The organism is Aeromonas sp. ASNIH2, from assembly GCF_002934795.1.
GTDB classification, from domain to species: domain Bacteria; phylum Pseudomonadota; class Gammaproteobacteria; order Enterobacterales; family Aeromonadaceae; genus Aeromonas; species Aeromonas caviae.
Map to the genome: position 1 here is coordinate 3,974,308 of NZ_CP026406.1, position 57,671 is coordinate 4,031,978.

50 protein-coding genes and 2 pseudogenes (1 of these 52 running past the window's edge) are annotated in these 57,671 nt (G+C 61.0%); 17 read left to right on the forward strand and 35 right to left on the reverse strand.

The features are described 5' to 3' along the window. Both C3F36_RS19135 and pbpC read left to right on the forward strand, forming a co-directional pair. Positions 1–4,349: the 3' portion of an alpha-2-macroglobulin family protein gene (locus C3F36_RS19135; protein WP_104455699.1), read on the forward strand. 541 nt of this gene lie to the left of the window's left edge; the window shows 4,349 of its 4,890 coding nt (coding positions 542–4,890); its start codon lies off the left edge, out of view; its stop codon occupies positions 4,347–4,349. After that, positions 4,315–6,723: a penicillin-binding protein 1C gene (gene pbpC / locus C3F36_RS19140; RefSeq protein WP_199769620.1), complete on the forward strand. Its 2,409-nt coding sequence runs from the start codon at positions 4,315–4,317 to the stop codon at positions 6,721–6,723. The genes C3F36_RS19135 and pbpC overlap by 35 nt, the downstream gene beginning before the upstream one ends. 88 nt (positions 6,724–6,811) lie before the next feature. On the opposite strand, the gene C3F36_RS19145 is transcribed toward pbpC, so the two are convergent. Continuing rightward, positions 6,812–7,771 carry a hypothetical protein gene (locus C3F36_RS19145; protein WP_104455700.1) on the reverse strand — a complete coding sequence of 320 codons (960 nt, stop codon included), beginning with the start codon at positions 7,769–7,771 and terminating at the stop codon, positions 6,812–6,814. A 164-nt stretch (positions 7,772–7,935) separates the two neighbouring features. Between C3F36_RS19145 and thiI the strand changes: the two genes are divergently transcribed. Then, entirely contained in the window at positions 7,936–9,384 is a 1,449-nt protein-coding gene (thiI, locus tag C3F36_RS19150; protein WP_039038656.1) for a tRNA uracil 4-sulfurtransferase ThiI, read from the forward strand. Positions 9,385–9,459: 75 nt separating this feature from the next. Here thiI and C3F36_RS19155 read toward each other — a convergent pair whose 3' ends face one another. Further along, positions 9,460–9,852: a hypothetical protein gene (locus C3F36_RS19155; protein ID WP_041212809.1), complete on the reverse strand. Its 393-nt coding sequence runs from the start codon at positions 9,850–9,852 to the stop codon at positions 9,460–9,462. Between the two features lie 101 nt (positions 9,853–9,953). Further along, a complete protein-coding gene (locus C3F36_RS19160) occupies positions 9,954–10,586 on the reverse strand; it encodes a trimeric intracellular cation channel family protein (RefSeq protein WP_043156357.1) in 633 nt (210 codons plus the stop codon). Positions 10,587–10,968: 382 nt separating this feature from the next. Here C3F36_RS19160 and C3F36_RS19165 point away from each other — a divergent pair, with 382 nt between their 5' ends. The 8 genes from C3F36_RS19165 (at position 10,969) to C3F36_RS19200 (ending at position 19,682) form a co-directional block, all read left to right on the forward strand. Next, positions 10,969–11,874 (forward strand): flagellin N-terminal helical domain-containing protein, encoded by a 906-nt coding sequence (locus C3F36_RS19165; RefSeq protein ID WP_042015961.1) that lies wholly within the window; start codon positions 10,969–10,971, stop codon positions 11,872–11,874. A 607-nt stretch (positions 11,875–12,481) separates the two neighbouring features. Next, positions 12,482–13,381: a flagellin N-terminal helical domain-containing protein gene (locus C3F36_RS19170; protein ID WP_042015962.1), complete on the forward strand. Its 900-nt coding sequence runs from the start codon at positions 12,482–12,484 to the stop codon at positions 13,379–13,381. Positions 13,382–13,982: 601 nt separating this feature from the next. Further along, a complete protein-coding gene (locus C3F36_RS19175; protein WP_104455701.1) occupies positions 13,983–14,882 on the forward strand; it encodes a flagellin N-terminal helical domain-containing protein in 900 nt (299 codons plus the stop codon). 41 nt (positions 14,883–14,923) lie between these two features. Beyond that, entirely contained in the window at positions 14,924–15,382 is a 459-nt protein-coding gene (locus C3F36_RS23885) for a flagellar protein FlaG (protein ID WP_233759670.1), read from the forward strand. A gap of 31 nt (positions 15,383–15,413) precedes the next feature. After that, a complete protein-coding gene (fliD, locus tag C3F36_RS19185) occupies positions 15,414–16,811 on the forward strand; it encodes a flagellar filament capping protein FliD (RefSeq protein WP_162183356.1) in 1,398 nt (465 codons plus the stop codon). A gap of 20 nt (positions 16,812–16,831) precedes the next feature. Next, a complete protein-coding gene (gene fliS / locus C3F36_RS19190) occupies positions 16,832–17,254 on the forward strand; it encodes a flagellar export chaperone FliS (protein ID WP_042015966.1) in 423 nt (140 codons plus the stop codon). A gap of 14 nt (positions 17,255–17,268) precedes the next feature. Further along, positions 17,269–17,577, forward strand: coding sequence for a hypothetical protein (locus C3F36_RS19195; RefSeq protein ID WP_233759671.1), 309 nt, complete (start codon positions 17,269–17,271; stop codon positions 17,575–17,577). Beyond that, positions 17,577–19,682 carry a motility associated factor glycosyltransferase family protein gene (locus tag C3F36_RS19200; RefSeq protein ID WP_104455702.1) on the forward strand — a complete coding sequence of 702 codons (2,106 nt, stop codon included), beginning with the start codon at positions 17,577–17,579 and terminating at the stop codon, positions 19,680–19,682. Before C3F36_RS19195 ends, C3F36_RS19200 begins: the two co-directional genes overlap by 1 nt. Before the next feature lie 73 nt (positions 19,683–19,755). Here C3F36_RS19200 and C3F36_RS19205 read toward each other — a convergent pair whose 3' ends face one another. The 14 genes and pseudogenes from C3F36_RS19205 to C3F36_RS19270 all read right to left on the reverse strand — a co-directional run bounded on the left by C3F36_RS19205 (position 19,756) and on the right by C3F36_RS19270 (position 32,806). Continuing rightward, a complete protein-coding gene (locus tag C3F36_RS19205; RefSeq protein ID WP_104455703.1) occupies positions 19,756–20,421 on the reverse strand; it encodes a class I SAM-dependent methyltransferase in 666 nt (221 codons plus the stop codon). Between the two features lie 11 nt (positions 20,422–20,432). Beyond that, on the reverse strand, positions 20,433–21,470 hold the full coding sequence (gene pseI / locus C3F36_RS19210; RefSeq protein ID WP_199769727.1) for a pseudaminic acid synthase: 1,038 nt from the start codon (positions 21,468–21,470) through the stop codon (positions 20,433–20,435). 4 nt (positions 21,471–21,474) lie between these two features. Further along, complete coding sequence (locus C3F36_RS19215; RefSeq protein WP_104455705.1) at positions 21,475–22,122, reverse strand: formyltransferase family protein; 648 nt, start codon at positions 22,120–22,122, stop codon at positions 21,475–21,477. A gap of 1 nt (position 22,123) precedes the next feature. Beyond that, entirely contained in the window at positions 22,124–23,272 is a 1,149-nt protein-coding gene (gene pseG / locus C3F36_RS19220; protein WP_199769621.1) for a UDP-2,4-diacetamido-2,4,6-trideoxy-beta-L-altropyranose hydrolase, read from the reverse strand. Beyond that, complete coding sequence (locus C3F36_RS19225) at positions 23,273–24,562, reverse strand: aminotransferase class III-fold pyridoxal phosphate-dependent enzyme (RefSeq protein ID WP_104455706.1); 1,290 nt, start codon at positions 24,560–24,562, stop codon at positions 23,273–23,275. After that, positions 24,559–25,314, reverse strand: a complete 756-nt coding sequence (locus C3F36_RS19230) for a cytidylyltransferase domain-containing protein (protein ID WP_104455707.1) — start codon at positions 25,312–25,314, stop codon at positions 24,559–24,561. Before C3F36_RS19230 ends, C3F36_RS19225 begins: the two co-directional genes overlap by 4 nt. Then, a complete protein-coding gene (locus C3F36_RS19235; RefSeq protein ID WP_104455708.1) occupies positions 25,311–26,156 on the reverse strand; it encodes an aldo/keto reductase in 846 nt (281 codons plus the stop codon). Before C3F36_RS19235 ends, C3F36_RS19230 begins: the two co-directional genes overlap by 4 nt. Then, positions 26,147–27,289: a UDP-4-amino-4,6-dideoxy-N-acetyl-beta-L-altrosamine transaminase gene (gene pseC, locus C3F36_RS19240; protein WP_104455709.1), complete on the reverse strand. Its 1,143-nt coding sequence runs from the start codon at positions 27,287–27,289 to the stop codon at positions 26,147–26,149. Before pseC ends, C3F36_RS19235 begins: the two co-directional genes overlap by 10 nt. Next, complete coding sequence (gene pseB, locus C3F36_RS19245) at positions 27,286–28,290, reverse strand: UDP-N-acetylglucosamine 4,6-dehydratase (inverting) (protein WP_041215437.1); 1,005 nt, start codon at positions 28,288–28,290, stop codon at positions 27,286–27,288. Before pseB ends, pseC begins: the two co-directional genes overlap by 4 nt. A gap of 101 nt (positions 28,291–28,391) precedes the next feature. After that, positions 28,392–29,231 (reverse strand): cobalamin-binding protein, encoded by an 840-nt coding sequence (locus C3F36_RS19250; protein WP_104455710.1) that lies wholly within the window; start codon positions 29,229–29,231, stop codon positions 28,392–28,394. Then, positions 29,224–30,156 (reverse strand): cobalamin biosynthesis protein CobD/CbiB, encoded by a 933-nt coding sequence (locus C3F36_RS19255; protein WP_104456095.1) that lies wholly within the window; start codon positions 30,154–30,156, stop codon positions 29,224–29,226. The genes C3F36_RS19250 and C3F36_RS19255 overlap by 8 nt, the downstream gene beginning before the upstream one ends. Before the next feature lie 26 nt (positions 30,157–30,182). Continuing rightward, positions 30,183–30,875: a 5'-methylthioadenosine/S-adenosylhomocysteine nucleosidase gene (gene mtnN / locus C3F36_RS19260; RefSeq protein ID WP_010674306.1), complete on the reverse strand. Its 693-nt coding sequence runs from the start codon at positions 30,873–30,875 to the stop codon at positions 30,183–30,185. A gap of 100 nt (positions 30,876–30,975) precedes the next feature. After that, positions 30,976–31,734: pseudogene (locus C3F36_RS19265) on the reverse strand (substrate-binding periplasmic protein). Positions 31,735–31,876: 142 nt separating this feature from the next. Further along, positions 31,877–32,806, reverse strand: coding sequence for a ZIP family metal transporter (locus C3F36_RS19270; RefSeq protein ID WP_104455711.1), 930 nt, complete (start codon positions 32,804–32,806; stop codon positions 31,877–31,879). Between the two features lie 295 nt (positions 32,807–33,101). Here C3F36_RS19270 and C3F36_RS19275 point away from each other — a divergent pair, with 295 nt between their 5' ends. Continuing rightward, entirely contained in the window at positions 33,102–34,733 is a 1,632-nt protein-coding gene (locus C3F36_RS19275; protein ID WP_104455712.1) for a methyl-accepting chemotaxis protein, read from the forward strand. 69 nt (positions 34,734–34,802) lie between these two features. Here the strand turns inward: C3F36_RS19275 and gloA are convergent, their stop codons facing one another. From gloA to rsxA, 8 genes are all read right to left on the reverse strand, one after another. Continuing rightward, positions 34,803–35,210, reverse strand: a complete 408-nt coding sequence (gloA, locus tag C3F36_RS19280; protein ID WP_039038673.1) for a lactoylglutathione lyase — start codon at positions 35,208–35,210, stop codon at positions 34,803–34,805. 77 nt (positions 35,211–35,287) lie between these two features. After that, positions 35,288–35,929 (reverse strand): endonuclease III, encoded by a 642-nt coding sequence (nth, locus tag C3F36_RS19285; RefSeq protein ID WP_005302279.1) that lies wholly within the window; start codon positions 35,927–35,929, stop codon positions 35,288–35,290. 14 nt (positions 35,930–35,943) lie between these two features. Next, the gene (locus C3F36_RS19290) at positions 35,944–36,702 is read right to left on the reverse strand and encodes an electron transport complex subunit E (RefSeq protein ID WP_010674312.1); all 759 of its coding nucleotides are present in this window, start codon (positions 36,700–36,702) and stop codon (positions 35,944–35,946) included. Positions 36,703–36,718: 16 nt separating this feature from the next. Continuing rightward, the gene (gene rsxG, locus C3F36_RS19295; RefSeq protein ID WP_104455713.1) at positions 36,719–37,351 is read right to left on the reverse strand and encodes an electron transport complex subunit RsxG; all 633 of its coding nucleotides are present in this window, start codon (positions 37,349–37,351) and stop codon (positions 36,719–36,721) included. A 43-nt stretch (positions 37,352–37,394) separates the two neighbouring features. Further along, positions 37,395–38,447, reverse strand: a complete 1,053-nt coding sequence (gene rsxD, locus C3F36_RS19300) for an electron transport complex subunit RsxD (protein ID WP_010674314.1) — start codon at positions 38,445–38,447, stop codon at positions 37,395–37,397. 3 nt (positions 38,448–38,450) lie between these two features. After that, positions 38,451–40,916 carry an electron transport complex subunit RsxC gene (rsxC, locus tag C3F36_RS19305; RefSeq protein ID WP_104455714.1) on the reverse strand — a complete coding sequence of 822 codons (2,466 nt, stop codon included), beginning with the start codon at positions 40,914–40,916 and terminating at the stop codon, positions 38,451–38,453. Between the two features lie 14 nt (positions 40,917–40,930). Further along, positions 40,931–41,497, reverse strand: a complete 567-nt coding sequence (gene rsxB, locus C3F36_RS19310; RefSeq protein WP_042017194.1) for an electron transport complex subunit RsxB — start codon at positions 41,495–41,497, stop codon at positions 40,931–40,933. A 4-nt stretch (positions 41,498–41,501) separates the two neighbouring features. Next, positions 41,502–42,083, reverse strand: coding sequence for an electron transport complex subunit RsxA (gene rsxA, locus C3F36_RS19315; RefSeq protein ID WP_039038677.1), 582 nt, complete (start codon positions 42,081–42,083; stop codon positions 41,502–41,504). Between the two features lie 111 nt (positions 42,084–42,194). On the opposite strand from rsxA, the gene C3F36_RS19320 reads away from it, so the two are divergent. Then, positions 42,195–43,091: a DMT family transporter gene (locus C3F36_RS19320; protein ID WP_041212829.1), complete on the forward strand. Its 897-nt coding sequence runs from the start codon at positions 42,195–42,197 to the stop codon at positions 43,089–43,091. A gap of 61 nt (positions 43,092–43,152) precedes the next feature. Further along, positions 43,153–43,350 carry a hypothetical protein gene (locus C3F36_RS19325; RefSeq protein WP_104455715.1) on the forward strand — a complete coding sequence of 66 codons (198 nt, stop codon included), beginning with the start codon at positions 43,153–43,155 and terminating at the stop codon, positions 43,348–43,350. A 72-nt stretch (positions 43,351–43,422) separates the two neighbouring features. Here the strand turns inward: C3F36_RS19325 and C3F36_RS23890 are convergent, their stop codons facing one another. From C3F36_RS23890 to C3F36_RS19335, 3 genes and pseudogenes are all read right to left on the reverse strand, one after another. Next, positions 43,423–43,956: a methyl-accepting chemotaxis protein gene (locus tag C3F36_RS23890; RefSeq protein ID WP_257978395.1), complete on the reverse strand. Its 534-nt coding sequence runs from the start codon at positions 43,954–43,956 to the stop codon at positions 43,423–43,425. 6 nt (positions 43,957–43,962) lie between these two features. After that, positions 43,963–44,721, reverse strand: a pseudogene (locus C3F36_RS23895) (PAS domain-containing protein); the annotation flags it as partial. A gap of 470 nt (positions 44,722–45,191) precedes the next feature. Further along, a complete protein-coding gene (locus C3F36_RS19335) occupies positions 45,192–45,617 on the reverse strand; it encodes a DUF4124 domain-containing protein (protein WP_104455716.1) in 426 nt (141 codons plus the stop codon). A gap of 270 nt (positions 45,618–45,887) precedes the next feature. Between C3F36_RS19335 and fabV the strand changes: the two genes are divergently transcribed. Together fabV and C3F36_RS19345 are read left to right on the forward strand one after the other, a co-directional pair. Then, positions 45,888–47,081, forward strand: coding sequence for an enoyl-ACP reductase FabV (fabV, locus tag C3F36_RS19340; protein ID WP_041212832.1), 1,194 nt, complete (start codon positions 45,888–45,890; stop codon positions 47,079–47,081). Between the two features lie 162 nt (positions 47,082–47,243). Continuing rightward, the gene (locus C3F36_RS19345; RefSeq protein WP_045525451.1) at positions 47,244–48,719 is read left to right on the forward strand and encodes a YfcC family protein; all 1,476 of its coding nucleotides are present in this window, start codon (positions 47,244–47,246) and stop codon (positions 48,717–48,719) included. 65 nt (positions 48,720–48,784) lie between these two features. Here C3F36_RS19345 and C3F36_RS19350 read toward each other — a convergent pair whose 3' ends face one another. After that, positions 48,785–49,999 (reverse strand): pyridoxal phosphate-dependent aminotransferase, encoded by a 1,215-nt coding sequence (locus C3F36_RS19350; RefSeq protein WP_005302243.1) that lies wholly within the window; start codon positions 49,997–49,999, stop codon positions 48,785–48,787. Between the two features lie 356 nt (positions 50,000–50,355). On the opposite strand from C3F36_RS19350, the gene C3F36_RS19355 reads away from it, so the two are divergent. Further along, a complete protein-coding gene (locus tag C3F36_RS19355) occupies positions 50,356–50,565 on the forward strand; it encodes a DUF1653 domain-containing protein (protein ID WP_010674028.1) in 210 nt (69 codons plus the stop codon). Between the two features lie 59 nt (positions 50,566–50,624). Here C3F36_RS19355 and C3F36_RS19360 read toward each other — a convergent pair whose 3' ends face one another. The 6 genes from C3F36_RS19360 to C3F36_RS19385 form a co-directional block, all read right to left on the reverse strand. Further along, complete coding sequence (locus tag C3F36_RS19360; protein ID WP_010674029.1) at positions 50,625–50,882, reverse strand: GrxA family glutaredoxin; 258 nt, start codon at positions 50,880–50,882, stop codon at positions 50,625–50,627. 202 nt (positions 50,883–51,084) lie between these two features. After that, positions 51,085–52,518, reverse strand: a complete 1,434-nt coding sequence (gene dacB / locus C3F36_RS19365; RefSeq protein WP_041215429.1) for a D-alanyl-D-alanine carboxypeptidase/D-alanyl-D-alanine endopeptidase — start codon at positions 52,516–52,518, stop codon at positions 51,085–51,087. A gap of 87 nt (positions 52,519–52,605) precedes the next feature. Then, positions 52,606–54,366, reverse strand: a complete 1,761-nt coding sequence (locus C3F36_RS19370; RefSeq protein WP_104455717.1) for a DEAD/DEAH box helicase — start codon at positions 54,364–54,366, stop codon at positions 52,606–52,608. Positions 54,367–54,478: 112 nt separating this feature from the next. Next, positions 54,479–55,516: an HlyD family secretion protein gene (locus tag C3F36_RS19375; protein WP_104455718.1), complete on the reverse strand. Its 1,038-nt coding sequence runs from the start codon at positions 55,514–55,516 to the stop codon at positions 54,479–54,481. A gap of 3 nt (positions 55,517–55,519) precedes the next feature. Further along, positions 55,520–55,858 (reverse strand): DUF3302 domain-containing protein, encoded by a 339-nt coding sequence (locus tag C3F36_RS19380; protein WP_104455719.1) that lies wholly within the window; start codon positions 55,856–55,858, stop codon positions 55,520–55,522. Between the two features lie 289 nt (positions 55,859–56,147). After that, positions 56,148–57,569, reverse strand: coding sequence for a carbon starvation CstA family protein (locus tag C3F36_RS19385; RefSeq protein ID WP_104455720.1), 1,422 nt, complete (start codon positions 57,567–57,569; stop codon positions 56,148–56,150). Between the last annotated feature and the right edge of the window lie 102 nt (positions 57,570–57,671).

The following is a 57,671-nucleotide window of genomic DNA, read 5'->3' on the forward strand; positions in this document are numbered from 1 at the left end:
ATGTGGATGAGGTCAATATCGACTTCTTCCGGGTCGATGCGGAGTATCTGCCCCGTTTCCTGGCCGAGTATCGCCCCGGTGCCGGCATGGGCAACTGGGAACTTGAACAGATCACCAAGCGGGCCAAGCGGGTGTTCAGCGGCCGCTATGCGCTGGAGCTCGATGCCAACCGGCGCGAGACCCGCCTCATCAATGTGAAGGAGCCGCAGCTGGCGGAGGCTGGCGTCTACTTTGCGGTAATGTCCCCCCTTGGCAACTACGACTGGCGCAAGGAGACCACCTACTTTGCGGTGAGCGACATGGGGCTCAGTGCCCGCCGTTACCGCGATGAGCTGGAGGTGTTCGTCAGCTCCCTGGCCAGCGCCGACCCCCTCAAGGATGTGCAGCTCTCCCTGCTCGACCAGAAGGGCAACCGGCTGCAGGTGCAAACCACCGACCCCCAAGGTCATCGCCGCTTCGATCAGGTGCAGGGGGCTCGCCTGCTGCTGGCCGAGCAGGGCAACCATCTGGCGGTGCTGCGCCTCGATGGGGCGGCCCTCGATCTCTCCACCTTCGATCTCGGCACCCAGCCCTGGCAGGCCCAACAGCTCTATCTGTTCAGCGGGCGCGATCTCTATCGCCCCGGCGAGCGGCTCGACAGCGAGATCCTGCTCAAGGGGCAGGATGGCCAGCTGCTGCCGGGCATGGCGGTGGAGCTGGAGGTGAAACAGCCGGACGGCCAGCTGCTCGAACAAAAGCGCCTGCTGCCGGACAATTTGGGCGCGGCCCACTACGGCCTGCATCTGCTGGAGGATGCGCCGCTCGGGCGCTGGACCATCAACCTCAAGACTGCCGCCGGTAGCCGCTTCGAGTGGCCTTTTCTGGTGGAGGAGTTTCTGCCGGAGCGGCTGAAACTGCAGCTTGGCAAGGGGCCGGATGGGGAAGTGACGAGTCTGGACGCCGCCCTCACTTTGCCGCTGCAAGGGGACTATCTCTACGGCGCACCAGCGAGCGCCACCAAGGCCAAGGCGGAGGTGAAGTTAAGCCGCGCCACCATGCCCTTTACCCAGTGGCAGGAGTTCACGCTGGGTGACGTGCTGCTCGCCGAGCAGGCCAAGGATCTCGAGCCTCTCAATCTCACCCTTGATGCGCAGGGGCAGGGGACTTTTTCGCTTGCTGATGAGCTCGATGGGGTGCGTGCCCTCGGGCCGCTGGAGGTGGCTTATAGGGTGTCGCTTTCCGAACCCGGCGGCCGCGCCGTCAATCGCAGCCGCACCCAGTATGGCTGGCCCGCCGGCAGCCAGTGGCCGGCACTCAAGGCCGATTTCGTGGCGGATCGGGTAGAAGGGGGCAAGCCGCTCCCCTTCCAGATCCTCAACCTCGATGAGCAAGGCCAGCCGGTGGCGGGGGCGGTGAAGGTGCGCCTTATCAACGAGTACCGCGACTACTACTGGCACTACGCCGATGGGGAGGGGTGGAAGTACGAGTTCAACAGCCAGCCCTATCTGGAGCAGGAGCAGACCCTGCAGCTGGATGGCAAGGGGCCGACCCTGCTCACGCTGCCACTGGCGGCGGGCTGGTATCGGTTGGAGGTGGAGAACAGTCAGGGCCATCAATCGAGCCTGCGGGTGGAGATCGGCAGCTACGCCTGGGGCGGCGGTGGCGAGCAGGCACGGCCCGACAAGATCGCCATCACTCTCGACAAGCGCGCCTATCAGGCCGGGGACAAGGCCAAAGTGACGCTGGTGGCCCCGCGCCCCGGCAAGGGGTTGCTGCTGGTGGAAGATGGTGACGGCCTGCGCTGGTGGCAGCGCATCGAGCTCAAGGGCGCCGATGGCGATGCCAAGGATGCCCGCGGCGAGTTCGAGATCCCGGTCAGCCCCGAGTGGCTGCGCCATGATCTGCATATCTCGGCCCAGATCGCCGCGCCAGACAGTGACTCAAAGCCGGTGAGCCAAAAGAGTGTGCAGAGCCTGCGATCGGTCGGTCTGGTGCCGCTCACCCTGGATCGGGAAGCGCGTCGTCTGCCGCTCACCCTGAGCGCGCCGGACAAAGCGGTGCCGCTCACCCGGCTGGAAGTGACCGCCACCTCCACCCCCAACAGTCAGGGCCGCGTGGTGCTGGCGGCGGTGGATCGGGGCGTGCTCAATATCAGCGACTACCGGCCACTCGACCCGTTCGAGATCTTCTTTGGTCGCAAGCGCTTCGCCCAAGACTTGTTCGACAACTACGGCCAGGTGATCCCGCCGCAAGATGGCAAGCTGGCTCGCCTCAACTACGGGGGTGACCGGGCGCCGCTGAAAAAGGGCGGCGCGCTGGAGAGCCGGGTCGAGATCGCCGCGCTCTGGAGCGGCGAGGTGAGTTTTGATGAGAGCGGCAAGGCGGTGATCCCGCTCGATCTGCCCAACTTCAACGGCGAGCTGGCGCTGATGGCGCTGGCCTGGAACGAACAGCAGGTGGGCGAGGCCGAGCGCGCCGTCAAGGTGGTGGCGCCGCTGGTGGCAGAGATCGGCTGGCCGCGCTTTGGCGCCAGAGGGGATGAGACCCGGGCCCTGGTGCAGCTGCGCAATATGAGCGGTGAGGATCAGACCCTCTCCCTTGCCTGGACCCTCAACGGCGGGCTGAAAGCAAACGGCGAGCTGCCCGGCACCCTGGCCCTTAAAAACGGCGAAGAGCAGTGGCTGACCCTGCCGCTCACCGTGACCGGGGCGAGCGGCAGGGTCAGCCTGCAGTTGGCTGCCAGCGGCAAGGATTTTGCCATCAGCCGCGACTGGACTTTGCCGCTGCGTTCCCCCTGGCCTGCCGAGACTCGCCAGCGCTACCAGATGCTGGCTCCCGGCCAAGAGATGAGCTTTGCGCCAGCTGAGCTGGCCGGGCTGGATCGTGCCAATCTGCAGGGGCTGCTCAGCCTCTCCGGCACTCCCCCCTGGGATCCGGCAGCCCAGTGGCAGGCGCTGGCCGACTACCCCCATGCCTGTCTGGAGCAGACCTTGTCCCGTGCCTGGCCTTACTTGCTGACCACAGCCGATGAGCGGGCCGTCTGGCGCAAACCCGCAGAGGGCAAGAAAGCGGCGAGTGAGGCGGATGTGCAACGCGCCCTGCTGCAACGGCTGCAGCGGTTGCAACTGCCAAGCGGCGGTTTTGGCCTGTGGGATGGTCGCTCCGACGAGGAGCAGTGGCTCACCGCCTATGCCGCCGACTATCTGCTGGCGCGCAAGGAGGCGGGCGACGCCGTGCCGGAGGCGATGCTCAATCAGGCGCTGAACCGGTTGCAGAGCTATCTTACCGACAGTCAGTATGGTGAGCGCTGGAGCAGTGCCCCCGAGCACAGCCGGCTGGCCTATCAGGCCTACAGTGCCTATGTGCTGGCCCGGGTGGGCAAGGCGCCGCTCGCTACCCTGCGCCTTGTCTGGGAGCAGCAGGCCGATCACGCCCGCTCGGGTTTGCCGCTCTTGCACCTCTCGCTGGCCCTCTCGGCCATGGGGGATGAGCAGAACGCCGCCAAGGCCCTCAGCCGGGCATTGGCGACCGAGCGCGGGGACGATTATCTGGGGGATTACGGCTCGCCGCTGCGCGACCAAGCCCTTGAGCTCTCCCTGCTGCGCCAGCACAAGCTGGCTGCGGAGCGTTGGCCGGCCCTCAGTGGCAAAGTGGCCGACACCCTGGCTCACCGTCAGTGGCTCAGCACCCAGGAGCGGCTCGCCCTGCTGCGACTCGCCCGCTTCGATCCGGCCGTCGACTGGCAGGCCAGGGTAACCTCCTCTCTTGGCAGTGGATCCCTGAGCGGTTCGGTTCCGCTGCAGCAGGGTGCCCCCGAGGCACTGGCGGCGAGCTCTGTCACCAACGAGGGCAAGGGCTCGCTCTATGTGCAGCGCACCCTGGTCGGTTACCCCGAGCAGGCGCCGGCACGGATCAGCAAGGGAATGAGCGTGACCCGCAGCTGGTTCAACAGCGACGGTCAGCGTTTTGACCCGACCAAGGTGAAGGTCGGCGATCTGGTGGTGGTGCGGCTCAATGTCAGCAGTGAATCGGCGGTGCCCGATGCCCTGCTGGTGGAGATGGTGCCCGCCGGCTTCGAGCTGGAGAACCCGGCCCTTGGCAACAGCATCAAGCTCGAAGAGCTCTCCATCGAGGGGAAACCGGCGTGGCAGAGCGAGTGGAACGACTACCTCAAGCATCAGGAGTTTCGCGATGACCGCTACACGGCGGCGCTGGATCTGAGCGAGGGGAGCAACCAGCAACTGGTCTACCTGATGCGGGCGGTGACGCCGGGTCGCTATCAGGTGCCGCCGACCCAGGTGGAGGATATGTACCGACCCGAGATCCGGGCTGTGGGTGAGGATATCCACGAGGTGCGTATCTCTGAGTAACAAACCCTCCCTTGAGCGGGTTCGCCCGCTCACTTTCTGGCAGCGTGGCTGGCTGAGCCTGGGTCGCACTGGCCGCGCTTGCTTGCATTGGCTTGGTGGCCTGCCACGTTGGCTGCGCTTTTCGGTGCTGGGCGTTGTAGTACTGCTCCTGTCATTGCTGGCGCTGGATCGACTATGTCCGCCGCCGCCACTCGATCCTGCCTACGCGCGGGTGGTGCTCGACATGAAGGGGCGACCGCTGCGCGCCTTTGCCGATACCAGCGGCGTGTGGCGCTACCCCGTGACCCTGGAGCAGGTCTCCCCCCGCTATATCGAGGCGCTGCTGGGCTACGAGGATCGCTACTTCTGGCGTCATCCCGGGGTCAATCCGGTGGCCATGGTGCGCGGGATCTGGCAGTGGCTGCATTACGGACGCGCTGTGTCGGGGGGCTCGACCCTCACCATGCAGGTGGCGCGCCTTATCGAGCCCTACCACAGGAGCGTGCCCGGCAAGCTGCGCCAGATGGCCCGTGCGCTGCAGCTGGAGTGGCACTATGACAAGCGCACCTTGCTTACCGTCTACCTCAACCGGGCACCGTTTGGCGGCAATCTGGAGGGGGTGCAGGCGGCAAGTTTTGCCTATCTCGGCAAGAGTGCAGCCAAGCTGACCTATGCCGAGGCGGCGCTCTTGGCGGTGCTGCCGCAGGCTCCCAGCCGCAACCGGCCGGACCGGCATCCCGAGCGGGCCCGCACCGCCCGCGACAAGGTGATGCAGCGGCTGGTTGCACAGGGCGTTTGGCCCGAACAGGTATGGTTGGAGGGACGCATCGAGCCGGTGCTGGCCCGCGGTCACTTCACGCCGATGGAGGCGCCGCTGTTTGCCCGCCTCGCCGCCGACCATCAGGCCGGGGCCCTGGTGCACACCACCATAGACGGGGATCTGCAGCGCTGGCTGGAGGGGCGGGTGGCGAGCTATATCCGTCGCTTCCCCGAACAGACCTCAGCGGCGTTGCTCCTGGTCGACAACAAAACCATGGCGGTGCGCGCCTATGTGGGCAGCGCCGAGTATGGCAATTTGCGTCGCCACGGTTACCTCGACATGGTGCAGGCGATCCGCTCTCCCGGCTCTACGCTGAAGCCCTTCATCTACGGTCTGGCGATGGACGAGGGGCTGGTGCACTCGGCCTCTCTGCTCTCCGATGCGCCAAGGCTGGGCTCGGACTATCGCCCCGCCAACTTCTCCGGTGCCTTTCAGGGACCGGTGACCCTGGCCCAAGCGCTGCAGCAATCCCTCAACGTGCCGGCGGTGCAGGTGCTGGAGGCGCTGGGGCCGGACAAACTGGTCAGCCGTCTCGACAACGCCGGGGTGAGGCTGGCCCTTTCCGACAAGCCTAATCCGGCCATCGCGCTGGGGGCAGCGGGCATTCGACTCGAGCAGCTGGTGGCGCTCTACAGCGCACTGACCCGGCAGGGGCAGGTGGCGATGCCGGTCTGGCTGGCGGGGCAGCAGGCGGTGTCACGCCCCTTGCTGAGCCCGGGGGCCGCCTGGATCATCTGGCAGATATTGAGCGCCCAGGGGCGCGCGGATCAGCCCTTTGCCAGTGAGGCGACCGGCCGGGTCAACCGGCTGGCCTGGAAGACCGGCACCAGCTATGGCTATCGCGACAGCTGGGCCATGGGGGTCTCCGGTCGCTGGACCATCGGCGTCTGGCTTGGTCGCCCCGATGGCACCCCCATGCCCGGCTTTTATGGACAGAGCGCGGCAGTGCCACTGCTGCTTTCTGTCTATTCGCGGCTCTCGGACAACAGCCCCCTGCCGGCACAACCCAACACGGTGAGCGAAGCGGAGATCTGCTGGCCCTTGGGGCGCAAGGGGAGCGCGACCCTGCCTGAGGCCTGTTTGCAGCATCAGAGCGCCTGGTTGCTGGAAGGGCGCGACCCTCCCACCTTGCCGGATCCCATGGATTGGCCCTCGCCGCTGCGCCAGGTCGCACTGACCGCCGCGGGCAAGCCGACTCTGACCCGTTGCCCCGATGCAGCGCAATCTGGTTTTCGGGCCCTCTGGCCCTTGTCGCTGGAGCCTTGGCGAACACCCGGCGAGCGGCGTCAGGCGCTGCTTGCCAGGGGCTGCGCGGGGGAGGGGCAGAGCGCCGAGCAGCAGGCCCCCATCCGCATCCTGGCACTGGGGGAGGGCAACCTTATCCGCAGTCAGCGCTATCGGTTGCAGCCCAGGGTGCTGGGCGGTGTCGGCAAGCCGGCATGGTTTCTCAACGGCCAGCGGCTGCGCTGGGACGGGGATCAAGTAGTGAGCAAGGTGGGCCGCTATCAGCTGGTGGTGGTGGATGAGGCGGGAAACAGCGATCGCATCGAGTTTCGGCTGGAAAACCCCTCCTGAGGGCGTGGTGAGCGCCAGAATATTGACGGCATCGGTGATGGTCCCGATGCCGTCAGTTGATTGTCGATTCCCCGGCAGAGGCGGGGAGTCAGGGCTTGACCTGCCCCAGCCGGGTGAAGAAATGCCGGCTCTTGCGCTGGTGGAAGTGGCTCTTCTTGATGGGATGAAACACCAGGTCGCTCTGTGGGTGACTCCCCTTGAGGTGGTGGATCATCGCCATGGCCGGTAAGCCAGTACTGACGAGCGTGGTGAGCGGCAGGGTGACGGTCTCGGGTCCCAGCAAGGGTGTGAACCCCTGCTGGGCCTGCTCGAAGCGGGTCAACACGGCGGGTTCGGCGTAGCCGCTGCCCAGCATGGCGAGCAGGGCATCGAGCGCCTGATTAAACTCGGCCAGCTGCTGGCGAAAGCCGCTGCGGCTGCGCAGGGCGATCAGCTCTGCAAACGGGATGTCGCTCAAGTGAGTGGGCACTTGCAGCGGGATCTCCAGATGGAAGCAATCCTGACCACCGCGGTTGTGATAGCGGGATTCAAGCAGGTGGAGCAGCCGGTCCAGATAGTCGTGATCGGTAATCAGCGCCCCGTCATTGGCGAGAGCCCACTCACGGGCGAGGCGCATGGAGAGCAGGTTGGCAAAGCGGCGCGCCATTCTGATCCCCCCTTCATCCTGCGTCGCAAAGCCGTGGGTCAGACAAAACCCGTGCAGCCGTTCCAGTCCCGCCTGAGCCGGGCAGAAGCAGTCGTGGTTGGGGGCTGAACGCCAGCGGGCGATGAGCTCCCTGTTGCCAAACACCTTGTGGCGGACAAAATCGGGGGCGACCAGGCCAGCAATCTGGCTCTCCACCTGGGGCGTGATATGGGCGAAGAAGGCGGGTTGTGGCGGCTCGGCCAGCAGGTCGGTTTGCTGGCGCAGGGTCTCCAGCAGGGCGGTGAGACCGCTCTTATCACTGACGGTGAAGACGAAGGCGAGCCGCTCCAGATAGAGCAGGGCAAACTTGAGCCAGAGCTCGTCGCGTACCTCCATGCCGGGGTAGTAGATATGGGTATTCATGGATGCTGTGTTGCCAGGATGCAGGGGTGGGAATATACGCATGATTGCCCGGATGCGGCAAACTTTGCGTGGGGGAATGTGAGCGGCCGCTCATGCAGTAGGCGCTGGTCACAAAGTTCTGATATAATTCGCGCCCTTAAATCAAGGCCACCCGAGTCATTACCATGAAGTTCATTATCAAGCTGTTCCCTGAAATCACCATCAAGAGCAAGTCGGTTCGCCAGCGCTTCATCAAGATCCTGCAGGGCAATATCCGCAATGTCCTGCGCCGCTTCGACGACGATGCCCGGGTGCGGATGGATTGGGACAAGCTGATCGTGAGCTCCCGCAATGACCAGTTCCGCGAGCAGGCCATCGAAGCCCTGGCCTGCATCCCCGGCATTCAGGCCTTCCTCGAGGTGCAGGCCAGCAAGTTTACCGACCTGCACGACATCTTCGAGCAGGTGAAAGCCGTCTGGGGTGATCAGCTCGAGGGCAAGACCTTCTGCGTGCGTGCCAAGCGCCACGGCAAGCACGAATTCTCCTCGCTGGAGATTGAACGCTACGTGGGCGGCGGTCTCAACCAGCACTGCGTGAGCAACGGTGTGCGCCTCAAGAACCCGGATGTGAAGATCAACCTCGAGATCGATGGCGAGGAGCTCTTCATCGTCAGCGCCATCCACCAGGGGCTGAGCGGCATGCCCATCGCCACCCAGGAAGATGTGCTGAGCTTGCTCTCCGGCGGGTTTGACTCGGGTGTCGCCTCCTTCCAGTTCATCAAGCGCGGCTGCCGGGTGCACTACTGCTTCTTCAATCTGGGTGGGGCGGCTCACGAGATTGGCGTCAAGCAGGTGGCCTATCACCTGTGGAACCGTTTCGGCTCCTCCCACCGGGTGCGCTTCACCGCGGTGGATTTCGAGCCCGTGGTGGCCGAGATCCTCGAGAAGATCGACAACGGCCAGATGGGGGTGGTGCTCAAGCGGATGATGATGCGTGCCGCTGCCAAGGTGGCCGACGAGTTCCAGATCCCGGCCCTGGTGACCGGCGAGTGCGTTGGTCAGGTTTCCAGCCAGACCCTCACCAACCTGAACGTCATCGACCGGGTGACCGACAAGGTGATCCTGCGCCCGCTCATCACCTGGGACAAGCCGGACATCATCAGCGAAGCCCGCCGCATCGGCACCCTGGAGTTCGCGGAGACCATGCCGGAGTATTGCGGCGTGATTTCCAAGAAGCCGACCGTGAAGGCCGAGCTCTCCCGCATCGAGGCGGAAGAGGAGAACTTCGACTTTGCCATTCTGGACAAGGTGGTGGCCGAGGCCCGTTACCTCGACATTCGTCGCATCGGTGAAGAGACCGCTGCCGAGGTGCAGGAGGTGGAGACCACCGCCGAGAGCGGTGACGACGAGGTGATCCTGGACATTCGCTCCATGGAGGAGCATGACGACAAGCCGCTGGTGGTGGAAGGGCGCGAGATCATGCATATCCCCTTCTTCAAGCTGGCCACCGCCTTTGGTGACTTGCCGAAAGAGAAGACCTACCTGCTCTATTGCGATCGTGGCGTGATGAGCAAACTGCAGGCGCTTTACCTGAAAGAGAAGGGCTTTGCCAACGTCAAGGTCTACCGTCCGTGATGTGACGGCAAGACGCGTATAAAAAATCCGGCCAAGGCGCCGGATTTTTTATTTCACTCGGATGAAGGTAGACGCTCAGGGGCAGGGGACCGGGGTGAAGGTTTCCTGACCCTGACAGCGCCAGCCCATCTCGGCCTGACGCATCTGCCACAGGTTGTTGCTGCGAAACAGGGTCAGGATGTAGAGCATGTCGCTACGCTGGCCATCAAGGGCCACCGAGAGCACCAGATCGTTGTCCAGCTGTTGAGCATGGATACGGGTGGGTACATCTTCATGGCCCACGAAGCGGCGAGCCACTTCGCGATAGTCGTTGACCCAGCCTTGCTGACTGCTGCTCGCCTGACGGATCTGCTGGTTGAACTGCTGCACCGGGGTGGATGCCAGACGCCCGAACAGGGCCTGTGCCCCCGCATGAGCCGCTGCCACCATCATCAGAACAAGTGTGGTAATGAGCCCAAGTTTTTGCATGAGGTTTTCCGGCTTGAAACGACCCCTGTATGACAACAGAAAAGCCGGCTTGGTTCAATCTTGTCCCTGCCGGGATGGGATCTCGCCCACTCTGAGGCTTCTCAGTTGCGCTGCAGCGAGAAGGTGGGCAGGGAGAGGTGCCAGTAGATGGCCGCCACCCGCAGACCAAACACCCCGAGCATGCTGATGAGCATGGCGCTGACCCTCTCTACCCCGACCTCCAGCGACAGGGTATAGAGGATGCCGCCCAGAATGCAGGCGGTGGCGTAGATCTCCTTTTGCAGCACCATGGGCACCTCCCGGGCCAGCACGTCACGGATCATGCCGCCCGCAACCCCCGTCATGGTGCCCATGATCACCGCAATGAGCCCGGGTGTGCCGAAATTGAGGGCCTTCTGGGCACCGATCACGGTAAAGAGCGCCAACCCAAAGGCGTCTGCCACCGGCAGCACATACCAGGGCATGCGACGGGGCAGTTTGACCATCCACATGCCGATGAGCGCCGTGGCAATGACCACCCAGATATAGAGGGGGTCGCGCACCCAGAAGACGGGGGTTGCCCCCAGGATCATGTCGCGGATGGTGCCACCCCCGATGGCGGTGACCGCCGCCAGCACCATGACACCGAAACCGTCCATCCTGAGGCGGCCCGCCACCAGTACGCCCGAAAACGCGAATACCGCAGTACCAAACATGTCGCTGATGTAAACGATCTGCTCAACCAGAGTCTGCATGGAGAACAACTCACGTCCAATAGATGATGGGGCGGCGATTTTAGGGGCAAGGTGTGGGGATGAGCAATGCTGGCGTGCAAAAGTGGGAGCCAGCGCCGGTTTCTGGGAGACGGGTGGAGAGTGACCACAACGCCATGTCTGGTGCGGGGCCCGGGCCTCTGCTCGTGGGTGTGCAGCGCACCATGGCAAAAAACTCCGATTTTTTTCTCAAGAGTGGGGGATAGAGGCCGATATATAGGTTAGGCGGCAATTACTGCCATAAAGGCAGAAAAAAGAAATTAAAGTCTTACTAAAAGACGCCGTTAACTAAACATATCAGGCACAAAACAAAATAAAGCCTGAGTGAATTAAAGTTAAATTTTAATAGCTTAGGAGAAGAATCATGAGTCTGTATATCAATACCAACGTTTCATCGCTCAACGCTCAGCGTAACATGATGAACAGCACCAAATCCCTGGATACCTCCTACACCCGTCTGGCCTCTGGCCTGCGCATCAACAGCGCCAAGGACGATGCGGCAGGTCTGCAGATCTCCAACCGTCTGACCTCCCAGATCAACGGTCTGGACCAGGGCAACCGCAACGCCAACGACGGCATCTCCCTTGCTCAGACTGCTGAAGGGGCGATGGATGAAGTGACCGGTATGCTGCAACGCATGCGTACCCTGGCTCAACAATCCGCCAACGGTTCCAACTCCGCCAAGGATCGTGAAGCCCTGCAAAAAGAAGTGGATCAGCTGGGGGCCGAGATCAACCGTATCTCCACTGCAACCACCTTCGCAGGGACCAAGCTGCTTGATGGTTCATTTAGCGGTACTTTCCAAGTAGGTGCTGATGCCAACCAGACCATCAGCTTCAGCCTGAGTCAGGCCAACGGTTTCAGTATCTCTGGAATCGCAGCGGCAGCGAACACCACGGTAACGGCAGCAAGTGGTGGTACCCTTGCGGTCGATGCCATTTTCACTAACGGAGCTGCAGCTGGCGGTATCAGCATCAGTACCCAGACCAACGCCCAAAACGTGCTGGCGGCGGTTGATTCCATGCTGACCGTGGTCGACAGCAAGCGTGCCGAACTGGGTGCGGTGCAAAACCGTCTGGACTCCACCATTCGCAACCAGGCTAATATCTCGGAAAACGTCTCTGCCGCTCGATCCCGTATCCGCGATGCAGACTTTGCGACCGAGACCGCCAACATGACCAAGCAGAACATCCTGCAACAGGCGGCTTCCAGCATCCTGGCCCAGGCCAACCAGCGTCCCCAGTCTGCACTCTCCCTGCTGCAGAACTAAGGTCCTGATGCCGAGAAAAAGAAAAGGGCGGTTGTTCAGGCCGCCCTGGTAAACAAGATGGAACAATGGGGTGTTCGGATTTACGCCTTGTTCTATCGAAAGAGAAGTTCTCTTATTGGTATACCCCTCGAGTGTTGCGCAGATCGTTCACTCTGTCACCCTCGAGGTTGTTCTCCTGAGCGTAAGCTCTTCTTTGGCCGACATTGTCGGCCTTTTTTATGGGCGCCGAAAAAATGGCGACACAGAAAACACTGCACAACCCATGCCAATTTATGGCATCAGATATGAAAAAGGCGGGAGAGGATCAAGGGAGGGGGAAATGAAGTGGCCGATGGGCTACCAAGGCTCCGCTTTCTCACTTTAGTGACCTGGTATGCATAAATTGTTTTAAAGGTTCTGAGAGGCAGGCCGTTACAGAAGATGAAGCAAATCGAGGGGTGTTCGGAAAACCAACATTTGCGCAACTGCGGGTCCGATGTCCGTTCAAACAGAGGGCCCGCCAGATGAGACAGACCGTTCAATCTGTCCATCTGAACGGTGGGAACCTGATTGTGTATGACACAACACACAGGGCCCGCAGTTCCTTGTTCATCAGGAGAGACCTTTTATGGCCATGTTTATCAACACCAACACTTCATCACTGAACGCCCAGCGTAACTTGATGAACACCACCAAGTCGTTGGATACCTCTTACACCCGTCTGGCCTCCGGCCTGCGCATCAACAGCGCCAAGGATGATGCGGCGGGTCTGCAGATCTCCAACCGTCTGACCTCCCAGGTAAACGGCCTGGACCAGGGCAACCGCAACGCCAACGATGGCATCTCTCTGGCGCAGACCGCTGAAGGGGCCATGGACGAAGTGACAGGCATGTTGCAACGCATGCGTACTCTGGCACAACAATCTGCCAACGGCTCCAACTCCGCCAAGGATCGCGAAGCTCTGCAGAAGGAAGTGGATCAGCTGGGCTCCGAGATCAACCGCATCTCCACCGATACCACCTTCGCTGGCACCAAGCTGCTGGATGGAAACTATAATGGCAGCTTCCAGGTAGGGGCGGATGCCAACCAGACCATCAGCTTCAGCCTTTCTCAAGCTGGGGGTTTTAGCATTTCCGGTATTTCTGCTGCAGCGAACACTACTGTGACGGCAGCGAGTGGTGGCACTCTTGCCGTGAGCACCATCTTCTTGAGTGGTAGTGCGGGTGGCATCAGTATCAGTACTCAGACTAATGCGCAAAACGTACTGGCCGCCGTCGATTCCATGTTGGGTATCGTGGACAGCAAGCGTGCCGAGCTGGGTGCGGTGCAGAACCGGCTGGATTCGACCATTCGCAACCAGTCCAATATCTCGGAAAACGTCTCTGCCGCTCGCTCCCGTATCCGTGATGCAGACTTCGCCACCGAGACTGCCAATATGACCAAGCAGAACATCCTGCAACAGGCGGCTTCCAGCATCCTGGCTCAGGCCAATCAGCGTCCGCAGTCGGCCCTGTCGCTTCTGGGCTGATGACATATGACAGGGCGGCAGTCCATGCCGCACTGCTCTAAAAAGGAAGCATTTTATGCTTCCTTTTTTATTGAACCCCTGTCTTTCTGCTTGCGATAGGCAGTTGTGGCGTTTGCCACAGCTCAAGTGATGAACATCGGTAAGGTAGTCTGCACGATGACATTCTCCTGGACCGATACCTCGCGATAGTCCCGGTCCGTCTTGCCTCATGATGACTCACAACCAGCCACGACTAACCCGCAGCATCGAATGTGACGTTATCTTTCCACTCCGCTCATGGTTGTCTGATTGCCAGACTCACCACGGCAATATTCTCTCCGGCTATTTCTGCATCAAGGGAGGAGGTACTTTGCCACCTGGGTCGCCAAAAGCGGCAAGTATTTTCCTAAAGCTTCCGGCAGGGCTGCCGTTACAGATGATGAAGCAAATTGAAGGGTGTTCGGAAATCCAACATTTGCGCGACTGCGGGTTCGACGTCCGTTCAAACAGAGGGCCCGCCAGATGAGACAGACCGTTCAATCTGTCCATCTGAACGGTGGGATTCTGACTCGCTTGATGCAAGCAGGACCCGCAGTTTCTTGTTCATCAGGAGAAATCTTTTATGGCCATGTTTATCAACACCAACACTTCATCACTGAACGCCCAGCGTAACTTGATGAACACCACCAAGTCGTTGGATACCTCTTACACCCGTCTGGCCTCCGGCCTGCGCATCAACAGCGCCAAGGATGATGCGGCGGGTCTGCAGATCTCCAACCGTCTGACCTCCCAGGTAAACGGCCTGGACCAGGGCAACCGCAACGCCAACGATGGCATCTCTCTGGCGCAGACCGCTGAAGGGGCCATGGACGAAGTGACAGGTATGCTGCAACGCATGCGTACCCTGGCGCAACAATCTGCCAACGGCTCCAACTCCGCCAAAGATCGTGAAGCTCTGCAGAAGGAAGTGGATCAGCTGGGGGCGGAGATCAACCGTATCTCCAAAGACACCACCTTTGCCGGTACCAAATTGCTGGATGGCAACTACAGCGGCAGCTTCCAGGTCGGTGCGGATGCCAACCAAACCATCGGTTTCAGCCTCTCCCAGGCTGACGGTTTCAGCATCTCCGGCATTGCGGCTGCAGCCAACACGACGGTGGATGTAGGTACTGTCATTGGTACCGCCATCAACGTTACCGCCATCTTTGCTGCCGGTAGCTCTATCAGCATTAGCACTCAGAGTGGTGCTCAACAGGTTCTGGCTGCTGCTGATGCCATGTTGGGAGTAGTGGACAGCAAGCGTGCAGAGCTGGGTGCGGTGCAGAACCGTCTGGACTCCACCATTCGTAACCAGGCCAATATCTCGGAAAACGTGAGCGCAGCACGTTCCCGTATCCGCGATGCAGACTTTGCGACAGAAACCGCCAACATGACCAAGCAGAACATTCTGCAACAGGCGGCTTCCAGCATCCTGGCCCAGGCCAACCAGCGTCCGCAGTCTGCACTGCAACTGCTGGGTTAAGCGGGCCGTAACGTCAACATCATTGATATGAGGAGCAGCAGATGGGCAATGAATCGATAGCCATGCCTTCTGTTTCTTCGACGCTAACTCAACATGGCGGCCCTCAGGCCGCCATGCCTGCTTCTTCATCTGTTGCGGGTGGACATGATGTGGCCGAACAGAAAGGCGTCGAGTCGGCAGCCAAGGCATCGCAGGAGCCTCCGACACACATCAAGACAGTCAAGCCGAGCATTGACAAGGTCTATATAGAAAAACAGGCCCAAGAATTGCAGGAGCGCTTGGACAACTTGAGCAAGATGAAGGGATGGACAATCAACTTCAGTCTGGTTCCCGAGCTGGAGCAGCCGGTCATCAAGGTCATTGATGTGGATACCAAACAGGTTATCCGACAGATCCCGAGTGAAGAAATGCTCTTGATGAACAAGAGGTTGCAGGCCATGGAGCAGGCAGGGAACACCCTGCCAAGTCTCTCCGGGCTGTTGTTCGATGGCCAGGTGTGACCTGATATTTTAAGTCGATAGACAGGAGGATGTGATGGCAATTACTTCAGCAGGGGCGGGGTCTGGACTCGATCTTGAAAGTGTGATCTCGGCGAGTGTTGCAGCGAAAAAAGCTCAATTGCAACAGCCGATCATTACCAAGCAAAACAGTACCCAGATCTCCTTGTCCGGTATCGGTCAGCTGAAATCCTCCATCTCTGCCTTTACCGACATTCTGGATAAACTGAGTGCGCCAGGTGCGTTCAACAAACGTGCCATCAACATCACCCAGAGCAAAGATGACCCCATTTTGAAGGTGGAGAGCAAGTCTGGTGCTTCCAACGGTCAATACAACATCATCGTCAATAAGTTGGCGGAAACGAGCCGCCAGGAGGGGATCTTCGACAGTTCGACCACCCCTCTGGCGACTCAGGATGGGCAACTGACCTTCAAGGCGGGTGACAAGACGTTCAAGGTTGATGTGAAGGCTGGGGACACCCTGCAAGATATCCGTAAAAGCATCAACAGCAATGGCGATAACTTCGGCCTGAGTGTCAACATCGTAAACACGGCTGATGGCAAGGCCAAGCTGGTGATCGACTCCGGTATCTCGGGAGACGGCAAGGATTTGACCATCACCGGCGATAACGCCGAGCTAGGGGTCTTCGAAGCCGGTGGCGGTGTGATGAGCCAGACCCGTGCAGCCAGCAGTGCCGAGATTAACGTGGATGGCAACGTCCTCAAGAGTGATACCAACACCTTTGATGATTCCATTCAGGATCTCAAGGTGACGGTACTTCGCGTGTCGGATAAAGACAGTGCGGGGGATCTCAAGGCAAACAAGGTCGATATCACGACCGATAAGACCTCCATTCAGGAGCTTGTCCAGCAGTTCGTGGATGGTTACAACACTCTGCAAGACAAGATGAATTCCCTGGGCAAACGCAACACCTTCGTGGGTGGTGTGAAGCAGGACGATGGCGGTGCCCTGGCCGGTGATTCCACCACCCGAGCGATCGAGTCTTTCATGAGCAACCTGCTGGTCAGCCCTTCTCAGAACAGCGGTACTTATTCCACCGTCTTTGAGATTGGCATCAAGATGGACAACAAGGGAAAACTGTCCCTCGACAAGACGAAGTTCGGGGAAGCTGTCGACAAGAACTTCGATCAGGTGGTGGCCCTGTTTGGGGGAGAGAAGGGGCTGGCATCTACCTTGAATTCCGGCCTGAAAGAATATACCAAGAGCGGCGGCATGCTTGCGCAACGAGAAGATGTCCTGAATTCGGATTTGCGTGCGCTGACCCAAAAAACGTCGACGGCCAATGCCCAGTTGACGAAGTATGAAGCGGCATTGCGCGCCCAGTACGGCAGTCTGGATGCCTTGTTGGTCAAGATGAACAGTTCTGCTTCTGCATTGGCAACATTGCAGACGAGTTATCAGAAGTCTTGATAGATCGAGAGTGTTGAATTATGTACAAGCGCAATATCAAAGCATATACAGCGGGTAATTTGGCGGCCGATCTGGCCACTGCAGACCCTCACCGTGTCATCCAGTTGATGATGCAGGGCTGCCTGGAGCGACTGGCTCAAGCCAAGGGAGCCATTGAGCGCAATGACATGGAGGCCAAAGCCACTGCCGTCTCCAAGGCACAAGGATTGCTTCACGGGTTGCAGGATGCGCTGGACATGAGCCAGGGGCGCATGGCGGAGGATCTGTATGGGCTTTACGCCTATATGGATGAACGGGTATGGGATGCCAGTCTGAACCGGGATACGGCGCCTCTTGATGAAGTGATGACTCTGATGCTGACCATCAAGTCAGGCTGGGATCAACTGCCTGAATCCGAAAAACACCAAGGTTATCAGATGAGACAGCAGTTGGGTGAGCTGTGAGCTCCAGGCTTGCCGTGCTCGAAGAGGCACTGGACGAGAATGCCCGCCTCCTGGAGACGCTGTTGCGGCAGCAGCAATATGATGATGCCTTGCAATGCATGGATGACAGGCTTGTCTTGATCGATAAGCTGGTCACGCTGGCCAGCGGCGAAGCGGCAGAGCAACAGGCGGTAGCCGCTCTGGCCGTCAGATTGTCCGTTCAGGAAGAGGCCATGAAAAACCTGGCCGCCACTCATCATCATGCCATTTTTGAACAGTTGACCCTGTTCGGAAGAGCCAGCAAGGCCGGTCAGGCCTATCGTGTGAACAGCAAGGAGTTCTGATGTCGCTCAATGTCGATTCCGCCCTGATGCAAGCTGAGCAGGATGCACTGCGACTCCAGCAGCAGGCAGAACAGGAAGCCGCCATGGCAGTGGCGTTGCCGCTGAGATTTGAACAGAATATGGCGGCATTCCGTCGATATATTCCCCATATCGCCGATACCTATGAGCGTTACCAACCCGCTCGCCCGTTCAGGTTCTTCTGCAACGAGAATGGTCAACCCAATCTTGAGTGGCTAGACGATGGCGTTGCCGTCTACGGCAACGAACCTTACCTCATCTGTGAGACCCTGGTCACCGAGTTCATGGAGAAAGGGGGCCTGTCCAAGTTCTCCTTCAGCCAGGAGGCAAATCCCCTTGGCTTTATGCATGTCGAGTATCTCAACAAGCTGAATGCTTACCTTGACGATATTTCTGAGACGGAGACCCAGCTCGAACATGTCCCCAATGAGGTCCCCAGCGCCCTGGTGTTTGGCGTCGGTCTCGGATACCACCTTGGCTATCTTTATGAAAGGTGCAAGATCGGCACTCTGTTCCTCTTCGAGCCGGACCTGGATCTCTTTTACGCCTCCTTGTACTGCTTCGACTGGGCGCCTTTGCTCGATTACCTGCATCAGGAGAACCTGGGGATGCAGATCCTGCTGGGACAGGATGAAGAGAGCATCGTCAAGGATTTCTCCTCTGCCATTCACAGCCGTGGCTCCTTCCTGATTGCCAATGCATTCATCATGTGGGGCTATCAGAATGAAAAGATCAAAAAGCTGATCGAAAAGGTGCAGCAAGAATATTTCTTGCTGGTGATGGGGTGGGGGTTCTTTGACGACAATCTGATCGCCCTGTCTCACACCATCAATAACATCGAGCGCGGAGTCCCGTTCCTGCAAAAAGATCGACGGGTCTCGCCCCAGTATCAACGAACCCCTGTTTTCATCGTCGCCAATGGCCCGTCTCTGGATGATGCCATTGCTGTCATAGAACAGAACAAAGACAAAGCCATCATCATTTCGTGTGGCAGCGCCATTTCTGCCTTGCACAAAGTGGGCATCAAACCGGATATTCACGTCGAGACGGAAAGAACCAAGATCGTTTATGATTTCCTGGTGAACCTGGATGATCCTGAATATCTGCGCGATGTGCTGTTCCTGAGTACCGATGTCATTCATCCTGACTGCGCGACGTTGTTCAATACCTCGGCACTCGCATTCAAACTCAGTGAACCTGGCGTCGTGCTTTATCGCAATTATTTCCCCGGTTTACAACCTTGTGCGGCCCTGGGGGGGGTGAACCCCCTGGTCGGCAACATCGGTGTCAGTGCTCCCATCCACCTTGGCTTCAAGCATCTTTATCTCTTCGGTCTGGACAATGGGTACAAGCACAAGGGGCATCACCATTCCCGGCTCAGCTCTTACTACAACAATGAAGAGAGTGCCGGAACCCTGGGTGAGATGATGTATGGCGACAGCCAATGGCGGCGAGAAGGGAATTTTGGCGGTATGGTCATCAGCAACGCCATGTTTGATACCTCCCGCCATGTCATGGAGCAAGCACTGGCGGCCAATCCCGATGTACAGTGTTTCAACTGTAGCGATGGCGCCAAAATAACCCATACCAGAGCCTTGCCCAGTGTTGAAATCAGCTTCTCCCAGCGCGTTGACAAGACGGCGTTGCTGGGAGAAATCGCATCGTTGTGCGCCCCTATTCCACTGTCCAAAGAAGACTTTTCTTCTCTGCTCGATGTCGAGTTCTTCAATATCTTTATCGACAAGATGATGGAGGAATGGCAGCAGCCGTTCACGTCGCGCAACGAAGTGAACCAGTTGATGTTGCGCAACTTTGGTTACCTCGCCCAGATTGCAGCCACACGGCAGCAGCATATTACCCAGACCATGGTCGGCTCAATGAACTATGTGTTTACGCTGTTGAGCTCCGTTCTCTATTCGTTCGAAGGTGAAGAAAAAACCCTGCAACTGATGAAGCCAGCCATCGCGTTGTGGCTGGAGTTCCTCGGGAAGGTGAAGGCGATGTATCCAAGAGCACTCGACAGTGTGGACATGATAGATAACGAAGTGATGGCATTGTTCAGAAAAAAAGCGGGTAGCAAGGTGTGAATCTCCCCTGGAAGGGGTTATACAAGCCATGAGCCTTGCACGAAGAAAATACCGACCCAGGGGTCGGTATTTTTTATCTTTTTGGATAGGGGTTCTGCGCTGCGAGCAACCTTGCATCCTTTCGCAAGATTTGCACGGAGATTAGGGCATCCGGTTCCATTTCTGCGCTACCGTCGTGATGCTGTACATGTTCAAACAGACGGTGGTAACCCGGATGCCAACCAAACAGCTCCCCATAGTTCATCTTGTAGCTGAATAAATGGGCATGATGCTGATAGTCGTTGCGATAATGTCCTGCCGGCGGGTTGAAATCCAGTATGGTCATCAGGCCCCGATCGGCCAGTAGCGCATCGCTGCCAGCGGCAATCTTGAACAAGTCTTGGGGATCGCACAGATAGAGGCAGAAGCCGAAGATGATGAGATCGACAGGTTCTATATCGGGCAGACTGTCGGCCGTTCCGACTGCAAGGCGCAACCCGGGATAGCGTGTGCTCCCGTCTTCAATGGCGCTGGCCGAAGGGTCCACCCCATAGCATCGGGCACCGTAGTGCTCGGCCAGCTGCGCCAGCCGCCAGCCGTTGGCACAGCCTATCTCCAGGATCCTGGCAGGTTTGCAGCCCAGATACGCCAGCGCCTTGAAGATAGGGTCGCGGTCCAGGGACTTGGCGAGGATGGCGGCCTTGTTGCGTTCGTACCACTCGTTCCCTTCCCGGGACATGAAGACCTTCTTCTGATGCATATGCCCTCCCATTATTTAAAAACGTCGTTGTTTACCGGCGTGTTTGCCAATATAGGTTGAGTAACAGTTTTTCCTATCACATCAGGAAGATATTTGGGCGCCAATCCAAAGCCAGGACGTACACTGCGCACCGCATCTGCCGTGATGGTTTCTCCCACCTGCAGGTCTTTGACAAAATAGAGCGATCGCCGGAATTTTACATTCTCTACTTCGCTGGATTTTCGACTGTAATCCACTTGGCCCAGTGCAGACCATGCTGTTTTGGCGCCAGTACACAACTGCTTCAACTCTGCCGGTTCCAGCGAAAAAGTATCATCAGGCCCCCCGCCATTTCGATCCAGAGTAAAGTGTTTCTCGATGATCGATGCCCCGAGGGCAATACTGGCAATGGCCGTGGTATTGTCGAGCGTATGGTCTGACAACCCGGTCACCAGCCCGAAGCGTTGTTGCATATCCAGCAGGGTGCGAAGATTGTAATCCTCTGCTGGGGCTGGGTAGCCGCTGACACAGTGCAATATGGCCAATTCTTTGCAACCACCTGCTCGGGCAGCGTCGATAGCCTCTGCAATCTCTTCGGCATTCGCCATGCCTGTCGATATAATCATGGGTTTGCCTGTGCCGGCGACATAGCGGATCAACGGCAAATCGATTGCCTCAAAGGAGGCGATCTTGTAAGCCGGAGCATTTAAATCTTCAAGAAGATCCACTGCGGTGGGATCAAAGGGAGAGCTGAAAATAGTGATGCCGACTCGACGAGCATGTTCAAATAATGGGGTGTGCCATTCCCAAGGAGTATGGGCCCATTCGTATAGTTCATATAATGTTCGACCTGACCATAACCCATCTTTTATTTGAAAATCAGGTAGATTGCTATCCAGTGTGATTGTATCGGGACGATAGGTCTGTATTTTTAGCGCATCGGCACCAGCTTTCTTAGCCTGCTCAATGATGTTGAACGCGGCCTGAAGATTACCATTGTGATTCGCTGACATTTCGGCGATCACATAAGGTGAGAAGGTCGGCCCAATCTTTCTGTCCGCGATGGTTATGTATTTATTCATCTTTTACTCTCTCTAGCGTTAGCTTGTATTTGTGGCCATGAAGCGTGAAAAACGCAGGGAAACGCTCAGGGTCACACACTCTTATCAGTCCAAATTGGCTTGCAATAGATAGCTGAGGATCTACCTCGCTATCTTCCGCATTTCGACGTGGATAATATGTTTCCTCAATCAAGGCCGACTGCTTTTGAGGTTGAATGACATGGAAATTAGTCACAGCGTAATCCATCAGTTCCGATTCTGCTGCAAAAAGCAACTCATTGATTTCATCATAAAGACTATGACTCGGAATATGGACGTGGCATTTGTTCCATATATCACCACTATCAATCCTATCTTCAGCTTCTAACAAGCTCACTGTGATATTCGTAGCACCACCAATGATCTCCCATATGTGTGGGCTCCAGCCCCGTCCTCGAGGAAGATCACTGGCATGAATAACCAACGTTTTTTTAAATCGACTCCGCTCAGACGCAGTAATTATTTCGGAGCAGGAGATCAGAAATAATAAGTCACCTTCTGACAACTCACTTTTCCTACGGACAAGTTGAATCGTATGTCGTGTACTGTTTCTCTGAACCCAGTCATTGAGCATCTTATTGACTGGGTGATTTTCTGAGGTACAAAGAATGGTGATATTCATGTTATTGCATCCGCACTATGACGTCATGGCAGCCATTACCATCGGTCAGCATGGCACCGTTCAAACACATTTTGCTTAGCTGTTGTCGGTCAGATTGCAATATCAACATTGCATCGTGGAACTTGGCCTCAAAATGAGGATCCGCAGGTGAACCGAGCAAGATTGCCCCTCCCTGGTGATGCAACGCATTCCCTATCGAGATCTGGTTTTGCGCCAGAGTGACCATCAGGGTGGGGACTCCCAGGCAGCAACGCTCCCAGGACGTACTTCCTGCTGCCCCAATGGCGAGGTCACATCGAGCCATGCGTTGCGCCATGTCATTGACACCGACCAGGATGTCGGTCGTCCACGGCATGGTGGATGCGGTGTGTCTGACCTGTTCCAGCCAGGGGGCGTTAGCCCCCATCACGACGCAGATCCGGCAATCATCAGGTAGCGTACATTGCTTCAACATGTCGAGGATGTCCCCGGTCGCATTGGGCAGATCGACCCCTCCCATGGAAATCAGCAATTCGCGCAGACGAGGTGCTTTCCGGCGATCTAGGCTGTATGCCCTCAGCCGGGCGAACTCAGGACGAAGCAGTGCGTAGCGGGGACCCATCAGGAGTGTGCAATCGAGGGGAATGCGGTCTCGATAGTCATCGGCCTGGCGGCCCAGATTCTGATCGAGCAGCAGGTCACAGTCGTGCGAGCGGTCGGCAAGGTCATCAATCACCATGATATGGTCGACATGGGCCCGCAGCATGCCCTCCCAGTGGGCGTCGAGGGCATAGTGATCCACGACCAACCAGTTCGGACGTCGTCCGGCCAGAATGGCCTGGGTCTGTATTGCATCCCGCGTCTGGTCGCATCCTAGCCAACCGGCGTGAGCGAGTAAGGATCCCCCCGCAGCGTCTTGCTCTGAGTCAGGCACAACATCAAGCAGATGACAGTGGTGGCCACGGGTACGGATAAGGTCAGCAAGGTGTCCCGGATGGGCACGACAGACAAACCAGCACTCGGCCCCCAGTTCACTCAGTGCATCGGCCAGGGTCAGGCAGCGCATCACATGGCCAGTCCCTGCCTCCAGCGATGCATCGACTCGAAACACGATATGCTTGTCGGCCAGCGTCATGCCGGCAGACTTGGCTGCTGGAGTATCTGGCAGCACTCAGCGCACCTTGAACACCGGCTGGATAGGCTCGCCATTCAGGGCCTGATGAATGGCTTTGTCCGCATCCAGCCGTATAAGCGCCGGCAGGACCTCGGCATAGACGGCCAGCAGGGTCTGTACATCCTGCTCGCTGTGGGCAAGGTTCAGGTTGTGGCTGCCGAGGCTCAGGATGCCCCGCTTGCACAGCTCCTGGATGAAATAGCTCTTGAGCAGCCAGCTGGAGTGGTTGGCCGAGTCGCCGATGAGCAGGAAGCTCCAGCTCGGATGGCCGGCGCTTTGCAGCCAGCTCGGGGCATCCAACTTTTGCAGCAAGGCATCGAGCCCGCTCAGCAGCTGCTGGCCGCGATCGGCCAGCCGTGCAGGCACGTCGAGCCGGCGCATCTTGCCGATCACGGCGTTGGCCGCCGCCAGGGCGATGGCATCGCCGCCGAAGGTGCCGGAGAAGAAGATGTCCTCCATGCGGCGCATGTACTGGCGGCGACCCACCACGGCGGAGATGGGGAAGCCGTTGGCCATGCCCTTGCCGAAGGCGGCCAGATCCGGGGTCACCCCGAACAGGGTCTGGGCGCCGCCGAGGTGGAAGCGAAAACCGGTGATGGTCTCATCGAAGATGAGCAGGGCGCCGTGCTCGTCGCACAGCTGGCGCAGGCCGGGCAGGAAGTCCGGAGCGGGCCAGGCGACGTTCATGGGTTCCAGGATCACGGCGGCAAACTCGCCGGGATGGGCTTCCAGCTGGGCCTTGAGGGAGGCCAGATCGTTGTAGTCGAAGCGATGGGTGAGCTCGCGCACGCACTCGGGCACCCCCAGGTGGCGGGTGGTGGAGCCTATGTACCAGTCCTGCCAGCCGTGGTAGCCGCAGACCGCGACCCGCTCTTGCCCTGTGACGGCGCGAGAGAGGCGGATGCAGGCGGAGGTGGCATCGGTGCCGTTCTTGCCAAAGCGAACCATCTCGGCGCAAGGGATGAGCGTGATCAGCTGTTCCGCCACCTCGGTTTCCAGCCGATGGGGAAGGGAGAAGATGGAGCCCAGGTTGAGCTGCTCCAGCACGGCCTGGTTCACCTCCGGATCGCAGTAACCCAGGCTGATGGCGAGCAGGCCGCTGGCAAAGTCGAGATACTCGTTGCCATCCACGTCCCACACTCTGGCACCTTGGCCGCGCTCTATAAAGAGCGGGGCGGCGCCGTAGGGGAAGCAGAGGCGGCTCTTGGAGAAGGTCTGGGACCCTAAGGGAATGCTCTGCTCGGCCCGGGCTGAGAGGGTCAGTGAATGCTGATACCGTGAGGTCATGAGTGGTTCTCCTTGGCCAGCGATCGCGCCAGCCCCTCATTGCGTTGATGTTGAGTGTTCAGGGTCGCCAACTGCGGCTCACGAGCCAGCAGGGCGAGAATGTCGTCGGTGGCAAAGGCCGGGTTTGACGGGTAGAGGCGCTGATATATCTGCTCAACCAGGGCGAAGTCGGCGGGCTCGTCCACCGTCCAGCGCAGGTGGGCCAGGCTGGGGGTGCGGCTAAGTGCCCCTATCTTGAACTGATCCGCATGCTGGCGGATGTAGTAGGTGACGTGCTCGCGCTGGGTCGGGGTGTGGGCGTACTCGGCCAGCAGCGCCAGGGTGGCGACGCTCATGATCTCCGCGTCCAGCCCATCAGGGTAGCTGGGATCCCAGCAGTTGCTGCTGTAGTCGTAGCCGCCGGCCAGATGCAGCTCGATCAGCTCGTCGATGAGGGCGGGATCCGCGAGGGGGCAGTCGCCGGTGAGCCTGACAATCTGGCTGGGGTCAAAGGGTTGCGCCGCCAGATGAAAGCGTTGCAGCACGTCGTCCAGGGGGCCGCGAAAACAGGGAACATCCAGTTCTGCGCAGAGCGCCGCTATGGCCAGATCGTCGGCCTGGTCACTGGTGGCAACCACCAGCTGATCCAGCCTGGTCGAGCGTTGGAGTCGCTCTATCTGGCGGGCGAGCATGGGGGCGCCGAGCAGAGGCTTGAGCACCTTGCCAGGCAGCCGGCTGGAGCCGGCTCTGGCCTGCAGGATACCGAGGATCATGATCTACTCCACATGGCTGGGTTGATGAGACCGGGCTCGTCGCAGGCGAGGGCGGCCAGCTCGTCGTCATGGCACGGATGCAGATGGGCATAGGTCGAAGCGATGGCCGCCAGCTCATGGGCATGACAGACCCCCACCACGAAGCGGCTGACCTGGGGCAGGGCCGGGATCAGGGAGAGCGCCTTGTGGAGCGGGGAGAGATGGGGATGCCACTCATCCAGCCGCGCCAGTGGTTCACCGAAGGTGTCGAAATACGCGGGACGAAGCTCCGGTTGCATCAGCAGCAGGCCTTGCAAGAAGAGGGAGCGCACGTGGATCTCACACCCCTGAGCCTGCAGCCGGTCGAGCCAGCCTGAGCGCAGGAAGCGCTGATCGAGCAGGTTGGCGGGGAGCTGCACCAGCTCCAGGGAATAACCCTGCGCCAGCCAGAGTGCCAGCTCCTCGGGGGAGTAGACGGAGACCCCCACTTTGCCCACCTTGCCCTGTCGCTGCAGCTCTGCCAACTGCTCGAACAGGGCAGGGCTGGCATCCTGGCTGCGGTGCAGCAGCAGGCCGTCCAGCCTGGTGCGTGCCAGCCGTTGCAGGCTGCCTGCCACCGAGGTGGCGATCTCTACGGCCTGGATGCCGGGGGCCAGCTTGTTGATCAGCTGGAAGTCGGCGGTATTGTACATCCCGAGCCTCGCCTCGGCCTTGCCGTAGGCCTGGGCCGTGTCCAGGGTATCCACCCCCAGTTTGCGGGCCAGAGCCAGAATGGCGTCGAGCTCCTGATCCTGCACTTCGCCTGCGCGGTTGCTGATGCCGTAATCGAGCCCGAACTGGACCGTACCCAGTGCTAGGCGCATAGCACCGACTCCAGGGTCTGAACGACCTGATCCTGCTCGGCCAGGGAGAGGCCGGGGAACAGGGGGAGGCTGATGGCTTGTCGATAATAGGCCTGGGCACCGGGATAGTTGGCGGGGTCGTGGCCGAGATCACGGTAATAGGGTTGGGCCGGAATGGGCATGTAGTGCACGTTGACGCCGATACCGGCGTCTCTCAGGCGGGCAAACACCTCATCCCGGTCTTGCACCCGGATCACATAGAGGTGGTAGCCACTGAGTCTGTCATGCCCCTGGTACAAGGGCTCGACCGGCAGTCGGGTCAGCAGCTCGTCGTAGCGGGCAGCCAACAACCGGCGCCTGTCAATGAACTGCGGCAGGCGGGCGAGCTGGCTGCTTCCCAGCGCCGCCTGGATGTCGGTCAGGCGATAGTTGAAGCCGAGTACCTGCTGCTCGTAGTACCAGCCCCCCGGAGTGTCGACGGTCAACTGCGCCGGATCCCGGGTGATGCCATGGCTGCGATAGAGACGAAGCCTCGCGGCCAGCTCGGCACTGCGAGTCGTGACGGCGCCTCCTTCCCCGGTCGTGATGGGCTTGACCGGATGGAAGCTGAAGACGGTCATGTCGCTGTGGGCACAACTGCCGATGGGCTCTCCCTGATAACGGGCTCCCAGGGCATGGCAGGCATCTTCGATGAGGGACACGCCATATTCTCGGCACAGGGCGCCTATCTCGGCGAGATCGCAGGGCTGGCCCGCGAGATGCACGGCGACCAGGGCTTTCGGCTGACGAGCGCTGCCCTGAACCCGTTGCAGCTTCTCGCGCAGCGCCGTCACGCAGAGGTTGCCGGTTGCGGAGTCCACGTCCACGAAATCCACCTGAGCGCCGCAATAGCGGGCACAGTTGGCGGAGGCGACGAAACTGATGGCGGAGACCCAGACCCAATCGTGTTCGTCCAGCGCCAGCGCGGCGCAGGCAAGGTGCAGGGCCGTGGTGCCGTTGCTGCAGGCGATCACGTGGGGAGCCTGGCAGTAGTCGGCCAATCCCTGTTCGAAGACGGGGACCGCCTCACCCTGGGTGAGGTAGTCCGACTTCAGCACGGCGACGACGGCTTCGATATCTTCATCTGTGATGGATTGGCGTCCATAGGGGATCATTCGGCGAGCACCTGCTGATTCATGACTTTCAATTCCTCTATCGACAGGAAGTGGCGATTATTGAGGGAATTGTATTCAAAGCCGTGCTCGACCCGCACCGCGGTGTCACCCAGGGCATTGACGGCGAAGTCATTATTTCGACTGGTGAAGGTGATGCTGGGAGCGATGACGTAATAGTCGTCAAATTCATAGGTGTGGTAGGAGTCGTCAGCCGGACACATCACCTCGTGCAACTTCTCGCCCGGACGGATGCCGATGATCTCTTGGGGCAAGTCCGGCGCCATGGCGCTGGCGAGATCCGTGATGCGTACCGACGGGATCTTCGGAACGAACACTTCCCCCCCTTTCATGCGGGCAAAGTTGGTCAGCACGAACTCGACCCCCTGTTGCAGGGTGAGCCAGAAACGGGTCATCTCGGCATGGGTAATGGGCAGGCTGCTGGCCCCTTCCTTGATCAGGCGATCGAAGAAGGGCACCACAGAGCCCCGGGAGCCGACCACGTTGCCATAACGTACCACGGAGAAAATGGTGGGGTGCTTGCCCGCCATATTATTGGCGGCGACGAACAGCTTGTCGGAGCAGAGTTTGGTGGCGCCATACAGGTTGACCGGATTGGCCGCCTTGTCGGTGGAGAGGGCGATCACCTTCTCGACCCCGTTGTTGAGGGCCGCCTTGATGACGTTTTCCGCACCATGGATGTTGGTCTTGATGCACTCCATGGGGTTGTATTCGGCGGCAGGCACCTGCTTGAGGGCGGCGGCATGCACCACGAAGTCCACGCCGTGCATGGCCATCTCGAGGCGCTCGGCATCCCGTACGTCACCGATGAAATAGCGCATGCAGGGGTGATTGAAACGCTGCTGCATCTCGAACTGCTTGAGTTCATCACGGGAGTAGACGATCAACCGGCTTGGCGTGTAGAGGGAGAGGACAGCCTCGATAAACTTCTTGCCAAAGGAGCCGGTTCCCCCGGTGATCAGGATCGTTTTGCCGTTGAACATGTCATGGTCCCGTTATGAAGTGAGTGTCTGTTAGATTCAAAAGCATATTTTATGCCATAACCAGCGATATGGGAGAGAGCATCGCCGTGACGCAGGCGCCATCAAGGAGTTGGCGTGCTGGTCCCGGCGATCGCCTCGCATATCTGCTCCACCGCGTTGAGGGCGCGGGGGGTGAAGCGGTGCAGTTCATCGGCGTTGATAAGGGCGAGCCGCTGGTGTTTGACGGCGTCCAGCATGGGCCACTGCCGCCAGTGATCCAGCACGGAAGGATCCCGGCCGCCAGCCAGGATGAGCCCGGGATTGGCCTTGATCACCTGCTCCAGCCCGACCTGGGGGTAGGCTGCTCCCGTCGTCGCCATGATGTTGCGTCCGCCGCAGAGGGTGATGGCCTGCCCCGGCCAGGTCGAATTATTGACGCTGGTGAGCGGCGGGTACCAGAGCTGATAGAAGACAGACAGGGGCTTGGGCTCGCCGTAGCGCGCAGCCAGGGCGTCGAGCCGGGTCAGATAGGCGCGGGCTTGCTCGTCGGCCCTGGACGTGAGCCCGAGAAGGTGCCCCAGGCTGCGCATCTCGGTAGCCAGGGAGGCAAAGTCGGTGGGCTCCGAGTAGAAGACGGGAATTCCGAGGCGCTCGACCGGGCCCAGCATGCGGGCCTGGGCGGAGCGCCAGGCCACTACCAGATCCGGCTTCTGGGCCAGCAGCGCCTCGAGGTTGATGCTGCGATAGTTGGCCACCCTGGGGAGGTTGGCCACGTCGGCGGGGTAATCGGAGGCATCGTCGGTGGCGACCACGCGATCCCCGGCGCCGATATCGAACAGCAGTTCCGTCAGATGGGGAGTGAGGCTCACGATGCGCTGCGGCGGGGTGGCCATGGCGCACAGTGAGGTGCCCAGCAGGCAGACAAACAGGCCCAGGGCACGAAGGGAAACGCGATCAGCCATGATTGAGCTCCATCCATGTCAGGAGTAGCGAGAGCCCGAGCCAGCCCCAGCCGGTCAGTTGCAGACGCTGCAGCAGGCGCAGGGGCAGGTTGGCATCGGGTTCGCTCCCCTCATCAAATACCGGAAAGCGCACCAGCTGGCCCTGATAGTAGCGGGGGCCGCCGAGTCGGCTGCCTGTCGCCCGGGCCAGCAGCGCGAGCAGGACCCCCATGGCGGGATGGGGCCAATGCAACGCAGGTCGCACTCTGTTGCCCAGCCCGCGCACCTGGGTCAGGCACAGGGGGAGCGCCAGCAGCAGGATGGCAGGGGCGCAGAAACCCTGATAGAGCGCCGCAGCAGGGCGGCCGAAGTGGACGAACGCGTTCTGCTTGGGGTTCCACGCCAGATGGGTCAACTGGGCGAGCCGCACCAGCAGGGCACCCTGTACCCCGGCCAGGGCGAAGCCCAGCAGGGGGGCGGCCCACTGGCCGACGAGGCGCAGTACGCAGGTCTCGCTCACCGCCTTGTTCAACCCCATCACCGAGAGCTTGCCGGTTTCCCGCTTGAGCCAGGGGGCGACCTGCAGCCTTGCCACGACCAGCGTCTCCTGGGTCGCCAGGGCGCGGCTCCCTCGGGCGAGTTCCCGCAAGGGGCGGGATTCGAGCATCAGCAGCAGGAACAGGAGGTCGAACAGGGGCTCGGACAGGGAGAGATTGCGCACCGCCCAGAGACCGGCAGCGCAGGGCACCCAGACCACCAGCAGGGCAAGGAGCCCGGCCTGGCTCTGCTGGCGTGGCGTGCCGTCGGGGCGATAGACCTTCTGGCCGAGGCGGGTGAGTAGAGGCACGGCTGCGCCGGGTCGAAAGCGTGCGGGCCAGGGCAGCAGGGCCTCCAGCAGGGCGGCCCCCACCATGATGGCCGCCGTCGTGGAGGCGAGGGCGGTCATCAGGGCATCCCAGGAGGGGGCGTCGATCACAGCTTGCCGAGCAGCGCGATGATCACTTCGGCGGAGTGTTGACCCGCCACCTCGATGAAGGCATCGAAGGATTCCACCTGCTCCTTGCCGGCGATGTCCGACATGGCCCGTACCACCAGATAGGGCACCTTGAACATGTGGCACACCTGGCCGATGGCGGCCCCTTCCATCTCCACCGCCAGCATCTGCGGGAAGTCGGCACGGGCTTTCGCGATGGCGTCCGGTTTGCACATGAACTGATCACCGGTGCAGATGAGCCCGACCTTGGTCTGGTGCTTGCCTTGCTCGGCAATGCAGGCTTGTGCCAGGGCGATGAGTTTTTCGTCGCAGGGGAAGGCGGCGGGCTGCTGGGCCATCTGGCCCATTTCGTAACCGAAGGCGGTCACGTCCACGTCGTGGAAGCGCATCTCGCTCGCGATGACCACGTCACCGATGTGCAGATCCTGGGCGAAGCCGCCGGCAGAACCGGTGTTGATGACGCAATCGGGAGCGAACTTTTCCAGCAGCAGGCTGGTGGCGACGCTGGCGGCGACCTTGCCGATGCCGGAGCGGGTCAGGATCACCTCTTTACCGGCCAGCTTGCCCTGATAGAACTCGCAGCCGCCCAGTTGCAGGGTGGTGGGCTCGCTCAGCTGGCTGCGCAGGAGGGCTACTTCCTGCTCCATGGCGCCGATAATACCTACTTTCATCATCTACCTCGTCTCGATGGCCGCTGGGCCGAAAAAGTTGGCGTGGATGATAGCAAAACTTGGCGGTGGCGCCGAGCATTGCGATGGCGCGGATGGGGGGTCAGGGGTAGCGTCTGGCCAGGGCGGCCAGTGCACCACTGTCTGCGAGCCGTTGCAGGGTGTTGGCGAAAAGGGTCAGGCGCTCTGGGGCACTGTGGCGATGGAACAGGATGTAGAAGGGAGTCTCTTCCATCACGGTGGGGAGGATGCGGATCTTGTCGGCCAGCCCCTGTTCGCGCAAGTCGGACTCAAACCCCGGGGAGCGTTAGTAGACGAAACGGCCGCGCTTCATCAACAACTTCTCGTAGTTGGCCTGGTTGCTGATCCCGCCGCTGTCGATGATGAGGCCGCCGATGTCCTGGAGCCGGGCGATGGCACCGCTGCCATGGTTGATGAGGATGATGCCCGCCTGGCCGAGGGCCCTGACATCCTGCCAGCTGCGTATCTCGACGGGATCGTCACGGCGCACCGCCAGGTAGTAGCGCACCGTGAAGATGGCGGGGGTCAGGACGATGAAGTGATCCCGCCTGGCCGGGCTCTCCCCCACGCCGCAGATGAAGTCCAGCTGGCCGTGCTGCACCTTCTTTTCCAGCCGTCGCAGCGGCAGGAAGCGCTGATCTCCCTCAATGCGAAGGGCAGGCTCCCTCGCTTCCATGAGCCGGAAGAGATCGACGCAGATCCCGCCGACATGCCCGTCGGGGAGCGTCACGTACTTGGGGGACGACGCCTGCTGCGCGGCCGTATGAAAGACCTCGGTGGCGCCAATGGCCCTGGTGGTGAGGACAAGCAGGCACAGCAGCAGGATTATCCTGAGGGTCATCCGGGCAGGCTTCCGATGGGATTCAGGCGCCGTACATCAACCAGTTAAAGGGCGCCGGGGGCTCAACATTAGGCGATTTCCCCCTCTTATTTCAAGGGGTTCGCGCTGTCGCCACCGGGCGCACGGGGCTTGAGGGGGGTGATCAGCCGAGCGCGGTGTCGAGGGTCATCATCAGAGCGAAGCCTACCATCAGGCCCAGGGTGGCGTGGGTCTGGTGGCCGTTGCGATGGGTTTCCGGGATCACCTCGTGGGAGACAACAAACAGCATGGCACCAGCCGCGAGCCCGAGGCCGATGGGGTAGGCGATGGCCATGCCGCTGGCGAGTCCGACCCCGAGCAGGGCGCCAAGCGGTTCCAGCAGGCCGCTGCCGATGGCGACCAGCACGGCCACCGGCGGGCGAAAACCGGCTGCGCACATGGCCAGCGCCACCGCCAGTCCTTCGGGAATGTCCTGCAGGGCAATGGCGGTCGTGAGCGGCAGTCCCACCGTCATGTCCCCCTGGGAGAAGCTGACCCCGATGGCCATGCCTTCGGGCAGGTTGTGCAGGGCGATGGCGAAGACGAACAGCCAGACCCGTGAGCAGCTCTCATGGCCGGGGCCACAAGGGCCGGTCTTGTCGTGTTCGTGAGGGGTGAATTGATCCAGTCCCAGCATCAGCAGCACCCCGAGGGTCATGCCGGCCACTACCACGGCGGCGGCGAGGAAGCCGTCACCCGTGATCCCCTCGGCGGCCTCGAGCCCCGGCAGCAGCAGTGAGAAGGCGCTCGCCGCCAGCATCATGCCGGCGGCGAACCCCAGCATGGCATCTTCCACCCGTTGGGGAACGGCGCGCAGGAACAGGGCAGGCAGGGCGCCCAGCGCCGTGGCGGCAAAACCCGCAGCGCCGCCGATGAGGCCATAGCGTACCCCGGGCGTGATCTCCCCTGCTGCCAGCATGACGAGACTCTGCACCAGGAGCAGCAGCACGACGACCAGGGCGAGCAGCAACCCCAGGGCAATGAGGGGGCGATCCGCTATCTGCTCGCGCAGTTGGCCAGACCAGGAAGGGGAGAGGGTCGATACGTTGTCCATGGGGCCTCTGAAGACAGGAATGGGGAGAGACGAGCGGTAATTACATAACCTGGCCCCTACTTTGTCCATGACGGCGGACCGATTGTGGCAATCGGCTCAAGTTTTGCGTCGAGCTGGTCGCTCCTGTGCTGGCAGCCTCGTGGCGGGCACAAGGCCCGGCGTGGGGCGAGCGGGAAGCAAGGGATCCCCTCTCTTCGCTCCCATCGTCATTTCCCGTCAGGAGTCTCGGGTCACCGCTTACACGGATGTGATCATTGTGTCACTGCACATCTGCAGTCGAGGATCACCAGCCAACATGTCTTACAAGCATCTCTCCATCGGCAAGAAGATTGCCGCCGTCTTTGCGGTCATTGCCGTCATCAACGCCGTCTTCGGTCTGTTTCTCGCCACCGAACTGCGGGACATTCGGGATCGGGTATTGAACTTCACCGACTCCACCCTGCCAAGCGTGCTCTCGGTGGACAACCTGCTCTACGACGTCTCCTATGTGCGCCGTGCCCAGTTTGCCCTGCTGATGGTGGAAGATGCCGTCGACAGGCAGGTTCGCCGCGCCCGCATCCAGGAGAGCCTGGGCAAGGTGCAGCAGGTCATGGATGCCTACGAGGCAACCGTGGGGGCCGAGCATGAACGCCAGGCCTTCAACCGCGTCAAGCAGCAGTGGCTGCAATATCTGGGGGCCGTCAACCAGGTGGATGCCCTGTTGTTCCAGGGCAGCAGGGATGAGGCCAGGGAGGCGCTGTTTCGCTCGAACGGGCTCTACACCGAGCTGGAGCTGGCGGTGCGTGCACTGGTGAAGGTGAATCTTGGCTTTGTGGAAGAGAACCGTGGCAGCCTGCTTGGCAGCGTCACCATGGTGATGACCTTTGCCGTGGTGAGCATCGCGACCCTGCTGATCTTCATGGGGGTCATGACCTGGTTCCTCACCCGCCAGATCTGCCTGCCCTTGCAAGCCGTGGTGGCCCAGGCCAATGCCATCGCCCTGGGAGATCTGACCCATCGGCTGGATCGCCAGCACATCGGGCAGGACGAACTGGGGATGCTGGCCAGCGCCTCCCTCAAGATGCAGGACAACCTGCGTGGGCTCATCGAGGAGGTGGCCGCCGCCGTGACTCAGCTGGGGGCCGCCATCGAGGAGGTGAGCGCGGTCTCCGAGCAATCATCCCAGGGGATCCAGAGCCAGCAGCAGGAGATAGCCCAGGTCGCCACCGCCATGGCCCAGATGAAGGCGACGGTAGCGGATGTGGCGGGCAACACCGAGGTGGCCTCGGAGTCGGCAAGCTCCGCCAATGCCCTGGCTCGTCGTGGCAGTCAGGATGTGCAGGGGGCCCTGGATGCCATCACCCGGGTGGCCGGTGAGATGGAGCAGGCGGGCAACCTGGTGAGTGAACTGGAGAAAGAGTCCGCCCAGATCAACCTGGTGGTGGATGTCATTCGCGGCATTGCCGACCAGACTAACCTGCTGGCACTCAATGCCGCCATCGAGGCGGCCCGTGCCGGTGAGCAGGGGCGCGGCTTTGCGGTGGTGGCCGACGAGGTGCGCACCCTGGCGGGGCGTACCCAGGCCTCCACCGGCGAAATCGTCGCCATCATCGAGACCCTGCAGGCCCGTGCCAACCGGGCGAAGTCGGTGACCGGCCAGAGTTGCGAGATGATCCGCCAGTGCGTGAGTCAGAGCGAACGCACCAGCGCGGACATTCGTCAGATTGAAGAGGCGGTGGCCCAGATAGCCGACATGGCGATCCAGATTGCCAGTGCCTGTGGCGAGCAGGATGCGGTCTCCGATGAGCTGGGCCGCAACGTGGCGCGCATCAACGACTCCTCCAACGAGGTCGCGACCGGCGCGGATCACACCGCCAAAGCCTGTCTGGAGCTGAGCCAGCTGGCGGCGGGTCTGCGCCAGAGCATGGGGCGCTTCCGCCTGGCCTGACGGTGGCCGCAGCCAATGAAAACGGGGCCCTGGGCCCCGTTGTTTTTCTCACCGCCAGGCGGCGTGGGCTCAGGCGCCCAGGCCGTTACCGGCGTCTTTCTTGGCAATCAGCTCAATCTTGTAACCGTCCGGGTCTTCCACGAAGGCGATGACGGTGGTGCCGCCCTTCACCGGTCCCGGCTCGCGGGTGATCTTGGCGCCGGCGGCGCGCAGTGCCTCGCAGGTGGCATAGATGTCGTCCGCTTCCAGGGCGATGTGACCATAGGCGGAACCGAGCTCGTACTCGCTCACGCCCCAGTTGTAGGTGAGCTCGATGACGGCTTCATCCTTCTCGTCGCCGTAGCCGACGAAGGCCAGGGTGTACTTGTATTCGCTGTTCTCGCTCTTGCGCAGCAGTGTCATGCCCAGCACTCGGGTGTAGAAGTCGATGGAACGTTGCAGATCGCCGACGCGCAACATGGTATGCAGAATTCTCATTGCTCAATTCTCCGGGTTGGTGGATTGGTACTGCCTTGAATCCATGGCCCGAGACCGGATCCGCAGAGGCCTGCAGATCAACTCTCGGGATAGACCTTCTCTTTGTATTCGCACAAATCTTCGATGATGCAGGAGCCGCAGCGGGGCTTGCGGGCGAGACAGGTGTAACGCCCGTGCAGGATGAGCCAGTGGTGCACGTCCAGCTTGAACTCGGCGGGGACCACCTTGAGCAGCTTCTCCTCCACCTGATCGACGTTCTTGCCCACGGCAAAGCCGGTGCGGTTGGAGACCCGGAAGATATGGGTGTCGACGGCGATGGTGGGCCAGCCGAAGGCGGTGTTGAGCACCACGTTGGCCGTCTTGCGGCCGACGCCGGGCAGGGCCTCGAGGGCCTCGCGATTCTCCGGTACCTCACCGCCGTGGCGCTCCAGCAGGATGGCGCAGGTCTTGATGACGTTCTCGGCCTTGGTGTTGAACAGGCCAATGGTCTTGATGTACTCCTTGACCCCGTCCACCCCCAGATCCAGCATGGCCTGGGGGGTGTTGGCCACCGGATAGAGCTTGTCGGTGGCCTTGTTGACGCTCACGTCGGTGGCCTGGGCCGAGAGCAGCACGGCGATGAGCAGCTCGAAGGGCGTGGTGAAGTTGAGCTCTGTGGTGGGATGGGGGTTGTCATCGCGCAACCGCTCCAGGATCAGCCTGCGTTTCTGGTTGTTCATGGCTCTCTCTTGTCTCAGAGCTGGGTCGTGCGGGCGCCCGCCGCCGGCACGGTGCAGTGGGCCTTCTCGGCACTCTGCTTGCGGCCCATCCAGTCGTTGATGGCGTTTTTGCCGGCGATCATCAAACCGAGGCCGATGAAGCCGCCGGGGGGCAGGATCGCCAGCAGCAGGCTGGCGTCGGCGTGGAACAGCTCGACGCGCAATGACTTGGCCCAGTCACCCAGCAGCAGCTCGGCACCATCAAACAGGGTGCCCATGCCGATGATCTCGCGAAGGCCCCCCAGTACCAGCAGCACCAGGGTAAAGCCCAGCCCCATCATGAAGCCGTCGAGGGCGGCAAGCAGGGGCGGATTCTTGGAGGCATAGGCTTCGGCGCGGCCGATGATGACGCAGTTGGTGACGATGAGGGCGATGAAGATGCCGAGCGCCTGATAGAGGCCGTAGGTGTAGGCGTTCATCAACAGCTGCACGCTGGTCACCAGGGCCGCGATGATCATCACGTAGACCGGGATGCGGATATCCTTGGGCACCCAGTTGCGCACCAGGGAGACGGCGAGGTTGGAGCAGACCAGTACCACCATGGTGGCAAGGCCGAGCCCCAGCGCATTGGTAAAGGTGGAGGAGACCGCCAGGGTGGGGCAGAGCCCCAGCACCTGCACCAGGGAGGGGTTGTTCTTCCACAGTCCCTGCAGCATCAACTCCTTGAGCTCTTCGCGGCGGCCACTTTCCCCGGCGGGTTGGCTGGCCGTGTCAATCACGTCGACTTGTTCCATTGCGTGTGCTCCGGCGTTAGGGGTTGACATGGCAGGAGGGGGCATCGTGCAGCAGTTCGGGGTGCTCCTGTTGCAGCCTCAGCAAATTTTTCACCGCCTTGACCACGGCCCGCGGGGTGATGGTGGCTCCGGTGAAGGCGTCGAATTCGCCGCCATCCTTCTTCACCGCCCAGGTGGCGTCGTTGTCGGCCGTGAGGGACTTGTCGGTGAAGCTGTCGATCCAGCTGGATTTCTTCAGCTCTATCTTGTCACCAAGCCCCGGGGTTTCCTTGTGGGCCAGCACCCTGACCGCGCTGACGGCCCCTTTTGCATCGGTGCCGACCACCATGCGAATGGCTCCACTGTAACCATCGGGGGCCACGGTTTCCAGCGCGTAGCCGGTGTGCACCCCCTTGAGGGTGGCGGTATAGAGGGGCATGGGCTCATTGCTGCCCAGGTATTCCCGGCTGCTGACCAGCTTGCAGCTGGCCACCAGATCGTTGTCATAACTCCCCTCGGGCAGCAGGGCCTGCAGGGTGCGCAGCTTCTCCAGCTCTTGCTGGTGGGCGATGCGATCCCGGGTCAGTTCGTTGGTCAGCACCACCATGGCGGTGCAGCCGAGGGCAAAGAGGGCCAGGGTCAGGCCATTCTTGCGCATGCTTTTCAACATGGGAGGCTCCCTGTCTCGCGTCTGCGACAATTCAGATGTGGGTTCATTTGCGACGGGCTCCATAGACCTTGGGGCGGGTCAGACTGTCAATCAGGGGAACGCACAGGTTGGCCAGCAACACGGCGAAGGCGAAGGCATCCGGATAGCCGCCAAAACGGCGGATGACATAGACCAGCACGCCGATGAGCACACCGTAGACGAGGCGCCCCTTTGCGGTGGTGCTGGCACTCACCGGATCGGTGGCGATGAAGAAGGCCCCGAGCATGGTGGCACCGCTGAACAGGTGCAGCATGGGGGTGGCGGTGGCATCCGGGGTGGCCAGATAGCCCAGGGTGGCAGCGAGCAGCAATGCGCCCAGCACGGCAGTCGGAATGCGCCAGTTGATCACTTTCTGCTGGAGCAGGAAGAGGCCTCCCAGCAGGTAGCCGAGGTTGACCCAGCTCCAGCCGATGCCACCCCAGCCCTCGAAGACCTTGTGGGTCATCACTTCGGTGGCGGTCAGCCCCTGGGTCAGCCCGGTCTTTAAGGTATCCAGCGGCGTGGCCATGGTCAGGCCATCCACCCCCTGCTTGAGCTGCAGCATGCTGTAGCCGTCGAGGCTGAAGCCGGTGAAGATCACCGAGGCCGCATCGGCGAAGCCGATGTCGTAGGCGGCGATGCTGGAGGGGGGCAGCCAGCTGGTCATCTGGACCGGGAAGGAGACCAGCAGCAGCACATAGGCCACCATGGCAGGATTGAACAGGTTCTGACCGAGCCCGCCATAGAGATGCTTGGCGATGATGATGGCGAACGCCGTGCCCAGCACCAGCATCCACCAGGGCAGCAGGGGGGGCAGGGAGAGACCGATGAGCACGGCGGTGAGCGCCGCGCTACCATCCAGCAGGGCCGGTTTGACGGGGCGGCCACGCAGGCGAAGGACCAGGGCCTCCGAACCCAGGGCCGTGACCAGCGCCAGCAGGATCTGGATCAGGGTCCCCCAGCCGAAGAACCAGGTCTGTGCCAGGAAGCCGGGCAGGCAGGCCAGGATCACCAGCACCATCAGGGTCTGGGTCTGTTTGCGGTTGTGGGCAAAAGGCGCACTCGCGATATTGAACATGGATCAGTGGCTCTTGTCGGTCGAAGGGGAGGAGGCAGCCTCGGCCGCCAGCTTCTTGGCTTTGGCCCGGGCGATGGCGGCGGCGATGGCCGCCTTCTTGGGGTCCACCTCGGCGGCGGGCTCGGATGCGGCGGCAGGGGCCTCAACGGCGTTATCGGTTGTGTTCACGGATGTCTTATCCGCGACCACCGGCCCATCACCTTGCGCCTGGGCGGCTTTCTTGGCCTTGGCCCGGGCGATGGCGGCGGCAATGGCCGCCTTCTTGGGGTCCACCTCGGCGGCGGGCTCGGATGCGGCGGCCGGGGCCTCAACGGCGTTATCGGTTGTGTTCACGGATGTCTCACCCGCGACCACCGGTGCGTCACCTTGCGCCTGGGCGGCTTTCTTGGCCTTGGCCCGGGCGATGGCGGCGGCAATGGCCGCCTTCTTGGGGTCCACCTCTGCGGCGGGTTCGGATGCGGCGGCCGAGGCCTCAACGGCGTGTTCGGTTGTGTTCACGGATGTATCACCCGCGACCACCGGCCCGTCACCTTGCGCCTGAGCAGCCTTCTTGGCCTTGGCCCGGGCGATGGCGGCGGCAATGGCCGCCTTCTTGGGGTCCACCTCTGCGGCGGGTTCGGATGCGGCGGCCGGGGCCTCAATGGCGTTATCGGTTGTGTTTACAGATGTCTCACCCGCGACCATCGGCGTGTCCCCTTGCGCCAGGGCGGCTTTCTTGGCCTTGGCCCGTGCCAGGGCGGCGGCGATGGCGGCCTTCTTGGGATCCAGCTCTGCCTTGGGATGTTGCTCCCCAGATGCCGGGGTGTCAGCCAGCCCATTGCCCTCGCCATTGGCGGCTTTGGCGGCACGACGGGCGATGGCCTCCTGCTTGCGCGCCTCACGGGCGGCAATCATGGCCTCGTTGTCCGGTGCGGGTTCACTCACGGCCACCTGGGCCGTCTCCTGTTTGGCCTTGATGCGGGCCAGGGCGGCGGCGACCGGATCTTCGCCCCCGGCCGTCGTCATGGCCTGGCGACGCTGGGCTGCGGCTTCGGCGTGGCGGGCTTCGCGGGCCGCCTTCTCACGCTCGAAGCGAGCCTGCTTGGCCTCGAAGCGCTGCTTGGCTCGTTCGGCCTTCTCGGCCTCGGCACGGGCCTCGCGGATGTCATCCTTGGCGATCTTGTAGTACTGCACCAGGGGGATTTCGCTCGGGCAGACCCAGGCACAGGCGCCGCACTCGATACAGTCAAAGAGGTTGAGCTTCTCGGCCTTGTCGTACTCCTTGACCCGGCTGTACCAGTAAAGCTCCTGGGGCAGCAGGGTGGCGGGGCAGGCATCGGCGCAGGCACTGCAACGGATGCAGGCCTGTTCCGGGCCGGGGGGCGGCAGCTCGGTGCGGGTGGGGGAGAGCAGGCAGTTGGTGGCCTTGACCACGGGGACCATGGCGTGGGGCAGGGTGAAGCCCATCATGGGGCCCCCCATGATGACCCGCTGATCCGCCTCTGGTTGCAGCTCGAAACGCTGGAGCAGCCAGCGTACCGGCGTGCCCAGACGTACCCAGGCATTGCCGGGTTTCTTGAAGGCGTCGCCGGTGAGGGTGACGATGCGCTCGATGAGCGGCTCCCCATCGATGATGGCGCGCTTGATGGCAAAGACGGTGGCGACGTTGAGCACCATGATTCCCATGTCGACCGCCCGGCCTCCCTTGGGCACCTGGCGTCCGGTGAGCAGCTCTATGGTCTGTTTGGCGCCGCCGGAGGGGTACTTGGTCGGTACCGACTTGACCAGCACGTCGGCGTCGCTGGTATGGCGGGTCAGGGCCTCGATGGCCGCCGGTTTGTTGTCTTCCACCCCGATCAGGGTGAGCTTGGGCTTGAGCAGGTGCTTGAGTACCCGGATGCCGTCCATGATCTCGTCGGCGTACTCCTGCATCAACCTGTCATCCGTGGTGATGTAGGGTTCGCACTCCAGCCCGTTGATGATGAGAATTTCGGTGAGCTGGCCACGGCCGTCGAGCTTGCTGTGGGTCGGGAAGACGGCGCCGCCGAGCCCGGCGATGCCGGCCTGCTGGATGCGCTCGAGCAACGCCCCCCGCTCCAGGTTCCAGTAGTCAGGCTGGGGTGTGCGCTCGCCCCAGGCATCGTCTCCGTCCGGGGTGAGGAGGATGCAGAGATCGTCAAGACCGGAGGGGTGCGCCACCGTGTGCTGCTCGATGGCGGTGATGGTGCCCGAGGTGGAAGCGTGCACCGGCACGATGCGCCCCTTGTCAAAACGGGTGAGGGGTTGCCCCTTCTTGACCTTGTCCCCCACCCGCACCAGCAGTTCGCCGGCCGGACCCGCGTGCTGACGCACCGGAATGATGAGCTGGGGGGGAAGGCCCGCGTCAACGACGGGGGTCAGGCTGGACTGGTGCTTGTTCTCGGGGGGATGGATGCCGCCGTGAAAATCCCACAGAGTGCCGGCTTTGATGCGTTCGAGCAGATGCTGCATGGTTACTCCGCTGTTTATTCCACTATCTTGACCGGAATGGCGACCTTGGCCAGATCCCATTTCCAGTTGTCGACCGTGGTCGGCACCGGGATCATTTCAATACAGTCGGTCGGGCAGGGGTCGACGCAGAGGTCGCACCCGGTGCACTCGGCCGCGATGACGGTATGCATCGCCTTGGTGGCACCCAGGATGGCGTCGACCGGACAGGCCTGGATGCACTTGGTGCAACCGATGCACATGTCTTCGTGAATGAAGGCCACCTTCTTGACGGGGATTGCCGCGTCTTCACCGCCGTCCAGAGACTGGGGCTCGACCCCCATCAGGTCGGCAATCTTGCGCATGGTGGCGTCGCCACCGGGCACGCACTTGTTGATCTTGTCGCCATTGGCCAGGGCTTCGGCGTAGGGTTTGCAGCCCGGGTAACCGCACTGGCCGCACTGGGTCTGGGGCAACAGGGCATCGAGCTGATCGACGATGGGATCGGCCTGCACATGAAACTTGACGGCGGCAAAGCCGAGAATGATGCCGAAGGCCAGGGCAAGCAGGGCCAGCACCAGAATGGCAAAGAGTATGTGAATCATAGCGTTATATCTTGATGAGGCCGGTAAAGCCCATGAAGGCCAGCGACATCAGGCCAGCGGTGACCATGGCGATGGAGACGCCACGAAACGGTGCCGGCACGTCGGCAGCCACCAGCCGCTCACGCATGGCGGCAAAAAGGATCAGCACCAGGGAGAAGCCGACGGCGGCCCCGAAGCCGTAGATGATGCTCTGGATGAAGTTGTGGCGCTCGTTGATGCTGAGCAGCGCCACGCCGAGCACGGCACAGTTGGTGGTGATGAGCGGCAGGAAGATGCCGAGCAGGCGATAGAGGGTCGGGCTGCTCTTGCGGATCACCATCTCGGTGAACTGGACCACCACGGCGATCACCAGAATGAAGCCCAGGGTGCGCAGGTAGGCGATCTCCAGCGGGATCAGGATATAGTGCTCCATCAGATAGGAGCAGGCGCTGGCCAGCGTCATGACGAAGGTGGTGGCCAGACCCATGCCGATGGCGGTTTCCAGCTTGCCGGAGACACCCATGAAGGGGCAAAGGCCGAGGAACTTCACCAGCACGAAGTTGTTGATCAGCACTGTGCCGACCAGTAAAAGCAGGTACTCAGTCATTGAAGATGGGTTATCCGGTATGAAGGCGGCCGTATTATCTGATGTTAGGTGCCTTTAGACAACCGCAAGGCCGTATGGTTATTATTCGAATGCCCAATTCATGGAGGCATTGTGCGCCCTTTACCCGTCCTGACGCTGACCCTGGCCATGCTGCTCTGGTCCAGCTCCTTCATCGCCCTCAAACATGTGCTGGAAATCTGGTCCTTCGGTCAGGTGCTCTTCATGCGGATGGGGGTGGCGTCCTGTTGCTGGCTGCTCTGCTACCGCCAGCTTGGCCGCGTCACTTACCAGAAGGGGGATTGGCGCTGGTTGGCCCTGATGGGGGCGCTTGAGCCCTGCCTCTACTTTCTTCTTGAAGTCAACGCCCTGCGTTACACCAGTGCCGGCCAGGCCGGTATGGTCTGTGCCCTGCTTCCCCTGATGGTGGCTCTGGTGGCCTTCGTACTGCTTGGAGAGCGGGTGAGTCGCCGCCAGCTGCTGGGCTTTGCCATCGCCATCGTTGGCATCGCCCTGCTGGGGTTGGGGGAGGGCGCAGACGAGTTCGCCCCCAACGCCCTGCTCGGCAACAGCCTGGAGATGGGCGCCATGCTCTGCGCCGCCACCTATTCCGTGGTATTCAAGAAGCTCTCCAGCCGCTACGGCGTGATGACACTGACAGCGTTGCAGGCCTTCGTCGGCATGCTCTTCTTCGCGCCCTTTGCCTTCAGTGCGCCCTGGCCCGCGAGCTGGGCCTGGCAGGACATGGGGGTCATCCTCTTCCTCGGCGCCTTCGTGACACTTGGTGCCTACCTGCTCTACAACTGGTCGGTGACCCAGGTGAAGGTGACCCTGGCGGCTGCCTATGTGAACCTCATACCGGTCTTTACCCTGCTGCTCGCCTATCTGCTGCTGGGAGAGACGCTCACTGCCCTGCAATGGGTGGCCTGTGCCGCCGTGCTGGCCGGCATCGGGGTGGGCCAACTGCCGTCCGGCAGGAAGCGTGCGCAGGCAGTCGCCACCGGGGGATGAGTCGCCGTCATTGGGCTACAGTCTGGGCAGGGAAACACGCTGTCTAAGAAGGAGCCGACCGATGAGCGACATGCACTTGCTGGCCGCGGCCAAAAGCCTGTTGAGCCATCCCCCCTTTACCCTGGCCGATGCCAGAGCCCTGGAGGCGCTGGAAGAGGAAGCTGTGGAGGAGGAGGGGCTCTGCATCGCCGCGCTATGGGACATCGCCCTCGCGCTGGCGGACGAGGAAGCCAGACACTATCTCCTGGGGGATGGCTGAGCGGGTTTCGGGTGGGCGGACAGCAATGACAACGGGGGGCCTGGGCCCCCCGTTGTCATTGGCAGCTGTCGCTCAGATGGAGAGGCTCTTGACGGTGTCCGACACCGAGTTGGCGTCCTCGATGATCTCCTTGATGACGTCGGCGATGATGGTGGCCTGCTCCTGACCTGCCACCGCCTTGTCGGAGACGACGGAGACGGTCTGGGTGATCTGGGAGGTGATCTCCGAGTTGTGCTTGATGACGGTGACGATCTCGCTGGTGGAGCTGGAAGTGCGCGCCGCCAGTTGCCTCACCTCGTCGGCCACGACCGCGAATCCCCGTCCCTGTTCCCCGGCGCGGGCCGCCTCGATGGCCGCGTTGAGGGCCAGCAGATTGGTCTGATCCGCGATGCCGCTGATGGTGGAGATGATGGATTCGATGCTCCTGGATTGCTGGTTGAGCTGCTCTATCTGTTTGCTGACCGCATTGACCGAGGTGTTGATGTGAGAGGAGGTGTCGAGCACCCTGTCGATGACCTCCCGCCCCCTGGCGGCGCTCGCGACGGTTTCGCTGGCGATGGCACACGCCTTCTGGGCCGCTTCCCGGGTGGAGATGGATTTCTCCACCCGCTCGGTGATGTCGCTCGCCAGCTTGATGATTTTGACCACCTTGCCCTCGTGGTTGAAGATGGGGTTGTAGGTGGCCTCCAGCCATATCTTCTCCCCCCGGTGACCCAGACGCATGAAAAGCCCGGACTTGATGTCACCCGAGCCGAGATCCTGCCAGAAATGGGGGTTGTTCTGGTAGAACTCGGTGTCACAGAAGAGACGATGATGCTTGCCGACCACCTCTTCCAGCCGGTAACCAAAGCAGTTGAGGAAATTCTGGTTGGCGGTGATGACGGTGCCATCGGGTTGGAAATCGATGACCGCCAGGGACTTGTCCAGGGCTGCCAGCAGTGCCTGGGTGCGCTCCAGGGTGGATTGCTGCTGGGTCACGTCGGAGGCGACCTTGGCGATCCGCACCACTTTGCCGTCGATCACGATGGGGAAATAGGTCGCCTCCAGCCACACGGCCTTGCCGGATTTCGACTGGCGAATGAAGCGACCGCTGCGGGAGACGCCGTGGCGCAGATCCTGCCACAAGGTCTCGTAATCCCGGGTATTGACGTCGTCGGGGAAGCAGAGGGTGCTGTGATGCTTGCCAATCACCTCGTCACGTTCAAATCCCACGATCTTGAGAAACAGCGCGTTGGCGAAGGTGACCACTCCCGCCGGGGTGAACTGGACGAAGGGGACCTGCAACTGGATAGCCTGTTCAAATGCCCCCAGTTCCACCACCCTTGCCGCTTGCTCACTGGCTTCCTTGCTTGCTTTTTGATTCCAGAACATGACAGCGCTCCTCCATGAGACCCTTGAATGGGATAACGACCAAATATGAGTAAATTAACAATAGCATTGCGTCCTGATGAGTCGTCATCGTACTCAAATTAACTTTTTATTTTTCAATGTTGATAAATAGCTTCTTAATTGTAGGGTCTCGTACCAAGGTTATTTATCTCGTGGACCACTTTGGGCCCCAGGGAATATTGGCATGAAGGCGCCTCTTTTGGCACTGACTATTCTATATATCGCCTTCATATGAACCCAGTGGCGCGCCATGTGGCCTACATGGGTATTTAATGAGTCTTATATGGGCACAGTGAAATTAGGTGGAGGCGGGGATCTGGAAATAGCCGCTATCTGACTCTCTGGTGTGAGAAATAAACGGCCAAGGGTGTGAGTTTTTGGATATCCGGCATGTGTGAACCCGTGACGACATTGCCGCTTCTGTATATTTTCTGTCCCGAAACAGAGAGTGTTTATTTTGCCTGCAAGGTAGAGAGTTTCTGGTTCAGGGACTCAATCTCTTTCTGATATCGGGTAGTGACCGATTGCATCTCTGCCGAGACATTGCGGGATCTTGCCTTGTTCTCCGTGATCTGGGTCATCTCGTTGTTCATCTTCTGCTTTTTGGCCTCGATCTCGGTGCGCAGCGCCTCGGCCTGGCGTTGTTTCTGGCCGTTCGCCAGGCTCTGCTCTATCTCCCGGGTCTGGTTGGCCGCCTGCTCCACCGCCTCGGGGGAGGGGGTATAGACATTGAGTGCCATGGGTTTGGCGTCGCTGCTGCAGGGGATGTCACTGAAGGTGATCTGCCCATCGCGGGCGCATTGATAGACTGCCGCCTGGACAACGGGGACGGTGGCAAGCCCCAGGCAGGTGAGAGAGATGACCAGCATGCGTGACATAGACTCCTCCTTGAATACTCTTCCTTGCACACTAGTACATGGCGCAAGGTCAGACAACGGCCTCGTTTCGGGAGCGACATTCCGGTCCTCACGTCGCCTCTCTCTGGTCCATGGCGGGGAGATCTCCTGCGCAATGGGTGTGCCATGGCGGCATAAAGCGACGGATCCCTGCCTGTTTCCCCGCAGTTCAACACATCAGAGCACCATAACGGGCCGCAATGAGGTATCTTATGCCCCGATTTCATCCATCAAACGGATAAGAGACAACACATGATCATCAAACCCAAGGTTCGCGGCTTTATCTGCACCACCACCCACCCGGTCGGTTGTGAAGCCAATGTTCGTCGCCAGATCGCTTACACCCAAGCCAAGGGCGCCATCGAGAATGGCCCCAAGAAGGTGCTGGTGATCGGCGCTTCCACCGGCTATGGTCTGGCCTCCCGCATTGCCGCAGCCTTCGGCAGCGGAGCTGCCACCATCGGTGTCTTCTTCGAAAAGCCGAGCTCCGAGACCAAGACGGGCTCCGCCGGCTGGTACAACTCCGCCGCCTTCGACAAGGCCGCCAAAGAGGCCGGCCTCTACGCCAAGAGCATCAATGGCGATGCCTTCTCCCACGAGTGCCGTGCCAAGGTGATCGAGCTCATCAAGCAGGATCTGGGTCAAATCGATCTGGTGGTCTACTCTCTGGCCTCTCCGGTGCGCAAGCTGCCGGACACCGGCGAAGTGGTGCGCTCCGCCCTCAAACCCATCGGCGAAGTCTACACCTCCACCGCCATCGACACCAACAAGGATCAGATCATCACCGCCACCGTCGAGCCGGCGAATGAGGAAGAGATCCAAAGCACCATCACCGTCATGGGCGGCCAGGACTGGGAACTGTGGATGGCGGCTCTGCGCGATGCGGGTGTGCTGGCTGACGGCGCCAAGTCCGTGGCCTACTCCTACATCGGTACCGACCTGACCTGGCCCATCTACTGGCATGGTACCCTGGGGCGTGCCAAGGAAGATCTGGACCGCGCCGCCACCGCCATCCGTGGCGATCTGGCTGCCAAGGGGGGGACCGCCCACGTGGCCGTGCTCAAATCCGTGGTGACCCAGGCCTCCTCTGCCATTCCCGTGATGCCGCTCTACATCTCCATGGCCTTCAAGATCATGAAGGAGAAGGGCATTCACGAGGGCTGCATGGAGCAGGTGGACCGCATGATGCGCACCCGCCTGTACGGCGCCGACATGGCGCTGGACGAGCAGGCCCGCATCCGCATGGATGACTGGGAGCTGCGTGAAGACGTGCAGCAGACCTGCCGTGATCTCTGGCCCTCCATCACCACCGAGAACCTCTCCGAGCTGACTGACTACACCGGCTACAAGCAGGAGTTCCTGCGCCTGTTCGGTTTCGGCCTGGACGAGGTGGACTACGATGCGGACGTGAATCCGGACGTGCAATTCGACGTGGTCGAGCTGTAAGTCGGTCGTCAGCACAGACAGGGCCCTGCGGGGCCCTGTTTTTTTGCAGCAGACTCAACCTGTTGCCTCAGGTTTATTATCCGCGATCACCTTTTTCCCCGAACAAACCCGCTAGGCTTGCGCTGTCCGGATCACAGACGGCACCGCCGAGGTACGAAAGCCATGACCACATCCCATGAGGCGCCCAAGAAGCGCCAGCTCCCCACGGTTTATACCCTGCTTTTCATCATCATCGCCCTGATGGCGGCCCTCACCTGGGTGCTGCCGGCGGGAAAATACAACTATGTGACGGCCAAGACCCAGCAGCCGGTGGCTGCAGCGGCCGTGGCCGACTACAGCGGTGACGAGCGACTGCTGCCGGTACCCGGCAGTTACACCGAGCTCCCCTCCCAACCCCAGGGGGTATTCGATGTGCTCAAGGCGCCCATCCAGGGCTTTCACAAGGCGGCGGACGTAGCACTGTTCGTACTCATCATCGGCGGCTTTCTGGCGGTGACCATGCAGAGCGGGGCGCTGGATGCCGGGGTCGGGGCCATAGTGCGTACCTTCGCCGGGCGCGAGCGGCTGCTCATCCCGGTGCTGATCGCCCTGTTCGCCCTGGGTGGCTCCACCTTCGGCATGGCGGAGGAGACGGTGGCCTTCTGGGCACTCATCGTGCCGGTGATGATGGCGGCGGGCTTCGATCGCATGGTGGCGGCCGGGATCATCCTGCTCGGCTCCGGGGTCGGGGTGCTCGCCTCCACCGTCAATCCGTTTGCCACCGGCATCGCCTCTGGTTTCGCGGGTATCCCCATCGGTGAGGGGATAGGGCTACGGGTCATCCAGTGGCTGCTGCTGGTGATCTTCGCCTCCTGGTTCGTGATGCGCTACGCCAGGCAGGTGCAGCAGGACAAGTCCCGCTCCGTGCTGGCCGATATCGTTTATGACGACGAGTTCTCCCAGATGAAGAGCGGCAACCTCGCCTTCAGCGGCAAGCAGAAGCTCACCATGCTGGTCTTCTTCGGCACCTTCCTGCTGATGATCTATGCGGTGGTGCCCTGGTCGGATCTGGGCATTGATCTGTTGCCCACCCTGGGCTGGTGGTTCGACGAGCTCTCCACCCTCTTCTTCAGCGCCTCCATCCTGATTGCCCTCATCAACCGGATGCCGGAGTCCAACTACGTGGCGACCTTCCTGAACGGGGCGCGGGATCTCATCGGGGTGGCCCTGGTGGTGGCGGTGGCGCGCGGCATCTATGTGGTGATGGAGCACGGCGTCATCATCGACACCATACTGCATTGGGCCGAGGGGCTGGTGAGCGGACTGTCGTCGTCGGTCTTCATCCTGATGGCCTATCTGGTGCACATCATCCTGAGCTTCTTCATTCCCTCCACCTCGGGGCTCGCGACCGTCTCCATGCCGCTGATGGGACCGCTGGCGGACTTCTCCGGCATCTCCCGGGATCTGGTGATCACCGCCTATCAGTCCGCCTCCGGCTGGATCAACCTGTTTGCCCCCACCGCCGCCCACCTGGTGGCGGGGCTGGCGCTCGCCAGGATCCCCTACGATCGCTTCGTGCGCTGGGTGCTGCCCTTCATCATCGGGGTGGGGCTCATCACCATGGCGGTGCTGGTGGCCGGGGCCCTGCTGCACGACTGATGGCGCGGATAGAAAACGACAGACAACAAAAAGGCTCCCGCGGGAGCCTTTTTCATGAGCCTTGCTTACTGCTTGTAGCCCTTGAGGAAGCGGGCGAGGCGACCGATAGCCTCTTCCAGCTCCTCTTCCCGGGGCAGGAACACCAGCCGGAAGTGATCCGGCGCCGGCCAGTTGAAGCCGGTGCCCTGCACCAGCAAGAGCTTCTCCTGCTGCAGCAGATCGAACACCATCTTCTGGTCATCGCGGATGTCATACACCTTGGGGTCGAGGCGCGGGAACATGTAGAGCGCTCCCTTGGGTTTGACGCAGGAGACCCCGGGGATCTCGTTCAAAAGCTCCCAGGCCTTGTCCCGCTGGCGACGCAGGCGGCCCCCCGGCAGGATCAGCTCGTTGATGCTCTGGTAGCCCCCAAGGGCGGTCTGGATGGCGTGCTGCATGGGCACGTTGGCACACAGCCGCATGGAGGCCAGCATCTCCAGTCCCTCGATGTAGCCCTTGGCGCGGCCCTTGGGTCCGGTGATGACCATCCAGCCCTGGCGGAAGCCGCAGGCGCGGTAGGCCTTGGAGAGGCCGTTGAAGGTCACCACCATCACATCGTCGCACAGGGTGCAGACGCTGGTGTGGGAGATGTCGTCGTAGAGGATCTTGTCGTAAATTTCGTCGGCGAAAATGATGAGGTTGTGCTGGCGGGCGATCTCGATCACTTCAAGCAAAAACTCGCTGCCGTAGACGGCGCCGGTCGGGTTGTTGGGGTTGATCAGCACCAGGCCGCGGGTGCGCGGGGTGATGCGGGCGCGGATGTCGTCGAGATCCGGATACCAGTCAGCCCCTTCGTCACAGCGGTAGTGCACCGCATGGCCGCCGGAGAGGGTGACGGCCGCGGTCCAGAGCGGGTAGTCGGGGGAGGGCACCAGCATCTCGTCGCCATTGTTGAGCAGCGCCTGCATCGCCATCACGATGAGCTCGCTCGCACCGTTGCCGATGTAGATGTCGTCGATGTCGACCTTGCGCATCCCTTTTTGCTGGTAGTACTGCATCACCGCCTTGCGGGCCGAGAACAGCCCCTTGGAGTCGCAGTAGCCCTGGCTCTGGGGCATATTGAGGATCACATCCTTGATGATCTCCTCCGGTGCTTCGAAGCCAAACGGGGCCGGATTGCCGATGTTGAGCTTGATGATGCGGTGACCTTCGTCTTCGAGACGGCGAGCTTCTTTGTGCACCGGGCCGCGGATGTCATAGCAGACATCGTCGAGCTTGTGCGACTTGTCGATAGTGAACATGGTGAGCGTGATTCCTTCCCCGTGGGGCGCGTTGGCAGAAAAGCTGTTTTTAGTATCAAATTTCTCTGCCCCTATTCTTCACAGAATTGAATGCTAGAACAATCTAATTTATGGAATAAATCCCTGATATTTACCCCTGAAACAGGGTTGTTGAAATGTTAAATTCAGCATGATCGTTTGCCTCTCTTTGGTAGATCAGTGAAAGATGAGGGGCAGATTCATAAAGCAACATGAGTGTATTGAAATATCTCCCCCATCTGGCACGATTGGCTGGGGTAAAAAAGGCCCCGACCCGTCGGTCTGCCAGGGGAGCACGCAGGCACGGGGGCTCATCTTTCCGCTCTCGAGGTTCACTCATGCAGGCACCCGCCACCGGTCGCTACCGCCATTTCAAGGGGGGCTATTACCAGGTTCTGGCCCTGGCCTTGCACACCGAAACCCAGGAGCAGCTGGTGATCTATCAATCCGAACAGGATGGTCAGGTCTATGCCCGCCCCGTCGCCATGTTCATGGAGTGGATTGAACATCAGGGACAGGTGGTGAGCCGCTTCACGCCGGTGGCCTGAGGCAGGCTTGGCGACATGAAAAAAGGCGCCAGAGGCGCCTTTTTTCATGGTGTCGGGGCTTACAGACCCAGATTGGCTCTGGCATAGGCCTCAAAATCGGTGCAGCCGCCGATGTGCTGCTCATCCAGGAAGATCTGCGGCACAGTGGTGACCGGCTTGCCCGCCTTGGCGGCGAGATCGTCCTTGGTCAGCCCGGCCACGTTGATATCCACGTAGCGGAACTCGAAGTCATCGCGCTCCTCGGTCAGTTGCTCGGCAATCTGCTTGGCACGCACGCAATAGGGGCAACCGGGACGACCAAAAATCTCTACAAACATCTTTTCTCTCCATTAAACAAGCCGTTGAAGAAGGCCATTGAGATGAGGCTGGGCACAGCATAGCCCTGGCGCCCTGTCAGTCAAAGCTGAAAATAGCGATGCTTCCGTTCGCCATCTCCGATTGCGCCCACTGCTGATGACGGCGCCAGCGTCCCCCAAGGCCGGGGAATCGGGCCGCCTTGCCGGCAAGGCAGCCCGTCTATCACTGTTCGACGATCTGGATGGGTTGTTGCTGGTAGATGCTCTCCAGCACGCCTTTTTCGAAGACGGTCCAGGGCCAGGGCGCCTTGCTGGCGCGGTAGCGCTCGTGGGTTGCCGGATCCTGGGAGAGACCGCGCTGGAACATCACGAAGGCCTTGCGCTGGCCACCGGCGGTGTCGATGAAGCCGGCGAGGTTCGACGTACCTGTGATGGTACCGGTCTTGGCGTGTACCTTGTTCTTCATCATGGGAGCGGTGACGCTGCGTCGCCAGGCCAGGGTGCCGTCTACCTGGGAGCTTGGCAGCAGCTTGATGAAGTCGAGCTCAGCATCGTTCTTCTGGATGAAGTTCAGCACCGACAGCATCTGGCGCGCGCTGATGAGATTGTGGGCGGAGAGGCCGGAGCCGTCGGCCAGGGTGGCGTTGCCAAGGTCAATGCCGTGCTTGGTCAGGATGGCGCGCACCGCCATGGTGCCGCTGCGATAGCTGCCCGGCTTGTTGTAGTAGTGACGCCCCACGGTTTTGAGGAAGGTATCGGCGTAGAGGTTGTCGGACTTTTTCAACATCTTGGCGAGCATCACCGGCAGGGAGACAGAGTAGTGGGTCGCCAGGGTCTGGGCACCGACAGGGGCCTGATGGGTGACCCGCAGCAGGCCGTCGTGGCTGATCCCGGCGCGGTTCATGGCCCAGCGGATGTTGTCCCAGCCCCAGGCCTCCACGTCATGGATGGCAAAGCGCAGCCCTTGCGGCTCCTTGTTCGGGGTGATGCAGCCCTTGAGCTCGTAGAAGTTGCCCTTGGCCATGTCCACTTCCAGAGCGCAGAACTGGCGCGCCATGTCGCCATAGCTCATCACCTCCACGTTGTCGGCGCCGATGCCGATGGGCACGCCGGTGGCCACGTTGCCCACCGCAGGCTTGCCAATCTGGGTGGCGGTGATGGTGCCGTAGGCGCAGTTCTTGTCGATGATGACCGAGGAGACGGGAGCGGCGAAACAGAGGGTCTGATCCCCCCAGGACCAGCCGTTGCCACGCTCATAGCCGTTGTAGGCACCGGTGTTGACATAGACGTTGCCCTGAACGCGGGTGACGCCCAACTGTTTGAACAGGGCGACCAGATCCATGCGCGACAGAGTGGGGTCGCCCACGAAGTTGATCCAGATGTCGCCGTTGATGGTGGTGCCCTGTTTGGCACCGGGCTGTGCCTGGATGTCGGTGGCGAAGCGGAAGTCGGCACCGAGTTCGAGGCGGGCGGCGAGCGCGGTGAGCACCTTCATGGTGGAGGCGGGGGCTATCATGTCATCGGCGTGACGGGCAAATTCCACCCCGTTGTTGCCCTGTACGATGACGGCGTACTGGCCCCCCTTGGGCGGGGTCAGCGGGGCGGCCTGGACCGCCAGAGAAAAGAGAGCACAAAAACCAATCAACAGCCGCTGCATAGGATCCTCTAACTGAACGAAAGGGCGGCATCAGAAACCGCCCCGATAATCTAACCGGGTGACTGCCGGGTATCACCTGCCATGGGGTCAGGCCGGGGCGTTGGCAGTCCGGTAACGCCCCTCGTAATCGAATATTTTTTCCTTCACCTGCCAGAAGCGTCCCGACTTGCGGGCGATGACGAAATCCGGGTGACGGAACTGGTCTGCCGCGAGCATCACGCTCGCCAGGGTCGTGAATTCGGGCTCCAGGCCCGGGGCGGGCCAATGATGACGCACAAAGCGTTGTTGAAACAAGCGCTGTGCACCCCGGGAGTGAAAGGGGAAGTACTCCGTCAGGGTCAAGCCATCCTCGTCGTGGTAGGTCACCTCCAGCCGCTCCCCCTGCTTGCCGCGCCCAGGGCTCAGGGTCAAACCGGCGCAGCGGATCACCATGCAGTCCTTGAGATTGAGGGCCTCCTTGAGCTTGTCGTCAGGGTCCACCAGCAGTTGGTCACAGCGTTGGCAGCGACGGGCGGCGATGTCGTTTTCAGCGCCGCATCCGGGGCAGATCTTGGCGCGAAAGCGGTAGTCGCACTCCTCGCGGTTGCCCTCGTCATCTTCAAACAGTCCCTGACAGCGGCGGCCGTAGTGTTCGACCACCTTGCCATCCTCGTCGGTCTTGCCCCAGAAAGTGTTGGCAAAGCCGCAGGCGGGGCAGGGCACCTGAACCGGCTCGGTGCCGGCGTGGGGCCTGGGTTCCCCCACTTCGGGGGCAAACAGGTTGAAGTTGTTGCCTGCGTAGTCGAGCACCAGGCAATCGCTCTTGCCGGGTGAGAGGCGCAGGCCCCGTCCCACAATCTGCTGATAGAGCGACACCGATTCGGTGGGACGCAGCATCACGATAAGGTCGACGTGGGGGGCATCGAAGCCGGTGGTGAGCACCGCCACGTTGACCAGAAACTTGAGCTCGCGCGCCTTGAAGGCACTGATTAGAGCGTCGCGCTCCGGTCCCGGCGTCTCGCCGGTGACGAGGGCGGCCTGCTGGTCTCTGGCACCGAGCAGGCCATGAATTTCCCGGGCATGCTCGACGGTGGCGGCGAAGATCATCACCCCCTGCCGGTCGGCCGCATACTCCAGCACCTGGCTCAGGATATGGGGGGTGACCCGCTCCTGTCGCTTGATCTCGCCGTTGAGCTGCGCCTCGCTGAACAGGCCGTTCTCCCGCGGCACCAGCTTGCTGAAGTCGTAGTGGACGATGGGGGCGTCCACCAGGCGCGGCGGGGTCAGGTAGCCGTTTTTCACCATGAAGCGCAGGGGCAGTTCGAACACGCAGTCACCAAAGAGCCGCTCGCCGTGGCTCTTGACCATGCCGTGGTAGTGGCGCCGGTAGATCCAGCCCAGCCCCAGCCGATAGGGGGTGGCGGTGAGTCCGAGGATCTTGAGGACTGGATTGGCGGCCTTGAGATGCTCGATCACCTGATGGTATTGGCTGTCGTCATCGAGCGAGACCCGGTGGCACTCGTCGATGATGAGCAGCGAAAAAGCGCCGTCGAAGGCATCCAGATTGCGCGCCACCGACTGCACCGAGCCAAACACCACCTGGGCGCTCGCCTCCTTGCGTGCGAGCCCCGCGGCAAAGATGTCGGCCCGGAGTCCCCAGGCCTCGTACTTGGCGTGGTTCTGCTCCACCAGCTCCTTGACGTGAGCCAGCACCAGCACCCGGCCACGGGCCTTGCGGGCCAGCTCGGCGATCACCAGGCTTTTGCCGGCCCCGGTGGGCAGCACCACCACGGCGGGATCCGGGTGTTTGCGAAAGTGGCTGATGACGGCGTTGACCGCGTCGGTCTGATAGGGTCTGAGAACGAACATGCAGGCTTGGGGTATCGATATGGGGTGGTGCAGGATGGCGCCATTATAGGGATCCTGGCACTAAAAAACAGCGGGCCGGCATGGTGCCGGCCGCTGGCGATAATGTCTTCGCTTAGTGGAAGGGGAAGACGTAGTTCATCCAGCTGGCCATGCGCAGCAGCACCTTGCGCATCACCGAGACATGGTGGAAGTGCTTGGTGTAGATGGCGGCCTGGCCGCTAGCCCCGGCGATCACCTGATACTTGGCCCACTCGGGGTCGGTGATGGAGATGAGCACCGGCAGGCGACCCGGTCGCACGGCACTGGTCTGATCCAGCAAACCGGCGTTGGCCTGCACATTGCCTGCGGCGATGGCCGGGATCACGGCGGTCACCTTGCCCTGGAAGATCTTGCCGGGGATGCCGTCGATCACCACTTCGGCCTCATCGCCCACCGCCAGGCGCTGCATGCTGTTTTGCCAGAACCAGCCAACATAGGCGGTCTCGTCTTTGTGGATGAAGGTCATCACCGGACGATACATGAACGGGGTGGCGATCATGCCGGGGCGCAGGGCCAGCTGTACCACGTGGCCGTCGCTCGGAGCATAGACCACGGTCTGCTCGACCTGGTACCTGGCCTCGTCGAGCTGGGCCTGCAGATCTTCCAGTGTCGCCTGTTGTTGCTCGATCTGGGCCACGATGTCGTCCACGTTGGCCTGGGTGACATCGAGGTCACGCTGCTTGCCGACGCCGCGGCGCATCAGGTCGCTGGCGCGATCCCGGTCGAGCTTGGCGGAGCGCAGCCTGGCCTCGATGGACTTGAGGTGGTTGCGGTTGGATTCAACCCGCGCCGTCAGGCTGTCCGCTTTGAGCTGGAAGGGGGCGGCATCCAGGCGAAACAGCACATCGCCCTTTTTCACCGGTTGGTTAGCCTGTACCGGCACCTCGATTACCCGGCCCTTGACCAGCGGCACGATCGGGGTGGAGACATAGTAGTTCCGCGCCATCTCGGAATAGGGGTGGTTGTAGTTCATCAGCATGATCAGGGTGCCAATGAGCAGCACGCCACCCAGCGCTGCGGTAGGCACGGTCCACTTGTTGAGCGGGATACGGAAGATTTTGAAGATGGCCACGCAGACGGCCGTGTAGGTCAGGATCAGTAGCAGGTCCATGATTTATCCCTGTTGCTCGGTCTGTTCGATGGTATTGAGGCGGGCCTTGAGGTCGGCCAGCTCCTGTTTGAGCTGCTGGATATCATCTTCATCCTGCTGCAGCCGCTGGTTGAAGCCCCAGCCGCGATCGGGGCGATAAATCGTGGCCCAGATCCAGAGGAAGGGCCACAGCACGTGCAGGGTGAACAGACTGACCCAGCCGGCCACGTGAATGGCGTCCTGATGGGGGTGCTGACGATGCTTGGCTATTTCATAGGGAATGTCGTGAATGACGATGACCCCATAAAAAATGACCAAACCCACAAAAAAAAGCAGACCAAGAGCAAAATAATCGAGTGCCATTTATGCCTCCGCTGGCTTGACGCACCGCATTGTCATTGGGAACAGGGCTCTGCAAGGCAGTCAGCCACCTGATTTCCCTCCTGTCGGGCCCGAAATCTTAAGTTGTTTTGTTGTACTGAAGCTTAAGTGGTTTCCAAGTCGCCAAAACAGACGCTGATGTTATTGGGGGCAAGTCCGTAAAGTCGTATCCATGACAAGGATTTACGCTGGGAGTATGGCATTGCTGAAGGGAAATGTTCAGCAAAAAAAGGAGCCTTGACGGCTCCTTTTTTGACATGGTTGGCGTGGATTAACTTTCGCTGGGCTTGTTGATCAGCGCGGGCCTGAATTTCACCAGGAAGGCGAGGGTGATGAGGGCGGTGCTCACCAGACCGATGATGGTGGAAACATTCATCTCGAGGCCGAAACCGATGGGGGCGTTGGCCAGGTAGGTGATGACCACTGCGGTCATGAAGATGGCGGGAATGGTGCATACCCAGTGCAGCTTGCCTTCCTTGATGAGGTAGGCGGCCGCAGCCCACAGCATGATGACGGCGGTGGTCTGGTTGGCCCAGCCGAAGTAGCGCCAGATCACCCCGAACTCGGCCTTGGAGATGATGAAGCCAAGGATGAACATGGGGATGGCGATGAGCAGACGCTTGGCCATGGGCTTCTGGGTCAGGTTAAGGAAGTCCGCCACGATGAGACGGGCGCTGCGAAACGCGGTGTCACCGGAGGTGATGGGCAGGATCACCACGCCGAGGATCGCCAGGATGCCGCCCACGGTACCGAGCAGGCTGGTGGAGACTTCGTGCACCACGGCAGAAGGGCCGCCGCTGGCCAGGGTGGCGTTGAGCGCCTCGGTGCTGTCGTAGAAGGAGAGACCCAGGGTGCACCAGATGAGGGCGATGATCCCTTCCCCTATCATGGCCCCGTAGAAGATGAAGCGACCGGAGCTCTCGTTCTGCATGCAGCGCGCCATCAGCGGGGACTGGGTGGCGTGGAAACCGGAGACGGCACCACAGGCGATGGTGATAAACAGCAGCGGCCAGAGCGGCAGATCCGTCGGGTGCAGGTTGGAGAAGTCCATCCCGGTGTTGTAGAAGCCCTTGCCGGAGACGATGAGGCCGATGATGAGGCCGACCGACATGAAGACCAGCAGTGCGCCGAAGATGGGGTAAAAGCGACCGATGATCTTGTCGATGGGGACGATGGTCGCGAGGATGTAGTAGGCGAAGATGGCCGCAATCCAGTAGACCAGGTCGGTGGAGGTGAGGTTGGCCAAGAGGCCCGCCGGGCTCAGGACGAAGACCACGCCCACCAGCATCAGGAGCACCACGGCAAAGAGGTTCATGAAGTGCTTGGCGGCGGTGCCCAGGTGCTCACCGACCACGGTCGGCACCGAGGCGCCCCTGGCGCGTACCGACAGCATGCCGGAGAAATAGTCGTGGACCGCACCGGCGAAGATGCAGCCAAAGACGATCCAGAGCATGGCGACTGGACCATAGAGGGCTCCCAGAATGGGGCCGAAGATGGGGCCGACGCCTGCGATGTTGAGCAGTTGAACCAGGTAGACCTTCTTGTCCGACATGGGGACATAGTCCACCCCGTCCGCCATGGTGATGGCGGGGGTCTTCAACTCGGGTTTGGGCCCGAATATCCGTTCGATGAATTTGCCGTATATGAAGTAGCCGGCTACAAGTAAGCCGACACAGAGGAAGAACCAGATCATTGCTACGCTCCTGCTTTGTTATTTTTTGGTGTGCGCAGCCAGTGTAGGTGGGGACTTCTGTTAACGGCAGGTGAAAGGGGGTGAGCGGCGACATGGCGACCC

Excerpts from the sequence above, each read along its gene's own strand:
- C3F36_RS19215 (WP_104455705.1), bottom strand. The coding sequence starts at position 22,122 with ATGAATATCACCATTCTTTGTACCTCAGAAAATCACCCAGTCAATAAG.
- C3F36_RS19275 (WP_104455712.1), top strand. The coding sequence starts at position 33,102 with ATGTCTTACAAGCATCTCTCCATCGGCAAGAAGATTGCCGCCGTCTTT.
- fliS (WP_042015966.1), top strand. The coding sequence starts at position 16,832 with ATGTACAAGCGCAATATCAAAGCATATACAGCGGGTAATTTGGCGGCC.
- fabV (WP_041212832.1), top strand. The coding sequence starts at position 45,888 with ATGATCATCAAACCCAAGGTTCGCGGCTTTATCTGCACCACCACCCAC.
- C3F36_RS19380 (WP_104455719.1), bottom strand. The coding sequence starts at position 55,858 with ATGGCACTCGATTATTTTGCTCTTGGTCTGCTTTTTTTTGTGGGTTTG.
- dacB (WP_041215429.1), bottom strand. The coding sequence starts at position 52,518 with ATGCAGCGGCTGTTGATTGGTTTTTGTGCTCTCTTTTCTCTGGCGGTC.
- mtnN (WP_010674306.1), bottom strand. The coding sequence starts at position 30,875 with ATGAAAGTAGGTATTATCGGCGCCATGGAGCAGGAAGTAGCCCTCCTG.
- rsxA (WP_039038677.1), bottom strand. The coding sequence starts at position 42,083 with ATGACTGAGTACCTGCTTTTACTGGTCGGCACAGTGCTGATCAACAAC.
- C3F36_RS19375 (WP_104455718.1), bottom strand. The coding sequence starts at position 55,516 with ATGGACCTGCTACTGATCCTGACCTACACGGCCGTCTGCGTGGCCATC.
- C3F36_RS19250 (WP_104455710.1), bottom strand. The coding sequence starts at position 29,231 with ATGGCTGATCGCGTTTCCCTTCGTGCCCTGGGCCTGTTTGTCTGCCTG.
- C3F36_RS19370 (WP_104455717.1), bottom strand. The coding sequence starts at position 54,366 with ATGTTCGTTCTCAGACCCTATCAGACCGACGCGGTCAACGCCGTCATC.
- rsxG (WP_104455713.1), bottom strand. The coding sequence starts at position 37,351 with ATGTTGAAAAGCATGCGCAAGAATGGCCTGACCCTGGCCCTCTTTGCC.
- C3F36_RS19355 (WP_010674028.1), top strand. The coding sequence starts at position 50,356 with ATGCAGGCACCCGCCACCGGTCGCTACCGCCATTTCAAGGGGGGCTAT.
- pseC (WP_104455709.1), bottom strand. The coding sequence starts at position 27,289 with ATGATCCCCTATGGACGCCAATCCATCACAGATGAAGATATCGAAGCC.
- C3F36_RS19170 (WP_042015962.1), top strand. The coding sequence starts at position 12,482 with ATGGCCATGTTTATCAACACCAACACTTCATCACTGAACGCCCAGCGT.
- pseB (WP_041215437.1), bottom strand. The coding sequence starts at position 28,290 with ATGTTCAACGGCAAAACGATCCTGATCACCGGGGGAACCGGCTCCTTT.
- C3F36_RS19335 (WP_104455716.1), bottom strand. The coding sequence starts at position 45,617 with ATGTCACGCATGCTGGTCATCTCTCTCACCTGCCTGGGGCTTGCCACC.
- C3F36_RS19290 (WP_010674312.1), bottom strand. The coding sequence starts at position 36,702 with ATGGAACAAGTCGACGTGATTGACACGGCCAGCCAACCCGCCGGGGAA.
- C3F36_RS19235 (WP_104455708.1), bottom strand. The coding sequence starts at position 26,156 with ATGCGCCTAGCACTGGGTACGGTCCAGTTCGGGCTCGATTACGGCATC.
- C3F36_RS19255 (WP_104456095.1), bottom strand. The coding sequence starts at position 30,156 with ATGACCGCCCTCGCCTCCACGACGGCGGCCATCATGGTGGGGGCCGCC.
- C3F36_RS19345 (WP_045525451.1), top strand. The coding sequence starts at position 47,244 with ATGACCACATCCCATGAGGCGCCCAAGAAGCGCCAGCTCCCCACGGTT.
- C3F36_RS19205 (WP_104455703.1), bottom strand. The coding sequence starts at position 20,421 with ATGCATCAGAAGAAGGTCTTCATGTCCCGGGAAGGGAACGAGTGGTAC.
- C3F36_RS19155 (WP_041212809.1), bottom strand. The coding sequence starts at position 9,852 with ATGCAAAAACTTGGGCTCATTACCACACTTGTTCTGATGATGGTGGCA.
- rsxD (WP_010674314.1), bottom strand. The coding sequence starts at position 38,447 with ATGTTCAATATCGCGAGTGCGCCTTTTGCCCACAACCGCAAACAGACC.
- C3F36_RS19360 (WP_010674029.1), bottom strand. The coding sequence starts at position 50,882 with ATGTTTGTAGAGATTTTTGGTCGTCCCGGTTGCCCCTATTGCGTGCGT.
- thiI (WP_039038656.1), top strand. The coding sequence starts at position 7,936 with ATGAAGTTCATTATCAAGCTGTTCCCTGAAATCACCATCAAGAGCAAG.
- C3F36_RS19175 (WP_104455701.1), top strand. The coding sequence starts at position 13,983 with ATGGCCATGTTTATCAACACCAACACTTCATCACTGAACGCCCAGCGT.
- C3F36_RS19225 (WP_104455706.1), bottom strand. The coding sequence starts at position 24,562 with ATGACCTCACGGTATCAGCATTCACTGACCCTCTCAGCCCGGGCCGAG.
- rsxB (WP_042017194.1), bottom strand. The coding sequence starts at position 41,497 with ATGATTCACATACTCTTTGCCATTCTGGTGCTGGCCCTGCTTGCCCTG.
- nth (WP_005302279.1), bottom strand. The coding sequence starts at position 35,929 with ATGAACAACCAGAAACGCAGGCTGATCCTGGAGCGGTTGCGCGATGAC.
- C3F36_RS23885 (WP_233759670.1), top strand. The coding sequence starts at position 14,924 with ATGGGCAATGAATCGATAGCCATGCCTTCTGTTTCTTCGACGCTAACT.
- C3F36_RS19230 (WP_104455707.1), bottom strand. The coding sequence starts at position 25,314 with ATGATCCTCGGTATCCTGCAGGCCAGAGCCGGCTCCAGCCGGCTGCCT.
- rsxC (WP_104455714.1), bottom strand. The coding sequence starts at position 40,916 with ATGCAGCATCTGCTCGAACGCATCAAAGCCGGCACTCTGTGGGATTTT.
- C3F36_RS19325 (WP_104455715.1), top strand. The coding sequence starts at position 43,153 with ATGAGCGACATGCACTTGCTGGCCGCGGCCAAAAGCCTGTTGAGCCAT.
- C3F36_RS19270 (WP_104455711.1), bottom strand. The coding sequence starts at position 32,806 with ATGGACAACGTATCGACCCTCTCCCCTTCCTGGTCTGGCCAACTGCGC.
- gloA (WP_039038673.1), bottom strand. The coding sequence starts at position 35,210 with ATGAGAATTCTGCATACCATGTTGCGCGTCGGCGATCTGCAACGTTCC.
- C3F36_RS19200 (WP_104455702.1), top strand. The coding sequence starts at position 17,577 with ATGTCGCTCAATGTCGATTCCGCCCTGATGCAAGCTGAGCAGGATGCA.
- C3F36_RS19350 (WP_005302243.1), bottom strand. The coding sequence starts at position 49,999 with ATGTTCACTATCGACAAGTCGCACAAGCTCGACGATGTCTGCTATGAC.
- C3F36_RS19160 (WP_043156357.1), bottom strand. The coding sequence starts at position 10,586 with ATGCAGACTCTGGTTGAGCAGATCGTTTACATCAGCGACATGTTTGGT.
- C3F36_RS19145 (WP_104455700.1), bottom strand. The coding sequence starts at position 7,771 with ATGAATACCCATATCTACTACCCCGGCATGGAGGTACGCGACGAGCTC.
- C3F36_RS19385 (WP_104455720.1), bottom strand. The coding sequence starts at position 57,569 with ATGATCTGGTTCTTCCTCTGTGTCGGCTTACTTGTAGCCGGCTACTTC.
- C3F36_RS19165 (WP_042015961.1), top strand. The coding sequence starts at position 10,969 with ATGAGTCTGTATATCAATACCAACGTTTCATCGCTCAACGCTCAGCGT.